The organism is Mesorhizobium sp. B2-4-17 (assembly GCF_006441275.1).
GTDB lineage: Bacteria > Pseudomonadota > Alphaproteobacteria > Rhizobiales > Rhizobiaceae > Mesorhizobium.
In genome coordinates this window covers 57672-113274 of sequence record NZ_VFUX01000022.1, presented here as the reverse complement: position 1 = coordinate 113274, position 55603 = coordinate 57672, and the positions used below count along the sequence as shown (strand labels likewise).

Annotated in this window: 55 protein-coding genes and 1 pseudogene (2 of these 56 only partly in view); 38 read left to right on the top strand and 18 right to left on the bottom strand. The window is 64.2% G+C overall.

The window, feature by feature from the left end:
* From FJ548_RS18630 to FJ548_RS18600, 7 genes are all read left to right on the top strand, one after another.
* Positions 1-1653, top strand: partial view of an IlvD/Edd family dehydratase gene (locus FJ548_RS18630; protein ID WP_140778628.1) — the 3' portion only. It extends 75 nt beyond the left edge of the window; the window shows 1653 of its 1728 coding nt (coding positions 76-1728); its start codon lies off the left edge, out of view; it ends in the stop codon at positions 1651-1653.
* 11 nt (positions 1654-1664) lie between these two features.
* Positions 1665-2444 (top strand): SDR family oxidoreductase, encoded by a 780-nt coding sequence (locus FJ548_RS18625; protein ID WP_140778627.1) that lies wholly within the window; start codon positions 1665-1667, stop codon positions 2442-2444.
* 32 nt (positions 2445-2476) lie between these two features.
* Positions 2477-3475, top strand: a complete 999-nt coding sequence (gene araD1, locus FJ548_RS18620) for an AraD1 family protein (protein ID WP_140778626.1) — start codon at positions 2477-2479, stop codon at positions 3473-3475.
* 52 nt (positions 3476-3527) lie between these two features.
* Positions 3528-4553, top strand: a complete 1026-nt coding sequence (locus FJ548_RS18615; protein WP_140778625.1) for an ABC transporter substrate-binding protein — start codon at positions 3528-3530, stop codon at positions 4551-4553.
* Positions 4554-4625: 72 nt separating this feature from the next.
* Positions 4626-5729, top strand: a complete 1104-nt coding sequence (locus FJ548_RS18610; protein WP_140778624.1) for an ABC transporter ATP-binding protein — start codon at positions 4626-4628, stop codon at positions 5727-5729.
* The gene (locus FJ548_RS18605; RefSeq protein ID WP_140778623.1) at positions 5726-6598 is read left to right on the top strand and encodes an ABC transporter permease; all 873 of its coding nucleotides are present in this window, start codon (positions 5726-5728) and stop codon (positions 6596-6598) included. The genes FJ548_RS18610 and FJ548_RS18605 overlap by 4 nt, the downstream gene beginning before the upstream one ends.
* A complete protein-coding gene (locus FJ548_RS18600) occupies positions 6595-7395 on the top strand; it encodes an ABC transporter permease (RefSeq protein WP_140696479.1) in 801 nt (266 codons plus the stop codon). Before FJ548_RS18605 ends, FJ548_RS18600 begins: the two co-directional genes overlap by 4 nt.
* Before the next feature lie 37 nt (positions 7396-7432).
* Here the strand turns inward: FJ548_RS18600 and FJ548_RS18595 are convergent, their stop codons facing one another.
* The 7 genes from FJ548_RS18595 to FJ548_RS18565 all read right to left on the bottom strand — a co-directional run bounded on the left by FJ548_RS18595 (position 7433) and on the right by FJ548_RS18565 (position 13397).
* Positions 7433-8815, bottom strand: coding sequence for an FAD-binding oxidoreductase (locus tag FJ548_RS18595; protein ID WP_140607395.1), 1383 nt, complete (start codon positions 8813-8815; stop codon positions 7433-7435).
* A 226-nt stretch (positions 8816-9041) separates the two neighbouring features.
* Positions 9042-10301 carry an ABC transporter substrate-binding protein gene (locus FJ548_RS18590; protein WP_140607396.1) on the bottom strand — a complete coding sequence of 420 codons (1260 nt, stop codon included), beginning with the start codon at positions 10299-10301 and terminating at the stop codon, positions 9042-9044.
* A gap of 48 nt (positions 10302-10349) precedes the next feature.
* Complete coding sequence (locus FJ548_RS18585) at positions 10350-10772, bottom strand: DUF4440 domain-containing protein (protein ID WP_140607397.1); 423 nt, start codon at positions 10770-10772, stop codon at positions 10350-10352.
* Between the two features lie 4 nt (positions 10773-10776).
* Entirely contained in the window at positions 10777-11832 is a 1056-nt protein-coding gene (locus FJ548_RS18580) for an aldo/keto reductase (RefSeq protein ID WP_140607398.1), read from the bottom strand.
* On the bottom strand, positions 11829-12182 hold the full coding sequence (locus tag FJ548_RS18575) for a TIGR04076 family protein (RefSeq protein ID WP_140607399.1): 354 nt from the start codon (positions 12180-12182) through the stop codon (positions 11829-11831). Before FJ548_RS18575 ends, FJ548_RS18580 begins: the two co-directional genes overlap by 4 nt.
* A 1-nt stretch (position 12183) precedes the next feature.
* Positions 12184-12666 carry a DUF3830 family protein gene (locus tag FJ548_RS18570; protein WP_140696476.1) on the bottom strand — a complete coding sequence of 161 codons (483 nt, stop codon included), beginning with the start codon at positions 12664-12666 and terminating at the stop codon, positions 12184-12186.
* Positions 12663-13397 carry a GntR family transcriptional regulator gene (locus FJ548_RS18565; RefSeq protein ID WP_140607401.1) on the bottom strand — a complete coding sequence of 245 codons (735 nt, stop codon included), beginning with the start codon at positions 13395-13397 and terminating at the stop codon, positions 12663-12665. Before FJ548_RS18565 ends, FJ548_RS18570 begins: the two co-directional genes overlap by 4 nt.
* A 128-nt stretch (positions 13398-13525) precedes the next feature.
* Here FJ548_RS18565 and FJ548_RS18560 point away from each other — a divergent pair, with 128 nt between their 5' ends.
* From FJ548_RS18560 to FJ548_RS18540, 5 genes are read left to right on the top strand one after another with little or no spacing between them, the layout of a single operon-like run.
* On the top strand, positions 13526-14326 hold the full coding sequence (locus tag FJ548_RS18560; RefSeq protein ID WP_140607402.1) for an ABC transporter ATP-binding protein: 801 nt from the start codon (positions 13526-13528) through the stop codon (positions 14324-14326).
* Positions 14323-15090 carry an ABC transporter ATP-binding protein gene (locus FJ548_RS18555; RefSeq protein WP_140760495.1) on the top strand — a complete coding sequence of 256 codons (768 nt, stop codon included), beginning with the start codon at positions 14323-14325 and terminating at the stop codon, positions 15088-15090. The genes FJ548_RS18560 and FJ548_RS18555 overlap by 4 nt, the downstream gene beginning before the upstream one ends.
* On the top strand, positions 15087-15995 hold the full coding sequence (locus FJ548_RS18550; protein ID WP_140778622.1) for a branched-chain amino acid ABC transporter permease: 909 nt from the start codon (positions 15087-15089) through the stop codon (positions 15993-15995). Before FJ548_RS18555 ends, FJ548_RS18550 begins: the two co-directional genes overlap by 4 nt.
* A complete protein-coding gene (locus FJ548_RS18545; protein ID WP_181168835.1) occupies positions 15992-16975 on the top strand; it encodes a branched-chain amino acid ABC transporter permease in 984 nt (327 codons plus the stop codon). Before FJ548_RS18550 ends, FJ548_RS18545 begins: the two co-directional genes overlap by 4 nt.
* Complete coding sequence (locus FJ548_RS18540; protein ID WP_140778621.1) at positions 16972-18276, top strand: FAD-dependent oxidoreductase; 1305 nt, start codon at positions 16972-16974, stop codon at positions 18274-18276. The genes FJ548_RS18545 and FJ548_RS18540 overlap by 4 nt, the downstream gene beginning before the upstream one ends.
* Before the next feature lie 22 nt (positions 18277-18298).
* On the opposite strand, the gene FJ548_RS18535 is transcribed toward FJ548_RS18540, so the two are convergent.
* The 4 genes from FJ548_RS18535 to FJ548_RS18520 are packed head-to-tail and all read right to left on the bottom strand — an operon-like array spanning position 18299 to position 22651.
* Positions 18299-18955 (bottom strand): GntR family transcriptional regulator, encoded by a 657-nt coding sequence (locus FJ548_RS18535; protein ID WP_140778620.1) that lies wholly within the window; start codon positions 18953-18955, stop codon positions 18299-18301.
* Between the two features lie 16 nt (positions 18956-18971).
* Positions 18972-20294 carry an aspartate aminotransferase family protein gene (locus tag FJ548_RS18530; RefSeq protein ID WP_181168834.1) on the bottom strand — a complete coding sequence of 441 codons (1323 nt, stop codon included), beginning with the start codon at positions 20292-20294 and terminating at the stop codon, positions 18972-18974.
* Positions 20295-21353: a phosphotransferase gene (locus FJ548_RS18525; protein WP_140778619.1), complete on the bottom strand. Its 1059-nt coding sequence runs from the start codon at positions 21351-21353 to the stop codon at positions 20295-20297. It abuts the gene before it with no gap.
* Complete coding sequence (locus tag FJ548_RS18520; RefSeq protein WP_181168833.1) at positions 21350-22651, bottom strand: ArgE/DapE family deacylase; 1302 nt, start codon at positions 22649-22651, stop codon at positions 21350-21352. Before FJ548_RS18520 ends, FJ548_RS18525 begins: the two co-directional genes overlap by 4 nt.
* Before the next feature lie 176 nt (positions 22652-22827).
* On the opposite strand from FJ548_RS18520, the gene FJ548_RS18515 reads away from it, so the two are divergent.
* The 8 genes from FJ548_RS18515 (at position 22828) to FJ548_RS18480 (ending at position 31849) form a co-directional block, all read left to right on the top strand.
* Complete coding sequence (locus FJ548_RS18515; protein WP_181168832.1) at positions 22828-23475, top strand: GNAT family N-acetyltransferase; 648 nt, start codon at positions 22828-22830, stop codon at positions 23473-23475.
* On the top strand, positions 23472-26186 hold the full coding sequence (locus tag FJ548_RS18510) for a LuxR C-terminal-related transcriptional regulator (RefSeq protein WP_140778618.1): 2715 nt from the start codon (positions 23472-23474) through the stop codon (positions 26184-26186). Before FJ548_RS18515 ends, FJ548_RS18510 begins: the two co-directional genes overlap by 4 nt.
* Positions 26187-26269: 83 nt before the next feature.
* Positions 26270-27391 carry a class II histone deacetylase gene (locus tag FJ548_RS18505; RefSeq protein ID WP_140778617.1) on the top strand — a complete coding sequence of 374 codons (1122 nt, stop codon included), beginning with the start codon at positions 26270-26272 and terminating at the stop codon, positions 27389-27391.
* Positions 27336-28253 carry an urea ABC transporter permease subunit UrtB gene (urtB, locus tag FJ548_RS18500; RefSeq protein ID WP_246678709.1) on the top strand — a complete coding sequence of 306 codons (918 nt, stop codon included), beginning with the start codon at positions 27336-27338 and terminating at the stop codon, positions 28251-28253. Before FJ548_RS18505 ends, urtB begins: the two co-directional genes overlap by 56 nt.
* Positions 28250-29236 carry a branched-chain amino acid ABC transporter permease gene (locus FJ548_RS18495; RefSeq protein ID WP_140696467.1) on the top strand — a complete coding sequence of 329 codons (987 nt, stop codon included), beginning with the start codon at positions 28250-28252 and terminating at the stop codon, positions 29234-29236. The genes urtB and FJ548_RS18495 overlap by 4 nt, the downstream gene beginning before the upstream one ends.
* Positions 29233-29937 carry an ATP-binding cassette domain-containing protein gene (locus tag FJ548_RS18490; RefSeq protein ID WP_140607413.1) on the top strand — a complete coding sequence of 235 codons (705 nt, stop codon included), beginning with the start codon at positions 29233-29235 and terminating at the stop codon, positions 29935-29937. Before FJ548_RS18495 ends, FJ548_RS18490 begins: the two co-directional genes overlap by 4 nt.
* 2 nt (positions 29938-29939) lie before the next feature.
* Positions 29940-30641, top strand: coding sequence for an ABC transporter ATP-binding protein (locus FJ548_RS18485; RefSeq protein WP_140607414.1), 702 nt, complete (start codon positions 29940-29942; stop codon positions 30639-30641).
* A 41-nt stretch (positions 30642-30682) separates the two neighbouring features.
* Positions 30683-31849 (top strand): substrate-binding protein, encoded by a 1167-nt coding sequence (locus FJ548_RS18480; RefSeq protein WP_140778616.1) that lies wholly within the window; start codon positions 30683-30685, stop codon positions 31847-31849.
* A gap of 65 nt (positions 31850-31914) precedes the next feature.
* Here the strand turns inward: FJ548_RS18480 and FJ548_RS18475 are convergent, their stop codons facing one another.
* Positions 31915-33561, bottom strand: coding sequence for an acetolactate synthase large subunit (locus FJ548_RS18475; protein WP_140778615.1), 1647 nt, complete (start codon positions 33559-33561; stop codon positions 31915-31917).
* Between the two features lie 367 nt (positions 33562-33928).
* On the opposite strand from FJ548_RS18475, the gene FJ548_RS18470 reads away from it, so the two are divergent.
* Together FJ548_RS18470 and FJ548_RS18465 are read left to right on the top strand one after the other, a co-directional pair.
* Positions 33929-34228 (top strand): zf-TFIIB domain-containing protein, encoded by a 300-nt coding sequence (locus tag FJ548_RS18470; protein WP_181165512.1) that lies wholly within the window; start codon positions 33929-33931, stop codon positions 34226-34228.
* Positions 34229-34303: 75 nt separating this feature from the next.
* Positions 34304-35293, top strand: a complete 990-nt coding sequence (locus FJ548_RS18465) for a Tim44 domain-containing protein (RefSeq protein ID WP_140696461.1) — start codon at positions 34304-34306, stop codon at positions 35291-35293.
* A gap of 56 nt (positions 35294-35349) precedes the next feature.
* Here FJ548_RS18465 and FJ548_RS18460 read toward each other — a convergent pair whose 3' ends face one another.
* Positions 35350-36447, bottom strand: coding sequence for a lactonase family protein (locus FJ548_RS18460; RefSeq protein ID WP_140696458.1), 1098 nt, complete (start codon positions 36445-36447; stop codon positions 35350-35352).
* 200 nt (positions 36448-36647) lie between these two features.
* Here FJ548_RS18460 and FJ548_RS18455 point away from each other — a divergent pair, with 200 nt between their 5' ends.
* The 8 genes and pseudogenes from FJ548_RS18455 to FJ548_RS18420 all read left to right on the top strand — a co-directional run bounded on the left by FJ548_RS18455 (position 36648) and on the right by FJ548_RS18420 (position 43747).
* Positions 36648-37199, top strand: coding sequence for a MaoC family dehydratase (locus FJ548_RS18455; protein ID WP_140696455.1), 552 nt, complete (start codon positions 36648-36650; stop codon positions 37197-37199).
* Between the two features lie 2 nt (positions 37200-37201).
* The gene (locus FJ548_RS18450) at positions 37202-38362 is read left to right on the top strand and encodes a CaiB/BaiF CoA-transferase family protein (RefSeq protein ID WP_140696452.1); all 1161 of its coding nucleotides are present in this window, start codon (positions 37202-37204) and stop codon (positions 38360-38362) included.
* The gene (locus FJ548_RS18445; protein ID WP_140778614.1) at positions 38359-39528 is read left to right on the top strand and encodes an ABC transporter substrate-binding protein; all 1170 of its coding nucleotides are present in this window, start codon (positions 38359-38361) and stop codon (positions 39526-39528) included. The genes FJ548_RS18450 and FJ548_RS18445 overlap by 4 nt, the downstream gene beginning before the upstream one ends.
* Positions 39529-39553: 25 nt before the next feature.
* Positions 39554-40237 carry a substrate-binding domain-containing protein gene (locus tag FJ548_RS18440; RefSeq protein WP_246678708.1) on the top strand — a complete coding sequence of 228 codons (684 nt, stop codon included), beginning with the start codon at positions 39554-39556 and terminating at the stop codon, positions 40235-40237.
* Entirely contained in the window at positions 40123-40596 is a 474-nt protein-coding gene (locus tag FJ548_RS30510) for a hypothetical protein (protein WP_246678707.1), read from the top strand. Before FJ548_RS18440 ends, FJ548_RS30510 begins: the two co-directional genes overlap by 115 nt.
* Before the next feature lie 153 nt (positions 40597-40749).
* Positions 40750-41568: pseudogene (locus FJ548_RS18435) on the top strand (ATP-binding cassette domain-containing protein); the annotation flags it as partial.
* Positions 41569-41880: 312 nt separating this feature from the next.
* Positions 41881-42777 carry an ABC transporter permease gene (locus tag FJ548_RS18425; RefSeq protein WP_246678706.1) on the top strand — a complete coding sequence of 299 codons (897 nt, stop codon included), beginning with the start codon at positions 41881-41883 and terminating at the stop codon, positions 42775-42777.
* A gap of 1 nt (position 42778) precedes the next feature.
* Positions 42779-43747 (top strand): ABC transporter permease, encoded by a 969-nt coding sequence (locus FJ548_RS18420; protein ID WP_140778613.1) that lies wholly within the window; start codon positions 42779-42781, stop codon positions 43745-43747.
* Between the two features lie 6 nt (positions 43748-43753).
* On the opposite strand, the gene FJ548_RS18415 is transcribed toward FJ548_RS18420, so the two are convergent.
* Together FJ548_RS18415 and FJ548_RS18410 are read right to left on the bottom strand one after the other, a co-directional pair.
* A complete protein-coding gene (locus FJ548_RS18415; protein WP_140778612.1) occupies positions 43754-44593 on the bottom strand; it encodes an amidohydrolase in 840 nt (279 codons plus the stop codon).
* Positions 44594-44659: 66 nt separating this feature from the next.
* Positions 44660-45445: an IclR family transcriptional regulator gene (locus FJ548_RS18410; protein WP_140778611.1), complete on the bottom strand. Its 786-nt coding sequence runs from the start codon at positions 45443-45445 to the stop codon at positions 44660-44662.
* A gap of 168 nt (positions 45446-45613) precedes the next feature.
* Here FJ548_RS18410 and FJ548_RS18405 point away from each other — a divergent pair, with 168 nt between their 5' ends.
* From FJ548_RS18405 to FJ548_RS18370, 8 genes are all read left to right on the top strand, one after another.
* On the top strand, positions 45614-46933 hold the full coding sequence (locus FJ548_RS18405) for a sugar ABC transporter substrate-binding protein (protein ID WP_140778610.1): 1320 nt from the start codon (positions 45614-45616) through the stop codon (positions 46931-46933).
* Positions 46934-47064: 131 nt separating this feature from the next.
* Positions 47065-47961, top strand: a complete 897-nt coding sequence (locus tag FJ548_RS18400) for a sugar ABC transporter permease (protein ID WP_140778609.1) — start codon at positions 47065-47067, stop codon at positions 47959-47961.
* A 17-nt stretch (positions 47962-47978) separates the two neighbouring features.
* The gene (locus FJ548_RS18395; protein ID WP_140607431.1) at positions 47979-48845 is read left to right on the top strand and encodes a carbohydrate ABC transporter permease; all 867 of its coding nucleotides are present in this window, start codon (positions 47979-47981) and stop codon (positions 48843-48845) included.
* 4 nt (positions 48846-48849) lie between these two features.
* Entirely contained in the window at positions 48850-49947 is a 1098-nt protein-coding gene (gene ugpC / locus FJ548_RS18390) for a sn-glycerol-3-phosphate ABC transporter ATP-binding protein UgpC (RefSeq protein ID WP_140778608.1), read from the top strand.
* 5 nt (positions 49948-49952) lie between these two features.
* Entirely contained in the window at positions 49953-51065 is a 1113-nt protein-coding gene (locus tag FJ548_RS18385) for a mandelate racemase/muconate lactonizing enzyme family protein (RefSeq protein ID WP_140607433.1), read from the top strand.
* Between the two features lie 10 nt (positions 51066-51075).
* Positions 51076-51405 carry an L-rhamnose mutarotase gene (locus FJ548_RS18380; RefSeq protein WP_056564736.1) on the top strand — a complete coding sequence of 110 codons (330 nt, stop codon included), beginning with the start codon at positions 51076-51078 and terminating at the stop codon, positions 51403-51405.
* Positions 51401-52474: a Gfo/Idh/MocA family oxidoreductase gene (locus tag FJ548_RS18375; protein WP_181165514.1), complete on the top strand. Its 1074-nt coding sequence runs from the start codon at positions 51401-51403 to the stop codon at positions 52472-52474. The genes FJ548_RS18380 and FJ548_RS18375 overlap by 5 nt, the downstream gene beginning before the upstream one ends.
* Positions 52475-52482: 8 nt before the next feature.
* Positions 52483-52929 (top strand): MaoC/PaaZ C-terminal domain-containing protein, encoded by a 447-nt coding sequence (locus FJ548_RS18370; RefSeq protein ID WP_140607435.1) that lies wholly within the window; start codon positions 52483-52485, stop codon positions 52927-52929.
* Positions 52930-52939: 10 nt separating this feature from the next.
* On the opposite strand, the gene FJ548_RS18365 is transcribed toward FJ548_RS18370, so the two are convergent.
* The 3 genes in view from FJ548_RS18365 to FJ548_RS18355 are tightly spaced (at most 2 nt apart) and all read right to left on the bottom strand, a layout consistent with a single transcriptional unit that may run on beyond the window.
* Positions 52940-53737 (bottom strand): ABC transporter permease subunit, encoded by a 798-nt coding sequence (locus FJ548_RS18365; protein WP_140607436.1) that lies wholly within the window; start codon positions 53735-53737, stop codon positions 52940-52942.
* Between the two features lie 2 nt (positions 53738-53739).
* Positions 53740-54597 carry a 2-aminoethylphosphonate ABC transporter permease subunit gene (locus FJ548_RS18360; RefSeq protein WP_140698652.1) on the bottom strand — a complete coding sequence of 286 codons (858 nt, stop codon included), beginning with the start codon at positions 54595-54597 and terminating at the stop codon, positions 53740-53742.
* Positions 54590-55603 carry the 3' portion of an ATP-binding cassette domain-containing protein gene (locus FJ548_RS18355; RefSeq protein ID WP_140698655.1) on the bottom strand. 132 nt of this gene lie beyond the right edge of the window, so 1014 of the gene's 1146 nt are visible here — the last part of the coding sequence; its start codon lies beyond the right edge, outside the window — the gene reads right to left on this strand; its stop codon occupies positions 54590-54592. Before FJ548_RS18355 ends, FJ548_RS18360 begins: the two co-directional genes overlap by 8 nt.

The following is a 55603-nucleotide window of genomic DNA, read 5'->3' as shown; positions in this document are numbered from 1 at the left end:
AGCTGGATGAAGAACCAGGGCATCCCCGCCGATGCCTTTGACGGCCGCCCGGTGATCGGCATCTGCAACACCTGGTCGGAACTGACCCCCTGCAATGCCCACTTGCGGGCGCTGGCCGACCACGTCAAGCGCGGCGTCTATGAAGCCGGCGGCCTGCCGCTGGAGTTTCCGGTGATGTCGCTGGGCGAAAGCAATATGCGCCCCACCGCCATGCTGTTTCGCAATCTGGTCAGCATGGATGTCGAGGAATCCATCCGCGGCAATCCGATCGACGGCGTGATCCTGCTTGTCGGCTGCGACAAGACCACGCCGGCGCTGCTGATGGGTGCCGCCTCGTGCAACCTGCCGACCATCGCGGTCTCCGGCGGGCCGATGCTCAACGGAAAGTTCCGCGGGCAGGATATCGGCTCGGGCACCCATGTCTGGAAATTCGCCGAGGATGTGAAGGCGGGCCGCATGCAGGTCGCCGATTTCCTCGCCGCCGAGCAGGGCCAGAGCCGGTCGGCGGGCAGCTGCATGACGATGGGCACGGCGTCGACCATGGCCAGCATGGTGGAGGCGCTCGGCATCGGCATGCCGGACAATGCCGCGATTCCGGCGGTGGATTCGCGCCGTGGGGTGCTTGCCCAACTGGCCGGGCGCCAGATCGTCGATCTGGTCCGCCGCGACGTGACGATTTCGCAGATCCTCACCAGGCAAGCCTTCGAGAATGCCATCCGTGTCAATGGCGCCATCGGCGGTTCGACCAACGCGGTTCTGCACCTGATCGCCATCGCCAACCGGGTCGGTGTCGATCTCGGCCTCGATGACTGGGACCGCCTTGGCCGCGACGTTCCAACCATTGTCGACCTGATGCCGTCGGGCCGGTTCCTGATGGAAGATTTCTACTATGCCGGGGGGCTAGCTGCGGTCATGGCGTCGCTTGATGAAGTGGGGCTTCTTCATCGTGACTCCATGACCGTCAGCGACAAGACGATCGGTGAACTGATCGACGGGGCGCCCAACTACAATAGCGAGGTCATCCGGCCGCTGAGCGAGCCGCTGACCAAGGAAGGCGGCATCTCGATCCTGCGCGGCAATCTGGCGCCCAATGGGGCGGTCATCAAGCCGTCGGCCGCAACGCCCGAACTGATGCAGCATCGCGGCAAGGCGGTCGTCTTCGAAAACATCGAACATTACTACGCCCGCATCGACGATCCGGATCTGGATATCGACGCCTCGTCGGTGATGGTGCTGAAGAACTGCGGACCGCGCGGTTATCCCGGAATGGCCGAAGTCGGCAACATGCCGCTGCCAGCCAAGCTGCTCAAGCAGGGCGTCTCCGATATGGTGCGCATCTCGGACGCGCGCATGAGCGGCACCGCCTACGGCACCGTCATACTGCATGTGGCGCCGGAGGCCGCGGCGGGCGGCGCGCTTGCCCTGGTTCGCGACGGCGATCTCATCGAGCTCGATGTCGCCGGCCGCCGGTTGGAGTTGCTTGTATCGGAAGAGGAACTGGCGATCCGCCGCCGCGACTGGAAGCCGCCGGCACCGCCCCAAGGCGGCTATCAGAGCCTCTATGTCGAGCGCGTGCTGCAGGCCGACAAGGGTTGCGACTTCGACTTCCTCGTCGGTCGGCGTGACGCCGGCATTCCCCGGCATTCCCATTAGAGAGGCACGCGATGACGGATCAGATCGACGGCTACGCGACCTACCCCAGCCTCAGGGACCGCAGCGTGTTCATAACCGGCGGCGGCAGCGGCATCGGCGAAAGCCTGGTGCGCCATTTCTGCGCGCAAGGCAGCCGCGTCGCCTTTGTCGACCTGGCGGAGGAGCCTTCACGGCGCCTGGTCGAGGCGATCGCGGCCGAGGGGCATACGGCGCCGCTGTTCATTCCCTGCGACTTGCGCAATGTCGAGGAACTGCAGGCAGCCACGGCGCAGGCGGCTGCACAAAACGGCCCGATCCAGGCGCTGTGCAACAATGCCGGCAATGACGACCGCCACCAGACCAAGGACGTGACACCAGCCTATTGGGACGACCGCATGGCGGTCAATCTGCGCCACCAGTTCTTCGCGGCCCAGGCCGTGAGGCCACAGATGAGCGCGCAGGGCGGCGGCTCGATCATCAATTTCGGCTCCATCACCTGGATGGTCGGCGATCCCGATTGCCCGGCCTATGTCACCGCGAAAGCCGCGGTCTACGGCATGACGCGGGCGCTGGCCCGCGAACTCGGCCCCGAGCGCATCCGCGTCAATTGCATGGTGCCCGGCTGGGTGATGACCGAGCGCCAGATGCGCCTGTGGCTGAACCCGGCCGGCGAACGCCAGATCGAGGAAAGGCAATGCCTGCCCGACAGGCTGCAGCCGTCCGATATCGCGCGCATGGCGCTGTTCCTCGCCGCCGACGACAGCCGCATGTGCACAAGCCAGCAGTTCATCGTCGATGGGGGCTGGGTGTGACCCGGACAGCCCCGAAAGAGGAAGGGAATCTCATGCGTCTTGTTCAGTTCAAAATGCCCGATGGAAGCCGGCGCGTCGGCCGCGTCTCCAAGGATGGCGACCACCTGCATCCGCTCAAGGGAACAACCACCGTCCTGGAACTGGCGGAAGCCGCGATCGCGCGTGGCGTGTCCATCGCAGCGCTCGTCGAGGAGCGCACGACGGCGGAACAGGTCGACTACGACCAACTGTTGAATGGAGGCAGCGTGCTGGCTCCGGTCGATCATCCGGAACCGGCGCGTTTCCTGGTCACCGGCACCGGCCTGACCCACACCGGAAGTGCGGCCGCGCGCAACCAGATGCATGTGCTAACCCATGGCGAAGGTGCCGCGGAATCCGATTCCCTGAAGATCTTTCGCATGGGATTGGAGGGAGGCAAGCCAGCCGCCGGACAGATCGGCATCCAGCCCGAATGGTTCTTCAAGGGCGTCGGCACCTGCGTCGTGCCGCCCGGCGCGCCGCTGCCGATGCCGGCATTCGCAAAGGCCGGGGCCGAGGAAGCCGAGATCGTCGGGCTTTATCTCAACGGACCGGACGGCCATCCCTATCGCCTCGGCTATGCGCTCGGAAACGAATATTCCGACCACGTGACGGAGGGCGAGAACTACCTTTATCTCGCCCATTCCAAGCTCCGTTCCTGCTCGATCGGCCCGGAACTGCTGATCGGTGATCTGCCGGAAGAAGTGCGCGGCCATTCCCGCATCACGCGCAATGGCGCGGTCATCTGGGAACAAGAGTTCCTGTCGGGCGAGGCACACATGTCGCACTCGATCGCCAATCTCGAACACTACCATTTCCGCTACCCGATGCATCGCCGGCCAGGCGACCTGCACGCCTATTTCTTCGGCGCGGCGGTGATGAGCTACGCCTCCGGCGTCCAGACGGCTCCCGGCGACGAGTATGAAATCCAGGCACCGACATTCGGCAAGCCACTGCGCAACCGGATGGTTTCGGTGCCGGACGAGGGACTGATTACCGTCACCCAGCTGTGACGGCAAAAGTCCGGAGCATACGGTCCACCAGAACGAAAATGGGAGATTAAAAATGGGACTGAAAAAACTGTTTCTGAAGATGGCGACGATCGGGCTCGGCATCGGCCTGATGACATCGGCGGCACTGGCCGCGAACCTGCGGGTGCTGGCCTGGGACGGCTACGCGGATGCCGACTGGGTCAAGGACTTCACCGCCAAGACCGGCATTGGCGTCGATGTTGTGTTCATCGGCAGCGACGACGAGATCTGGGCCAAGATCAAGGGGAGCGAAGGGCAGGACTTCGACGTCTTCGCCGTCAACACCGCCCAGTTGCAGCGCTACATCAAGGCCGACCTGGTCTCGCCGATCGACGTGACCAAGCTGCCCAACCAGAAGGAGGTGCTGCCGCGTTTCCGTGACCTGAGCACGGTGAGCGGCGTCACCAAGGACGGCAAGGTCTACGGCATCCCGTTCTGTTTCGACTCCATCGGGCTGATCTACGACACCGACAAGGTCAAGCCGGCGCCGACCTCGATGTCGGTGCTGTGGGATCCGGCCTATAAGGGCAAGATCCTCGCCTACGACAATGGCGAGCACAATTTCTCGTTCACAGCGCTGACGCTCGGCTACAAGGATCCGTTCAACCTGAGCGCCGAGCAGATGGCGGCGGTCAAGGCCAAGCTGGTCGAGCTCAAGCGCAATGTGCTGAGCTTCTACACCACCGCCGACGAGGCGCAGCAGATCTACCAGAACAACGACGTCGCGCTGATCTGGGCCAATTACGGCCAGCAGCAGGTCAAGGCGCTACAGAAGATCGGCGCCCATGTCGCCTACGTCAATCCGAGCGAAGGCGCGCTCGCCTGGCTCGACAACTGGGTGATCTCCAAAGGTGTCCGCGACAATGCGGCGGCCGAGAAGTGGATCGATTTCATGCTGAGCAAGAAGGTCGGCGGCGAGCTATCGGAGCGCACCGGCTTCGGCAACACGGTGACGGAAACCAGCAGCGCCGGCGGCAACGACAAGCTGGTCTGGCTCAACAATGTCGAGGATCCGCTCAAGCGTTCGGACATGTGGAACGAGGTAAAGGCAACGCCCTGATTTCGCTGCCCCACCTTCAAGACCCGGCGGTTCGGACGTTCCGGACCGCCGCAGCGTAAGCGAGAGCATTTCATGAACCAGAACACCGACCTGCTGACGCTGCGGTCCGTCTCGAAATCCTACGGCCCGGTGCCCGTGCTGCACGACATCGACCTGTCGATCCGGGACGGTGAGTTCCTCACCGTCCTTGGACCGTCGGGCTCGGGCAAGACCACGGTCCTGCGGCTGATCGGCGGGCTGGAGCCGCTGACGGCTGGCGAGATCCACCTTGAGGGCCAGGACATCAGCCGCATGCCGATCAACCGGCGGCCGTTCAATACGGTGTTCCAGGATTATGCACTGTTCCCGCATATGACCGTTTCCGGCAATGTCGGCTACGGGCTTTCGGTGCGCCATATTCAGCGCAAGGAGATCGCACGCCGTGTCGCGGAAGCCTTAGAGCTGGTGCAGCTCGGACGTTTCGCCGATCGATTTCCAGCACAGCTTTCCGGAGGCCAGCGCCAGCGCGTGGCGCTCGCCCGGGCGCTGATCTGCCAGCCGCGCCTGATCCTGCTCGACGAGCCGCTCGCCGCGCTCGACCTCGAGTTGCGCCGGCAGATGCAGGAATTCCTGAAATCCATCCAGCGCGAGATCAAGACCACCTTCCTGTTCGTCACCCATGACCAGGAGGAAGCCATCGGCATGGCCGACCGGATCTGCGTCATGCAGGCTGGCCATATCCGCCAGCTCGGCACACCGCACGAGCTTTACTACAAGCCGAACTGCGAGTTCGTGGCGCGCTTCTTCGGCGAGAACAATCTGGTCGCCGGAAAGCTCGGGCCGGTGCAGGGCGAGCAGCGGCCGATCGAGACGGCACTTGGGCGCCTGGTCTGCTCGATCAGCGGCCAGCCGCATCTGAAGGCCGCGCCGGATGGCGCCAGCGCCTTCGCGGCGTTCCGTCCCGAGGCCTTGCGCATTGCCGATTGCGCCGACGGCGACAACCACCTTTCCGGCACGATCGCCGATCTGGCCTTCGCCGGCTCGTCGACGGTCGCCACGGTCATGGCGGGGACGGACAATGCCACGCAACGCCTGCGGCTGCGCATGCCGAGCCGGATCGACGGCAGCGCGCTGAAATCCGGCGAGACGGTCTCGCTCTCCTTCGCGCCGCATGAAGCCCATCTGGTGCTGGCATGAGCAAGGCCGGCTCGACACACACTGAGCAAGGGCACCTGTCGCTGCTGGTGACGGTGCTGGCTTTTGCCCTGCCGGTGATCTTTGTCCTCGTGCCGCTGGCGATCTTCCTGATCTACAGTTTCTTCAGCGTCGACCAGGGCACGATCGTCTACGCGCCTACACTTGGCAACTATGTCAGGTTCTTCAGCGACCCGATCTTTCTGCCGGTGTTCTGGAACACCATCGTGCTGTGTGTTTCGGTGGCCATCATCTGCATCCTGCTCGCCTATCCCGCCGCCTATTTCCTGACGACCCTGAAAGGGCGGTGGCGCTATGCCTTGCTGATGCTGCTCCTGGTGCCGCTCTTGATGAGCTACGTCATCAAGATCTATGCGATCCGCAGCATCCTTGGCCTCAACGGCTTCCTCAACAAGGCGCTGGTGGCGCTCGGCATCCTTGAGCAGCCGTCGACGCTTTTCGTGTTCAACATGAACGCCATTCTTTTGACGCTGAGCCTGCTTTTGATCCCCTTCGCCATCCTGCCGATCTTCCTGTCGCTGGAACGGATCCCGCAGACCTTGCTGCGCGCCTCGGACGACCTTGGCGCGAGCGGCTTGCAGACGTTCCTGCGCATCACCTTGCCGCTCAGCCTGCCCGGTGTCGCCTCGGCGGCGAGCTTCGTCTTCGTGCTGGCGATCGGCGATTTCCTGACGCCGCAGATGGTCGGCGGCATCAGCGGCTTCACCTTCGGCCGCATCCTCTATAGCCAGTTCGGCACCGCCTATAATTGGCCGTTCGGCGCGGCGCTGTCGGTGGCGCTTGCGATCGTGGTGATCTGCGCAATCCTCATCGGCGAACGGTTCGGACGCAGCCGGGGGACCTCGATATGAGCGCCCTGCCCCGGCCTTCCACCCTCTTCCTGGCCGCGATCACGACGTTGGTCGCCGTGCTGCTCTACAGCCCGCTATTCGTGCCGATCGTATCGTCGTTCTTCACCATCTCGCATGGCGATGTCGACTGGTCGTCGCCGACGCTTTCTACCTATCGGACGCTGGCAGGAAACCACGACATACTGGCCGCCCTGCGCACCACGCTGGTCGTCGGCCTGTGCACCGTCGTGCTCTCGGTGGTCAGTGGGACGCTGCTGGCGCTCTACTATCACGGCCGCCGCTCAGGACGTTCGGTGCTGCAGTTCATCATCTTCCTGCCGTTCCTGATGCCGCCGATCATCAGCGGCCTGGCGCTGCTGATCTTCTTCCGCGAGATCGGCCTCGAACGCTCGCTGCTGACGGTCATCATCGGGCATACCGTCTTTGTGCTGGCGATCGTCTATCGCACCGTGCTGATGCGGCTGCAGTCGATGAGCCGCACGCTGGTCGAAGCGTCCTTCGATCTCGGCGCCACCGGCTGGCAGACTTTCTGGCGCGTCATCCTGCCGAACCTGTCGAGCGCCATGGTCGGCGGCGCCATCCTTGCCTTCGCCCTGTCGTTCGACGAAACGATGATCACCATTCTGGTCACCGGCACGCAAAGCACGCTGCCGGTCAGGCTGTGGGCGATGATGCGGCTTGGCTTCTCGCCCGACATCAATGCGCTGGTGGCGCTGATCCTGATGTTCACCGTGCTGCTCTGCGTACTCGCCGCCCGTTTTCTGATCCCCAGGCAGATGGCGACGGAACGGGCCTGAGTTACCGAGCACCTGTCATCGCGGTAAGGCAGTCGGGTTAAAGATCGAAGATCCGTCCCGGATTGAGGATGTTCTTCGGGTCCAGCGCTGTCTTCAGCCGCCGCATCGTGGCGATTTCGGCCTCGCCGCGCACCAGATGCAGCCACTGCTTCTTGTCGAGGCCGATGCCGTGCTCGGCCGAAACGCCGCCTCCCGCCGCCGCCACGCCGCGATAGATGATGCCATATGCCGCCGCCGGGTCCGCCGTCAGGACCTGATAGTGCAGGTTGCCGTCGCCGAGATGGCCGAAGACATAGATGTCGGCGCTGGGATCGACGGCATGGATGGCGGCGTCCGCTTCCCGCAGAAAGGCGCCCATGCGCGCCAACGGGATGCTGATGTCGACGCCGATCAGGCCTTTGATCGAAAACAGGACACGATTGGCGTCCTCCCGCACGTCCCAGAGCGCACGGAATTCGCGCGGCGATTGCGAGACGACCACATCGTCGACCACGCCGTCCTCGACCGCCTGCATCAGAACCTCGGCGAAGCGCCCGCCGTCGCGTTCGGGCTCGCTGCCCTGGATCTCGGCCAGCACATAGACCGGTGAGCCGGTCGGCAATGGTGCCGGCATGGCCATGCTGCCGACCATGACGTCATAAAGCGGCGCGAAGTTGACCTCATAAGCGGAAAGTAGCGGCCCAAGCTTTTGCCGCAGCAGCCCAAGCAACGCGATCGCCGCATCGAGCGAAGGCAGCGCGCAGAAAGCGTTCACCTCGGATGCCGGCTTGGGATGCAGCCTGAGCGCGGCGCGGGTGACGACGCCAAGCGTGCCTTCCGCGCCGATGAAGAGCTGGCCGAGGTCGTAGCCGGAATTATCCTTGGGCAGGCCCTTGAGCGAGGTCAGGACACTGCCGTCGGCGAGCACGGCCTCAAGCCCTAGTACCTGCGCCCGGTACATGCCATAGCGCAGCACGCGGATGCCGCCGGCATTGGTCGCGATATTGCCGCCGACAGTGGCCGAACCCCGCGCGCCGATGTCGACGCCGAACATCAATCCGGCGCCATCGGCTGCCTCCTGCACCACCTGCAGCGTCGCGCCCGCTTCGGCGACGATGCTGGCGGCCTGAACGTCCGGAGCGGCAAGGCCGGTCATGCGCTCCAGCGACAGCACGATCTCGCCGGGCTGGACGCGCGCGCCACCAGCCAGCCCGGTGCGTCCGCCATGGACGACGACCGGCTGGCCGACAGCGTTGCATCCGGCAAGTGCTGCCGCGACACCAACGGTATCGCGTGGGCGCAGCACTACTTCGGGAAGGACGCCAAGCTTGCCGTCGGGATCGTCGCGATAGCGCTGGTCCACCTCGGAGCCAGCGAGCACGCCGCCCGCGCCCAGCCGATCGCCAAGGGCGGACAGAAGTCGTTCCGTTTCAGGCGACATCGAGCTCAGGCGTCCGTGCGGCGAGAGAGGTCGTCTCTAGCAGCAGGATGGTCCGATGATGATCCTTGTTCAACACGCTCGCCACCCTTCAACTTCGGCCGACCGACCTTATTCGTCATCGCCCGCCATGCAAGCGATATCGGCTTGTCCGCAAGCGACGGGACGAAACCTCCTACCGGCATCAATCTCGAAGAGACGAGATCGATGCTGGTAGGATGTTATCTGCTTACTGCAGCTTGGCCTGCAAGGCGTTAACATCGTCGGTGGTCATTTCACCGTCGGTGGTCACTTTGCCGTCGACAATCCTCCACAGCCGGAACGGACCGGTGATGTCGCCGAATTTGTCGAAGGCGACCGGACCGATGACGCCTTCATAGCGGATCGGCTTGCCGTCCTTGATCAGGCCGAGCGCCTTGGCGAATTCCTCCTTGCCGGCGAAGATCGGCGTGCCGGCGGGGTCGACCGCCTTGTACATGGCATCCCTGATCTTGGCCGGATCCTCGGAGCCGGCTATGGCAATGGCCAGCCCGACGATGGCGCCGGCATCATAGGAACGGTCGGCCGCCGGGTTCGATGGCTCGATGCCGGAGAACGCCTTGTAGTTCTTGGTGAAATACTCGGTCGATGCGGTCGGGCTGGTGCCGGACGACGTGCCATAGGCGTCCTTCAGGTAATCGGCGCCGACCGATTCGATGAAGTCAGGGCTGTTCATGCCATCATTGAGCAGGAATTTCTGTACGCCGCCCTGCGAAATCCAGGTGCGGGCGATGGTGGCGCCATCGACCGGCGTGCTGACCAGATAGAGTCCGTCCGGCTCGCCTCCCATCGCCGCCGTGACCTCGGAAGCATAGCTCGACTGCTTCTCGTTGTAAGGCGTGTCGGAGACGATGGTGCCGCCGAGCGCTTTATAGGCGCGCGAGAATTCGGCCACCATGTTGACGCCGAAATCGTTGTTGACGTGAATGATCGCCAGCTTCTTGAAGCCCCTGTCGATGGCGTATTTGGCCGCGGCCACGCCCTGCAGCGCGTCCGAGGTGATGGTGCGGAAGAAGATGCCGTTGGTCTTGCCCTCGCGGCCGAGCGCGGTCAGCGTCGGCGAGGACGACGCCGGCGAGACCTGGACGATCTTGGCCGGCGCGGTCACCGAGGTCAGGATCGGGATCGACACCGAAGAGATGATGCCGCCGATGATGACCGGCACCTTCTTGACCTGAACCAACTGGGTCGCGGCATCGACGGCGATGTTGCCCTGGCTCTGGCTGTCGCGCGTGTCGGTGACGAGATCGCAGCCGCGCACGCCACCGGCGTCATTGATGTCGCGGAAGGCCATTTCGACAGACTTGGCGCCGGCCTGGCCGTATTCGCCGGCGGGACCGGTCAGTTCCATGACGAGACCGACGGTGATCTTGCAGTCGGCGGCCTGCGCGGCACCGGCAATCGTGACAAGAGCGAGCGCGGTGGTGAGTTGGAGTATCGTCTTTCTCATTGTTGTTCCCCTTGAGTTTATACGAACTGGTTTGACGTCTGGAAAGTGTCAGTGTTCCGGCACCTGCAGCCAGGTTTCATGCAGATGCCGCCATTGGACGCCATTGGGCGCCGATGAACTGGTGGTGAAAACGGCACTCGACTGGCGGCGGCTATGCTTGCCGCCGCGCAACTGCGCCTCGACATAGAGGACGACGATCGTATCGCCGCCCTGCCAGCCGGGCTTGATGTCCTCGATCGAGATGGCGAAGCCGTCGTCGCATGTGGCGCGGCTGGAGCGGACGTGGTCAACCACGGCGTCACGATCGAGTATCTGACCGCCTGGTGCGATCATGGTCAGGCCTTCGCCCATGACGGCTTCGAAGCGGCCGAAATCCACTTTGTCGGCGCGCGCGGCGACGAACCAGTCGGTGAAGAAGCGGTGCAGGTCGATGACTTCGGCGCTGGCCTGCGAAAACAGCCTGTCGTCCATCGTTTCACACCCGGCCCGCGTTGAGATTATAGTGCATGATCGAGCCGTGGCGGCCATTGCGGTCACGCTCCAGTGTGTAGACGTCGCCCTCAAGACCGGCACCCTGCGCTATGACGGCAGCAATCCGCGCGCGGTCATCGGCATCGAGTTCGATATCCATGATCTTGGCGTTGGCCAGCGCGTGCGCCTGGTTGCGGGCACCGACGATGACGGCGGCCACTTGCGGCTGCTCCAGCACCCAGGCGCTGGCGATGGTGGCAATGTCGACGCAGTGACGATCGCCTACGATCTTCAACGCCTGAAGCAGTTGCTGGAACAGGTCCCAGCCGCCGAAATCATCGATGATCAGCTTGTATTTGACCAGCGACCGGTTTTCGAGCGGCGTCGCGGGTTCGGCCACATCGAGCCATCTGTCGCTGAGGAAGCCGCCCGCCACCGAGCCGTAACAGAGGAAGCTGACGCCGTTTGTCTTCGCAAGTGCGGCGAGGCTGTGCGCAGGCCGCTGGTCGAGCACCGAATATTGCAGCTGCTGGCTGACCAGCGGGATGCCGGCGGCCAGGATTTCGGCGAGCCGGGGCGTGTCGAAATTGGTGGTGCCGAGATTGCGCACCTTGCCTTCGCGCCGAAGCTCGTCGAGCCAGCCCATCGCCTCGACATAGCGAGGCTGCGCATAGTCCCACCAGTGGAACTGCACGAGATCGAGCCGCTCGGTCTTCAGCCTGCGAAGCGACTGATCAACGATGCCCCTGATATAGTCGCGGCTGATGCCGGCCAGCCGTTCCAGATCTGGCACCAGCTTGGTATGCACCTTCATCCTGGCCGCCGCATCGAGGCCGCGCTCATTGGCAAGCCGCAGGCGCGCGGCGCCGATCAGTTCCTCGACGCCGGTGTAGATGTCGGCGCAGTCATAGGTCCAGATACCGGCATCGAAAGTGGCGATCAGGTCGGTCACCGCCTGGCTGCGGTCGATGGCGCCGTGACCGCCGGCGAGTTGCCAGCCACCGCGGATGACGCGCGAGATCGCGTAGCCGGGGCCGAGTTCGAAGGTCTTGGCACTCATCTCTGTTCATTCTCCTTCGGCAGCGGCACGGCCGTGGTTTCGGCATGGCTGAACCGCCGCTTGGCCAGCCTGACGATCCGCAGCCTGCTGGCGCAATTGGGATCGGGACAGGCGATCTCGGCGTCCGAGGTCATCCAGTCATTGGCGTGGGTCGGGCGCTGCTTTGCCGCAAGCAGCGGCAGCACGGCAGCGAGCGAATAGATCGAAAAGCCTTGTCCGGCCGGCATCGACAGCATCTCGCCCTTGAGTTCGAAATAGTCGCCGGCCTTGGCGCCGCAATAGATCGGCTTGCCTTCGGGGATGACCGCCTCGACGCGAAGATCGAAGAGTTCGAAACTGTCGTCAGCCATGTCAGGCCCCCATCAGGCTGAAAGTGATATCGCAGGCGCCGGTGCGGCGGATGACGCCGCAGGCGGCTGCGAACTGTTCGCGCTCCTCGGCAACCACCTGTGCCACCACGCTGCCGGCCAGCCAGCCGATCGGGAACAGAAGCCGCGCCCCTTGCCCATAGAACAGGCCGATGTCGAAGATCGCATTGGGATTGCCGCCCCACATGCGCGGCGGCACGTAGGACAGCACGATATCTCCGGGCTGCGGCGTCAGGGTGGCGTTCTCCGCCGGCAGCGGTCGGGCATAGGCCTGCCCCTCGAGATCGGCTGATGGAACCGGACAGGAAATCTCAGGTCCGGTCCACATCGCATGGATGCCTGGGACGACGCGTGGCGCGGCGAGATACGCTGTGAGGAAGTCTGCGTTTTCCGGCGCCTTCACTGGCAGCAGCACAGCCGTGACGGAAAGCTTCGAGTGTGGTTCGGTGATCCGGATGGAGGTCATGTCTGATCTTTCCCAGCCGCGGATTGCAGCTTGCTGCGCAGGAAGGTGAAGGGCCGGCTGATGTCGGCGACCAGCGAGGCGCGCGCCGCCTGTGCGTCCTGCGTGGCCAGCGCCTCGACAATGCGGCGGTGATACTGCGCGGTGTCGACCTCGCCGGCTTCCGAGAAGGCATAGATGGCGACGCGGATGCATGGCCCCGATTGCAGCCACAGGCTCTCGATCATCGGGATCAGCACGGCCGAGCCGCAGGAGCGGTAAATCTCGAAGTGAAAGCTCTGGTTGAGTGTCACTTCGCGGTCGACATCCTTCTTGTGCTTCAGCGCCCGCATTTCGTCCCATTCGGCCAGAATGGTTTCGATGGTGGCGATCTGGCGCGGACCCATGCGGGCGGCGGCCAGCGCGATCGCCTCGCCCTCGATCAGGATGCGAGCCCGCAGGAGATCATCGAGGCGATCGAGCGTGATTGGCGGCACACGCACCGAACGATTGGGCAACGCCTCCAGCGCCTTCTCCGTGATCAGCCGTCCGAGCGCCTCGCGCACCGGCATGGTCGAGGTAACCAGCGCATCGGCAAGCCCACGGATGGTCAGCACCTGGCTCGGTTCGAACAGGCCGCCGATCAAGGCGCGGCGCAATTCGGAATAGACGCGATCCTGCACGGTCTCGCGGCCGACCGGCGCAAGCTGGGCCGCGATCGCCTCGTTGTTCTTTTCGACGGCAGCCTTTTGCATGGAATTCCGTTCTCGGCCCGTTTTCGGCTTGCGGAGGAAATTAAAGCCGAATATCGTGATCAAAGCAAGCGTGATCACAAATCAAAAATCAGGAGACGGCGACGATCGTCTTCGGCCAGAGGGTCTAGATGAGCGAGGCAGCCAGACGGCAAGGGCGAGAGACCCGTGCGCCGGTGCTGACGGCAAGGAACGTCGTGCGGCGTTTCGGCGGCCTCGTCGCCGTCAATGATGTCTCGTTCGACGTCAAAGCAGGAGAAATCCTTGGTCTGATCGGGCCAAACGGAGCGGGCAAGACCACCATGTTCGACCTGCTGGCCGGCAGCATATTGCCGACCAGCGGCGACATCCTCCTGAACGGTACGCCCGTTTCCGGCGAAGCCGCTCACCTGCGCATCGGTCGCGGGCTCGGCCGCACCTTCCAGATTCCGCGCCCGCTGCCCAATCTGACGCTGATCGAAAACATCATGCTGGCGGCGCAGGGCCAGGCCGGCGAAAGGCTGCTCGCCAACTTCGTCACGCCGTGGCGGGTGGCGGCGCAGGAAGGAGCCGCCCGGACAAAGGCGCTCGAACTGCTGGAACTCGTCACCCTCACCCACCTCGCCCATCAGCCGGCGCGCGTGCTCTCGGGCGGCCAGCGCAAGCTGCTCGAACTCGCCCGCGTCATGATGGCCGACCCGGCGATCATCCTGCTCGATGAACCGGCGGCCGGCGTCAACGCGACGCTTCTGGAAGTCATCATCGACCGCATCCGCGACATCAATGCGCGCGGCATCACCTTCCTCTTGATCGAGCACAACATCGACATGGTGACGCGGCTCTGCCATCGCGTCCTCGTCATGGCGAGCGGCCAGTTGCTCAGCGAAGGCACGGCGGAAGAAGTCGCCCGCGATCCGCGCGTCATCGAGGCCTACCTCGGAGGCGCGGCGTGAGCGAGACTGTCCTCGATGTCCGTAATCTCGAAGCCGGCTACGAACCCGGCGTGCCGATCGTGCGCGGCGCTTCGATCACCGTGAGCAAGGGTGAGATCGTCGTCGTCCTCGGCCCCAATGGCGCCGGCAAGTCGAGCTTCATCAAGGCGATCGCCGGCCTCGTCCCGATAACCGGCGGCACGGTGTTGCTGGACGGCAAGGACATCACCGCAGCACCTGCCCATACCATGGTGCGGCTTGGCCTCGCCTTCGTGCCGCAGACCGAGAACATCTTTCCGCTGATGTCGGTCGAGGACAATCTCAGGGTCGCCTGCGGCATCCTCGAACGTCGCGAGATCCCTGCCCGCATCGAGGAAATGTATGCTGCCTTCCCAGACCTCGTCCGCCAGCGCCGCACGGCCGCCGGCAATCTGTCGGGAGGCCAACGGCAGATGCTGGCCGTCGCGCGGGCGCTGATCGTCCACCCCAAGGTGCTGGTGCTGGACGAACCGTCCGCCGGCCTGTCACCGAAATTCGTCTCCATGGTGTTCGAAATGCTGGCCGGCATCCGCAAGTCCGGCGTCACCATCCTGCTGGTCGAACAGAACGCCAAGGCAGCCCTTGCCATCGGCGACCGCGCCTATGTGCTGGTCGAGGGCAAGGACCGCCACGAGGGCGTCGCCTCCGAATTGTGGAACGACCCGGTCGTCGCCGAACTCTATCTCGGCCAGCGCCCGCTCAAGACGGAAAAGACGTCACAGGCCGGAAAGGGAGACGCGACATGAGCCTGCAGTTCATCGTCGACGGATTGCTGACCGGCTCGATGATCGGCCTCGGCGCCATCGGCGTGACGCTCACCTATTCGATCCTGCGTTTCTCCAACTTCGCCCATGGCGACTTCATGGCCTGGGGGACCTATGCGACACTGGCCGTGGTCAGCGCCATCGGCGCGACATTCGGCAAGGTGGCGCCGATCGGGCCGCTGTCCTTCGGGTGGCCGCTGATCGTTGCGCTGATCATTGGCATGGCGTTCACCGCGCTGCTGGCGCTGCTGCTCGACAAGGTGCTGTTTTCGCGGCTGCGCTCGCAAGGCCAGGCAATCATCGTGGTGATGGCGAGTTTCGGCGCTTCGATGGCACTCAGAAGCCTGCTCGAGTTCATCTTCACCTCGCGGCCGACTTATTTCAGCCGGGCCATCCAGATCGCCATGCCGGTCGGCTTCGGCATCCGCATCACGCCTGACCAGATCGCCTTGCTGCTGCTGACCGCTATCCTCGTGCTCGGCGTGCATCTGCTGATGACGCGCACGCAGACCGGCCGTTCGATGCAGGCACTGAGCCAGAACGCGGCATTGGCGCGCGTCGTCGGCATCGACGTCGCCAAGGTGGTGCGCGTCACCTGGATCGTCGGCGGCGCATTGGCCTGCGTGGCCGGCGTGATGATCGGCATTCTGGTGCAGATCCGCCCGTTCATGGGCTTCGACATGCTGCTGCCGATGTTCGCCGCCGCCATCCTCGGCGGCATCGGCAGCATCCCGGGCGCGGTGCTCGGCGGCCTGATCATCGGGCTCGCCGAAGCCGGCGCGGTGCAATTGATCGGCGCCGAATGGCGCGCCGCCGTCTCCTTCATCATCCTGATGGCGGTGCTGTTCGTGCGGCCGATCGGCCTCTTTGGCGTGAGGGAAAGATGATCGATCTCATCGGCTACGGCGCCTTCTTCCTGACAACCGCGCTGATCTTCTCGCTGGTCACGCTGGGGCTCAATCTGCAATGGGGCCTGACCGGTCTGTTCAATGTCGGCCTCGCCGGCTTCGTCGCCATCGGCGCCTACACATCGGCGTTGCTGACGACACCGGACGACCCCGCCCGTCTCGGCGGTTTCGGCCTGCCGCTCCTCGTCGGCTGGCTGGGCGCTATGATCGTCGGCGGCCTTGCCGCGGCACTTACCGGGATGGCCACGCTGCGTCTCAGGTCGGACTATCTGGCGATCACCACTTTCGGTGTCGCGGTGGTCGTGCAACTGGTCGCGCTCAACGCACAGAAGCTGACCGGCGGACCGTTCGGCATCGGTTTCATCCCGCGCCCCTTCGGCGGTCTGGCCGAGACACCGCTGCTGTTCAACCTGTCGAACCTTGCCGTCGTCTCGGCTGTCACGCTGATCGCCTATCTGGCCTTGGAGCATTTGTCGCGCAGCCCGTGGGGACGCGTGCTCAAGGCGCTGCGGGAGGACGAGCGGGCGGCGATCTCGCTCGGCAAGAGCGCGCGCTTCTACCGCGTCCAGGCCTTCGCCGTCGGCGGCGCCGTCATGGCGCTGGCCGGCGCGCTGCAGGCGCATTTCACCGGCTTCATCGCGCCGGACAATTATCTGCCGATCCTGACCTTCCAGGTCTGGGTGATGCTGATCGTCGGCGGCTCGGGCAGCAATCTCGGCGCCGTCATCGGCAGCATCCTGGTCTGGGCGATCTGGGCCGGGTCTGGCACGCTGACCAGCGTTCTGTTCCCACCGGAGCAGCAGGCGCGCGCCGCTTCGCTGCAGATCGTCGCCATCGGCGTCATGCTTTGCGTCATCCTGCTGGTCCGGCCGAACGGGCTGTTCGGCGACAGGCCAAGACGGCCACGTTTCGGCAAGCGGACGAAACTGGCCGCGGCCAAGAGCAGTTCCAACTCATGAATGCCGTGGTCCGGCAGGAGGCGCACGGCGCTTCGCTCTGGCACGCCATCAGCCGCAGCCCTCGCGAGCGGCCTCCGCTGCATGGCGAGATCGACGTCGATCTCGCCATTGTCGGCGGTGGTTTTTCAGGCCTTTCGACCGCGCTGCACGCCGCCGGAAAAGGACTTTCCGTCGCCGTTCTGGAGGCCGAAATCATCGCCTGGGGCGCGACGGGTCGGAATGCGGGTTTCGTCGTGCCGAATTTCGCCAAGATGGATCCAGACAGCATCCTGGCACATCTCGGGCCGGAGCGCGGCGAGAGGCTGATCGATTTCGCTGCCGGCAGTGCCGACCTTGTCTTCGGCCTGATCCGGCGGCACGGCATTGATTGCGACGCGGTGCAGAACGGCTGGATCCAGCCGGCGCACTCGCCCGCCGCCTTCGAGAAGGTCCAGTCACGTGCGCAACAATGGGCCCTGCGCGGCCGGCCTGCCGTAACCCTGGATCGGGAGGAGGTCGAAGCGCTGACGGGCGCGCGTGGCTATGTCGGAGGATGGATGGACCGTTCGGGCGGCGTGCTCAATCCGGTCGCCTATGCACGCGGATTGGCCGATGCGGCGGAACATGCAGGCGCCCGGATTTTTGAACAGACACGTGTCACATCGGTTGACCGCATAGCCGATGGTTGGTCGCTGAAAACGCCATCGGGCTCGGTGCGCGCGGCCAAGGTGCTGATCGCCACAAACGCTTATGGCGGTCCGCCCTTTCAGACGCTGCAGCGGACCTATTTTCCGCTGAAGGTTTTCCAGATCGCGACAAGGCCCCTGCCACTCGAAACCCGCGCGCGCCTGCTTCCCGGCGGCCAAGGTGTCGGCGACACCAGGCGCAATCTTTTCACCTTCCGTTTCGATGCCGACAACCGGCTGATCAGCGGCGGCATGCATATTCTGAGCGTCGGTGCCGACATGCGCGTGCCGCAAACGATCTGGCGGCGGCTCGCCGGGCACCTCGATCTGCCAGACCTGCCGCCGCTTGCCTATAGCTGGTCGGGAATGGCCGCCGTCGAGCCGGATTTCCTGCCGCACCTGCTGGATCTTGGGCCCGGGCTGATCGCCGGCCGTGCCTGCAACGGGCGCGGCATCGCCATGACGACGGCCATGGGCAGGGCGCTGGCCGACTGGGCTACTGGAACCGACGCCCGCGACCTGCCGCTGCCTTTTGCACCGCCGGCGCCGATCCCGTTCCATGCGCTGCTGCGGCACGCGCCCAACATGCTTCTCGGCTGGAGCATGCTGCGCGACCGGATGGACGAGAAGGCATAGGCCGACCGTGCCTGTCTTGCAATCAGCGCGCCGTGCGAAGATTTTCGGAAAGAATCGCGGCGGCCATTGCGATGTCCTGTTCGAGCGAAACCCGAACCGCGGGGCCATTGCGCTGCTCCAAGGCGGCAACGATCCTGCGATGCGCGTCGTTCGACCGCGGTATGTAACGGTCGGCCTGCATCAACAGCTTCAGATAAGGACCGACCCGGCCCCAGAGGTCGCGGATCATGTTCAACAGGATCGGCGCGCCGGCATGCTGGTAAATGGCGAAGTGGAAGGCCTCGTTCAGCGAGAGATAGGCCTTGGCGTCACCGGCCTCGATGGCGCGCTGCATGCCGGCCAGCGTCGCCTGTATGTCGAGCAACCCGTTTTCCGTCATTAGCGACGCGGCCATCTCACCTGCCAGCCCTTCTACGGCGATGCGGATGTGGGTCAGTTCCTCGAAAGCAGGGGCCGACAGCAACGGCACAATGATCGAGCGGTTGTTCTGCATCTCGAGCAGCCGTTCGGCGACCAGCCTTTGCAGCGCCTCGCGGATCGGTGTGGTCGAGATGCCGAAGGTCTCGGCGAGCTTGCGTATGACGAGCGTCTGACCCGGGCTGAAGCCGCCTAAAATCAACTCCTGCTTGAGCGCGCCATAGGCGCGATCATTCAGGGTTTGATGTTCGAGCTTCAGCATGCGCGGCCCGCTCTGGTCACCAGTTCGACAAGGCGCGATCGAGCGTCTCGGCCAGCTGCTCGGCATTGTCACGGGCGAACGGCAGCGGCGGCCTGATTTTCAGCACATTGCCGCGCGGACCGCACGACGAGATCAGTACGCCATCCTCGCGCATGGCTTCGACGACGGACGAGGTCTTGCTGGCAGCCAGCGCCTCATCGCTCCCCGCCGTCAACTCGACGCCGAAATAGAGGCCGTTGTGCCTGACGTTGGCGACCATGCCGTGGCGGCCCTGCAAGGAATCGAGCAAGTCGCGCGTATAGGCGCCGACCGTCCGTGCATTCTCGATCAGCCCGTCACCCTCGATCACCTCGAGGACAGCGATGCCGACGGCGGCGGCGACCGGATTGCCGCCGAATGTGTTGAAGTAGCCGGTGTTCGAGCCGAACGAGGAGACGAGCTGAGGCCGTACGATCACCGCGGCCATCGGATGCCCGTCGCCGATCGGCTTGCCCATGGTGACGATATCGGGTTCGAGGCCGTAATTGGCGAAGCCCCACATGCCTTGGCCGAGCCGGCCGAAGCCGGACTGGACTTCATCGGCGATGACGATGCCGCCGGCCTTCCTGACGTGATCCGCCGCCTCGCGCATGACAGAAGCTTCGGGGAAGAAAATGCCGTCGCTGGAAAAGGCCGAGTCGAGCAGCAGCGCGGCCGGGCGGATATTCTGCGCGCGCATATCCTCGATGGCGGCGGCGACATTCCTGGCGAAATCATGCGCGGCGCGGCCATGGTCGCGGAATGTGTCCGGCGCTGCCACGGTCCTGTGCTGTGCCGGCACGCCCTTGGCCCCGACCGCCGCCGGCGACAGCTGCGCGGTCGCGATCGTCGCGCCGTGATAGGCGAAGTCGGTGATGATGACGCCAGTGCCGCCACTCGAATGCTGGGCGATGCGGATGGCAAGGTCGTTGGCCTCGCTGCCGGTGCAGGTGAACATGGCGTGGCCGAGATGCGGCGGCAGGCTGCCGAGCAGTCTTTCCGCGTAGTCGAGGATGATCTCGCTGAGATAGCGGGTGTGGGTGTTTAGCGTGGCGGCCTGATCCGACAGCGCCTCGACGACACGCGGATGACAATGCCCGACCGAGGCCACATTGTTGTAGGCGTCGAGGAATTTGCGCCCCTGCGCATCGTAGAGCCAGACGCCGCTGCCGCGCACCAGATGGATCGGGTTGCGGTAGAAGGCGCGGTAGGTCGGCCCAAGCAGCCTGGCGCGGCGCTCGAGCAGGGCGTGCTCCTGTGCCGAGGCGCCGGCATTAGCGACGGCGTTTGCAGGATATGGCGAGGACTGGGACACGAGCATCTACTCCGGATTGGAATGATCGAGAAAATAACGGCGGGCGTCCGCCGACGACAGCCCGTCCAGCCGTTCGAGCGAGGTCCAGACTTCGGTGGCGAGGCGCAGGACATAATCGCGCTTGGCCGGGAAGCGCTCCGCTTGCCAGCTGGCGATGTTGGCGATGAGCGCAAGGCGGGCACGGATCAGGTGGAAAAGAATGCCGATCTCTTCGGCCTCGAGTGGCTGCACCGACTGGTAGCCGGCGACGAAGCGCGCGGCGGGCGCCAGCGGATGGCCTTCAGCCGGCCAGCGATAGACGGCGCCGATGGCGAGGTCGCAGATCAACGGCGAATGGATCATGTCGCCGAAGTCGAGGATGCCGCTCACCATTTCCGGCCGCGAGGCGTCCATCACCACATTGTATGAATTCATGTCGTTGTGGACGATCTGCGCGCGCAAGCCGGGGATGACCGGCGCCGCATGCTCCTCGAAGGCGTCGATGACGCGCTCGACCATGGCACGGTGGCGAGCATCCGAGATATGCGCCAGCATCGGCCGGGTCTTCGCCACCTTGCGGATGTCCCAGAGCAGGTCGCTGCCGGCGGCCGGGTGGAAGAAGCCGCGCAGTGCCCGTCCAAGCCGGGCGAGGAAGATACCGAGATTGCGATCCTGCGCCTCCGAGGCGGGCGAGCGCGAGAGCAACTGGCCGGGCAGATAGGTGACCAGCCGGATGATGCGTTGCGGCGCTCCCTCGATGCTGACCGCAAACTGCGCATCGCCCGCAAGGCTTTTGCGCACCGAGGGGACCGGCAAGGTCGGGTCGACTGCAAGGATATGGTCGAGCGCCTTGTTCTGAAAGTCGGTAAAGCCGGCCTCTTCGGCCGGATGGGAGACCTTCAGGACGAACTCGCCCTCGCCTTCGGTCTGGATGTGGAAATTGTGGTCGCGTTCGCCCGGCAACGGACGCGCGGTGCCGGTCAGCCCGTAGTGTCGGCGCAAAATGGCCAAAGCATCGGCGATCGAAACGTCAGGCGCGTCCTCGGCGAGCGTTTCGCCGAAAGCATCGGGCACTGACGCATTCATGATCTCACCTCGGGATCGATCGGCTCGAGACCGCACCAGCCGGCGATGAACAGCGCGATGGTCTGGGTGACCTTGCGCACCGAATCGAGATCGACCGCCTCGTCATAGCCATGCGGCATGCGGCAGATCGGGCCATAGACGATCGCCGGCGTGTCGGCATAGAGGCCGAAGAAACGCGCATCCGTTGTCGCCGAGGTGACATGCTCCTGCAGCGGCTCGCCCCACACAGCGGTATGGCTGCGCCGCAGCACGGCTTCTATCTCGTCGGCGCCCTCCAGCACATAGCCTTCGGCCATGAAGCCATTATAGGTCATTTTGGGCGGGCGATTGGCCAGGAATGGATCGGCCCGGGCCGCATCGGCGATGCAGGCTTCGAGCTCGGCCCTGGCGTCTTCCAGCTTCTGGCCGGGATAGGTCGCGACCCGCATTTCGAAGACGCAGCGCGCCGGAACGCTCGACGTCCATTCGCCGCCTTCGATCTTGCCGAGGTTGAAGCGGATCGGATGGGGGTGATCGCAGAAATGCGGATCATCCACCTTGCGCGTGTTCCAGACGATTTCCAGCTGCTTCAATGCCTGGATGATGACGAAGGCCTTTTCGATGGCGTTGGCGCCGGCCGAGAAGGCACCCGAAGCATGCTGCGGGTCGCCGTCAACCTCGACCCTGAACCAGATCGGCCCGACCTGTGCCCGCATCAATCTCGGTTCCAGCGGTTCGGGAATGAAGGCCGCGTCGGCACGGTAGCCACGCTGCAGGCAAGCGAGCGCGCCATTGCCGGTGCACTCTTCCTCGACCACCGACTGCAGGAACACTTTCGCGGCCGGCTGATAGCCAAGGCTGCGCAAGGCGGCCAGCGCATAGAGACAAGCCGACAGGCCGGCCTTCATGTCGCCGGCGCCACGGCCATGCATCCAGCCATCCTCGATCGCCGGATCGTAGGGGTCACGGGCCCAGCGGTCGAGCGGTCCGGTTGGCACCACATCGATGTGGCCATTGAGGATCAGCGAGCGGCCGGTTGCGTTTCGTGGTGTGTGGGTTGCGACGACATTGAAGGCATCGTCATAGGACACCGCCACCGGCGAAAAACCCGGTAGGCCGCGAATGTCGTCGACGTCGACACGCCACATGTCGACCGCGTAGCCATTGGCCTCGTAGGTCGCCGCCATGAAGCTCTGCGCTGCGTGCTCCTCGCCGCGTTGAGAGGGAAAGCGTACAAGGTCCGCCAGGAACGAGACCTGCCGCGTGAAGCCGTCGTCAACCGCGCGCAAAATGGCATCGTCGGCAATACGCTCAGGCATGATGTTCCGCTTTCCCATGGATGGTGTATCATATCTCATATGCCATTCCCTTGAAATGCAAGTGACAGGCGGGCCAAAATCATGACCCACCTGTGGAACCTCTTGGCAGGCGAGCACAGAGTTGGCATCAGCTTCTTGCAGGCCGGCAAGGCGGCGCGACGAAAGATCGAGGACAAATGCTGGTCACCGAGGGCACATTGCCGGATGAAGTCACCGATCTCGCGTCCGGTTACCGGCGCATACCGGCCGGCAAGATCGTCAATGCGGTGACGTGGATGGAGGCGCGTGCGCCGGTGCCGGGTCTCGCCCAACCGCTGGCAATGACCCGCATCACAAGGTCCGAGATTGCCTCCTACCGCGCGACCTTCCTCGAGATCGGCGCTCCCTGGCTCTGGGATCGCGCCGCCGAAATGTCGGATGCCGAAATCGCCGCGCATTTTTCCGACCCTCGCCAGCATGTCTACTACGCCCACGACGAGAGCGGCGCACATGTCGGCATGGTTGAGTTCCGAGTAGCCGAAAATAGCGAGATCGAGATCACCTATTTCGGCCTGCTCCCTTCCTTGACCGGCCGAGGCCTCGGCAAGCGGCTGATGGCCGGCGCGCTCGGCCAGGCATGGGGCCTCGGCCCAAGCCGTATCTGGCTGCACACCAGCAGCATCGATCATCACAGCGTCATCGGTTTCTACAGGGCTTGCGGATTTGAACCGTATGCGGCGGGTTTCGAAATCACCGACGATCCCCGGATCAAGGGAACCTTGCCGCGCGATTGCGCACCGCAAATCCCGCTGATCGAAACGGAATGGATGCCCGGCGTCAGATGAGACCGTCTTCGCGACCAGCCAGCCAGGCATCGCCCCACCATCGCCGGTGGGTACGGCGCGAGACCATCCTGTCGAAGCTGGAGCGGCATGTCGACACGCGCATCGTGCTGTTTGCCGCGCCCGCCGGCTTCGGCAAGTCGACGACGATGACGCAGTGGGCCGCGGAAGTCGCGCGCCACGGCCGGTTGACCGCATGGCTGTCCTGCGAGGCGACGGACAATGACGAAGGGGCCTTCCTGTCGCATCTGGTGGGTGCGTTGCGCCATCTCGTCCAGAGCCCGGCCGAGCTCGACCTCGCCTTCCAGTCGAGCCCGATCCCGCAGCTCGATGTCGTGCTCGCGGCGCTTGTGGCGGGTCTTGCTGCGCGTGACGCTGACATCACCCTTTTCTTCGACGACTACCACGCCATCGAAGCGCCGGCGGTGAAGCGGTTCATGGAGCGGCTGACGCGGCAGGCGCCCGCCAACGTCGTCTTCGTCATCGGTTCGCGCAACCTGCCCGACCTGCAGCTCGGCAAGCTCAGGGTTCTTGGCGACGTTTTCGAAATCGGCCCCGACGATCTGCGCTTCGCCTCGTCCGAAGCCGAAGCGTTCTTCAATGACAAGCTCGGCCTCAGCGTCAGCAGCGGCACGGTGGAGACCCTGTGCTCGCGGACCGAAGGCTGGGCCGCCGGCCTGCAACTTGCCTCGCTGTCGCTCAGCGCCGCGCATGCTCCAGAAACCGTCATCGGCAACTTCACCGGCGCCAACCGCAACGTCGCTGACTTCCTGATGGGGGAAGTGTTCCTGGAGCTGCCACCAGCCCTGGCCAAATTCCTGCTCCACAGTTCGATCTTCGAGCGTTTCAGCGCCGAGGCGTGCCGGGCTGTGATGCGCGCGGCGGACGCCGAGGCTGATATCGCCGAGATCGAGACCCGCAACCTGTTCCTGGTGCCGCTGGACGAAGAGCGGCGCTGGTTCCGCTATCATCATCTGTTCCACGATTTCCTCAGCCGCGAGATGGAACGGCGTGAACCGGAGATGATCGCGCCGCTGCACCTCGCGGCTTCGGAATGGTTCGGCGAACGCAAGATGCTGACCGAGGCGATCGGGCACGCTCTGGCCGCCGGCGACCAGGCCCGCGCGGCGGTGTTCGTCGAGAACAATGCGCTCGAGCTCATCGCCCAGTGCCAGCTGCTTTACGTGCGCCAGTTGCTGGCGCTGCTGCCCAGGAAACTGGTCGACCAGCGCATCCGGCTGCAACTCGTGGTGCTGTGGTTGGCGGTGCACAGCAGCCAGCCCGAGATCGCCCAGCAGACGCTTAGCAATGCGCGCAAGCTTGTCGAGACCGGGCCAAGCGATAGCAAGGATCCGGGCACGCTGACCGGCACCACAATCGAGGCCGAACTCGCCGTTCTCGAGGCCGCCGTGCACAGCACGCTGGAACAGTTCGAAGATGCGCGCGACACCGCGCTGGCCGCCCTGCGCATCATCGCGCCCGACGCATGGTTCATGGAGGGGGCCACGGCCAATGTCATCGGCTACAATCTCTATGCGCTCGGCGACCTCGAAGGCGCGCGTGCGGCGGTTGACGCCGCGCGCAAGGCGCATGAGCGAAGCGGCAGCCTGCTCGGCGTCACCATCGCCAATTGCTACATGGCCGTCATCGAGCGCTCGGCCGGCCGTCTGCCCGCCGCCGAACGGCTGCTGCGCAATGCGATCATCGAGGCCAGAACGCGGATCGGCGCGAACTCCTATGCCGAGGCGCTCGCCGGAACGCTGCTTGCCGAACTTGCCTACGAGACCAACGCGTCCGGCGAGGCACTGACGCTGGTCGAGAATCTCGGGCCGTTGATCGAGGGCGCGGCGGTCATCGTCTATCCCCTGGCCAGCGTGCCGACCTATGCCCGCGTGCTGCAGCTGACCGGTCGGGGCGACGTCGCGCTGGACATGCTCGAGCGCGTCTACCAGCGCGTGCGTGGCTCAGTCTACCGCCGCCTCGCTTCAATTCTGGTGCATGATCGCGTCCGGCTGCTGATCGACCAGAACCGCGCCGTGGAAGCGCGCGCCCTGCTCGACGAACATCGCCGCGATCGGAGCGAGACCTTCCCAAGCATCGCCAACGAGTTCGAATACTTCGCCGAAGGCAGGCTGCTGACGGCGGAGAAATCCTATGCCGCGGCTGTGGCGATTTTCGACGATCTGCTGGAGCGAACGAAAAGCAGCGGGCGCATGCGCCGCCACATACTGGCGCTGATCCTGCGCGCCAGGAGCGCCGGCCATGACCCGCGCGAGGCCGATCGCCATCTCCTCGAAGCATTGCGTCTTGCGCGGCCCTCTGGCTTCATCCGCTCCTTCGTCGACGAGGGCAGGCCTGTTGTCGAAGGACTGATGCGGCTGCGCGCGGCTCAGGCGAAGACCGATCCGTCGCTGTCAGCCTATGCGACGCGCATCATCGATGCCGCGCAGACAATGCCGGTGGCAACGCGCAAGCCAGCCGCGCCGGTTGCCGAGAAGGAACAGCTCACTCAGCGCGAGTCCGAGCTGCTGCGCTGCCTGTCGGAAGGCATGTCCAACCGCGATATCGCGGTCGCGCTGTCGGTGAGCGAGACGACGGTCAAATGGCATTTGAAGAACATTTTCGGCAAGCTCTCGGTGTCGAACCGCGTCCAGGCCGTGCGCGCCGCGCAGGCCGCCGCGAACCTCCGACCCCCTCCGAAAGAAGGGGCATAGATATCCGGCACAACCCTTCTTTAGGGTCGGGCCACGCGATCGTTAGCCTGCTAGCGTCCCTTTGTTTTTAGGAGACGTTGCGGATGGCGACAGGTTACGTTTTTCACGAACAGCTGATGTGGCATGACACCGGCTCCAGCGCCGATATGATGCCTCCCGGCCGTTTCGTGGAGCCTGGCCGGCATCTGGAATCGCCCGGGTCGAAGCGCCGGCTCAATAACCTCATCCAGGTCAGCGGCCTGTCGCGCCATCTGGTGCCGATCGTTCCCGAGCCGGTCTCGGTCGAGGATCTGCTGCGCGTACACACACGGCGCCACGTCGACGACATCAGGATGCTCAGCGAGCGCGGATCGGGCTTCGCCGGGCCGCAGGCGCCGATCGGCCTCAACAGCTTCGACATCGCCCTGTTGTCCGCCGGCACCACCTACGCCGCGATGCGCGCGGTGCTGACTGGCCGCGTCGACAACGCCTATGCGCTAGCGCGGCCGCCGGGGCATCACGCCGAGCCTGACCAGGCGATGGGCAACTGCCTGTTCTCCAATATCGGCGTGTCGGTGCGCCGGCTGCAGCATGAAGGCCTGCTGGGCCGCGCGGCGATAGTCGACTGGGACGTGCACCACGGCAACGGCACCGAGACCGTGTTCTATTCCGACCCATCGGTGCTGACGATTTCCCTGCACCAGGACAATCTCTATCCGACCGGACGCGGCGCGTTGGCCGACAATGGCAAGGGCGAAGGCGAAGGCTACAACATCAACATCCCCCTGCCGGCCGGCAGTGGGACCGGCGCCTATGAGGCGGCCTTCGACCGCGTCGTCGCTCCGGCACTGCGCGCCTTCAAGCCGGACCTCGTCATCGTCGCTTCCGGTTTCGACGCGTCGGGCTTCGACCCGCTCGGCCGCATGATGCTGAACAGCGAATGCTTCCGGCGCCTCGCGGCGCGCATGGTGGCGCTGGCCGCCGAAGTTTCGAACGGACGGCTAATGATGACCCATGAAGGCGGCTACTCCGAAGGCTATGTGCCGTTCTGCGGCCATGCCGTCATCGAGACGCTGGCCAATCACCGGACCGAGGTGGTCGACCCGCTGTCGGACCATATCGACGAATGGGCCGGGCAGGAGTTGCAGCCGCATCAGGCTGATGTGATCGATGCCGCCGAAGGCTTGGTCGCTGGCCTGCGTCAACACCTCGCCGGCGCGGCCTGACGCGATGGATTTTGTCGTCACCACATTGCTCAATGCGCTGACACTGATCAGCATCCTGATGCTGGTCGGGCTTGGGCTGGCGATCAGCTTCGGCCTGATGAACGTCACCAACCTGGCGCATGGCGAATTCGTCACCGTCGGCGCCTTCGCGGTCTATTTCATCCAGAGCGTGGGCGGTTCCTTCTGGGTCGGGTTGGCGGCCGCACCGATTGCCGGTGCGGCGGTCGGCTCCATCCTGGAATTCGCCATCATCCGCCATCTTTATCCGCGGCCGGTCTCGACCGTGCTCGCCACCTGGGGCGTCAGCCTCATCCTGCAGCAAGGACTGGAACTGACCTTCGGGCTCGGCGCCAAACCGGTGACGCCGCCCATCGAAGGCACGCTCGACCTGTTCTTCACCGTCTATCCGGCGTACCGGTTGATCCTGATCGCGATTGCCATGCTGACCCTGCTCGGCGTCATCCTGCTGATCAACCGGACGTCCTTCGGGCTCGATATCCGCACCGTCATCCAGAACCGCGAAATGGCCGAGGGCGTCGGCATCAACACGCGACGCACCTACGCCATGGCCTTCACCTTCGGCGCGGCGATTGCGGGTCTTGCCGGCGGGCTGGTCGCGCCGCTGGCGATCGTGCTGCCGCAGATGGGGGTGAACTATCTCGCCAACGCCTTCTTCGTCGTCATCGTCGGCGGCGTCGGCTCGATCGGTGGGCTCGTCGCCGGCAGCATCTTCGTCGGCGGACTGACCAGTGTGCTCAACTACCAGATCTCGCCCTCGCTGGCGCAAGCCATCGTGTTGCTCGCCGCCATCGTCGCCGTGCGGCTGCGCCCCAACGGCCTGTTCAACGGGGCGTCGCGATGATCGCCCGGGACCGCAACTGGCTGCTGGTCTTCGCCGTCTGCGCGGCGCTCGCCATTGCCTATCCGTTCTTCGCCGACGGTTACCAGCTGACGGTGATCCGCGACGCGCTGATCTTCGGCCTGTTCGCGGCGAGCCTCGACTTCTTCTGGGGCCGCACCGGCATCCTGTGTTTCGGGCATGCGGCCTTCTTCGGCATTGGCGGCTACATCATGGCGCTGGTCACGCTCAACGATGCGATCCCCTTCGGCAGCCTCCTCGGCGTCATGGGCGCGGTGTCCGGTGCTGCGTTCGTCGCCGCCATCATCGGCTATTTCCTGTTCTTCGGCGGCATCCGTGGCAGCTACTTCACCATCGTCACGCTGGCCATGGGCGTGATCTGCCAGCAGGCCGCCGTCTCCTGGAGTTCGGTCACCGGCGGCGACAGCGGGCTGATCGGCATCCCGCCGATCGCGTTCGATGTCGGCGGCCTGCATGTCGACCTCAGCCAGGATCTGCCCTCCTATATCTTCGTGGCCGCCATCGTCGCGTTGGTCTTGCTGGCGCTGTGGTCGATCAGCCGTGGCCGCTGGGGCACGGTGCTGACCGCCATCCAGGACAATGAAGTCCGGGCGGCGGCTCTCGGCCACAATGCGCCATTGCGGCTGCTGGTGACCTTCATCCTGTCGGCGGCAATCGCCGGGCTTGCCGGCGCACTCTATGTCTGCATGGCGGGGCTGGTCGCGCCAGACCTCTCCGGGCTGCTTCTGTCGACGGAAGTCATCGTCTGGGTGGCTGTCGGCGGACGCGGCACGCTGCTCGGTCCGGTGCTTGGCGCCATCGTCATCCAACGAGCGCAGCAGACCATCAGCAGCTTCAACCCGAGCCTGTGGCCGCTTCTGCTCGGCTGCGTCTTCGTCATCATCGTCTTTCTGCTGCCCGACGGCATCCTGTCGATCTACGCGCGGTTGAAGAGCCTGTTCAAAGGCCGGAGGCAGGCGCAATGAGCGATGTCCTGCTTCAGGCCGAAAACGTCGGTATCCGGTTCGGCGGGCTTCAAGCGCTCGAAGGGTTGAACCTGACGGTCCGCGACAAGGAACTCTGCTGCATCATCGGGCCGAACGGAGCCGGCAAGAGCACGTTCCTCAACGTGCTGACCGGCACGCTTCGCCCGACGAGTGGCAGCGTTCGCTTCCTCGGCCACGACATAGCCGGCCTGCCGCTGCATCGCATCGCGCGGCTCGGCATCGCCCGCAAGTTCCAGATTCCTTCCGTCTTTCCCAGCCTGTCGGTGGAAGACAACCTCAAGGTCGCACGGTGGGGCGCGCCCTCGCCGGCTCGCCCGGTCGGTGAACTGATGGAGTTGGTCGCGCTTGGCAATCGCGCCAGCACGCTGGCCGGCGCGCTGGCGCACGGCCAGAAGCAATGGCTCGAGATCGGCATGGCGCTGGCGATCGAACCGAGGCTGCTGCTGCTCGACGAGCCGACCGCCGGCATGACGCCGCAGGAGACGATGGCGACCGCCGAAATGCTGCTGCGGCTCAAGGGCGAGTTCTCGGTCGTCGCGGTCGAGCACGACATCCGCTTCGTGCGGGCGTTGAACTGCGAAACGCTGGTGCTGCATCAGGGGCGGCGGCTGCGCAGCGGTCCTTTCCACGACATCGAGGCCGACGAGATGGTCCGCGACGTCTATCTGGGGAGGCGCTGACCATGCTGCGGACAGTTGCTGTTTCGGCCGGCTACGGCCTGCTTCCGGTGCTGAACGGGATCGACCTCAGCGTCGCGCCGGGCGAAGTCGTCGGCCTGCTTGGCCGCAACGGTGCCGGCAAGACGACGCTGCTGCGCGTCATCGCCGGCGGCTTGAAGGTAAGCGGCGGAGCGGTGGTTCTCGGCGACAAGGATCTCACGAATGCCGCTGCCTTCCGCCGGGCGCGCGCGGGCATCGCGCATGTGCCGCAGGGCCGTGGCATCTTCAACCAGCTGACCGTGCGGCAGAACCTGGAAGTCGGCACCCGCGCCGCCCGAGATCGCGGCGCCGGCGGCATTCCGGCCGACATCTTCGGCTATTTTCCGATCCTGCGCGAACGCGAGGCGCAGGTCGCCGGCACCCTTTCGGGTGGCCAGCAGCAGATGCTCGCTATCGGCCGCGCGCTGTGCGGCCTACCGTCGGTGCTGCTGCTCGACGAACCCTCGGAAGGCATCCAGCCGAACATCGTGCAGTCGATCGCCGAACTGGTGCCGCGCATCGCCCGCGAGCGCGGCATCGCGATTGTCCTCGTCGAACAGAATCTCGATCTCGTTCTCAAGGCGGCGGACCGCTGCCTGGTGATGGAGAAGGGCAGGATCGTGCACGAAGGCACCCCTGAGGTGTTCGCCGACGAGACCCTGCTGAAAGACCTCTTGGCTTTGTAAGGCGTGCATGGGGCGCGCCTGGACTGGAAGGGAACACAACAATGATAAGCAGAAGAACTGTCCTGAAATCAGGCGCCGCCGCCGCCTTCGCCATGATCGGCGCGCCATCGATCCTGCGTGCCGCCGACACCGTCAAGGTCGGTCTGTCGATCCCGATCACCGGGCTGCAGGCGATCCTCGGCGAGACGCTGCTCAATTGCTACAAGCTGGCCGCCGCCGAACTCAATGCCGCCAACGGCATTGGCGGCCGCCAGGTCGAATTGTTCATCGAGGACAACCAGACCACGACCAAGGGCTCGATCGACAAGGCGCGCAAGCTCCTCAACGAAGACAAGGTCGACGTGATCATGGGCACGATCATTTCGCCCGAGCGGAGTGCAACGCTTTCCGTGACCTCGAAGGCCAAGAAGCTGTTCTTCTACCCGACCAATTTCGAAGGTGGCGAGTGCAACCGCTACTTCGTGGCCACCGGACCAATCCCGATGCAGCAGGTCGACCCGATGATGCCGTGGGTCGCCGAGAATCTCGGCAAGACCATCTACATCATGGCCTCCGACTATGCCTGGCCGCAGAAGATGACCGAGGCGATCACGGCTGCCTACGAGAAGGCCGGCGGCAAGATCATCGGCGCCGACTATTATCCGTTCGGCACCACGGATTTTGGCCCCGCCTTCCAGAAGATCAAGTCGCTGAAGCCCGATGTCGTCTGGTCGATGGTGGTCGGCAACGACGCCGTCACCCAGCTCAAGCAATATCGCAGCTTCGACATCAAGCAGCCGCTGATCGCGCCGCTCGACGAGGTCTTCAACAAGGATGCGCTGCCGCCCGGCGTCGCCGCCGGCACCTATGCGCCGCAGCCCTACTGGATGGCGCTCGACAACCCGGTCAACAAGAAGTTCATCTCGAGCTTCCGCGAGAAATTCGGTCAGGAGAAGATGGTCAACGGCATCGGCGAAGCCGGCTATAACGGCCTGCATCTCTATGCGCTGACCGCCGAAAAGGCCGGATCGCTGAAGGACGACGATGTGCTCAAGGCACTGCCGACAATCGAGTTCGATGCGCCGCAAGGCAAGATCCGCGTCGATGCCAGCAACAATCACACGCTCTGCCATTCCTATGTTGGCAAGGCGGCGGCGGACGGTATCAGCTACGAGATCGTCAAGGATTTCGGCACGATCGCCCCGGTGACGCCTTACTGCAAGCTATAGGACGTCCGGCTGCGCGGCGATCGGGACTTTGTCCACGCCGCGCAGCCGTCTTTGATCGGCAACTGTCAGGTCGACCGCGGCGCCGGCAGCCGCTCGCGCAACTCGTCGACGAGCACCCTGATGTTCTCGGAATAGTCGACAGGCACGACGACGAGATGCACGCCGCCGCCGGCGAATGCCTGCTCCAGCGCGGGCCGAAGGTCGGTGATAGCATCGACCCTCGTCCCCTTGGCGCCATAGGCCTCGGCGTATCTGACGAAGTCGGGATTGCCGAAGGTCATGCCGAAATCCGGGAACTCATCGACCGCCTGCTTCCAGCGGATCATGCCGTAGGCATGGTCTTCCAGCAGCAGCACGACGAGGTTGAGCTTGAGCCTGACCGCCGTCTCCAGTTCCTGGCTGTTCATCATGAAGCCGCCATCGCCGCAGATCGCCATGACGCGGCGGTTGGGATAGAGTAGCGCCGCCATCATCGCCGACGGCAGGCCCGCACCCATGGTGGCTAGCGCATTGTCGAGCAGCAGTGTGTTGGCCATGCGCGTGCGGTAGTTGCGCGCGAACCAGATCTTGTACATGCCGTTGTCGAGGGCGAGGATCCCGTCCGCAGGCATCACCGCGCGCACGTCGTGCACGATGCGCTGCGGCGTGAAGCGGTCTTCGGTGGCGCGCGCGGCGATGCGGTTCAAAATGCCTTCCCGCAGTGGCAGCAGGGCCTGGGCGTTGGGGATCTTGCCTTCTACACGATCGGCCAGCAGCGCCAGCGAAGGGCCGAGATCGCCGACGATCTCGGCTTGCGGAAAATAGACCTGCTCGACATCGGCCGATTGGTACCCGACATGGATGACCTTCGGTCCGTTGGCGCCCATGATGAAGGGCGGTTTCTCGACCGTGTCGTGGCCGATGGTGATGATCAGGTCGGCCTGTTCGATGGCCTCGTGCACATAATCGCGTTCCGAAAGCGCCGCCGTTCCCATGTAGAGCTCGGTACCGCCTGGCACGGTGCCCTTGCCCATCTGCGTGGTGAAATAGGGAATTTGCGTGCGCAGCACGAACTTGGCGATATCAGGGGTCACGCGCGGGCGTGACGCCGCCGCGCCGAACATCAGCAGCGGACGCTTGGCCTCCATGATCATGCGGGCGGCGCGATCGAGCGCGTCCGGGCTGGCCAGAGGCAGGTCGACCGGATGCGTCGGCACCAGCGCGACCGGCTCGCACTCGGCCGCCGCGATATCTTCCGGCAGTTCCAGATGCACGGGGCCGGGGCGCTCTTCCTGGGCAACGCGGAAGGCCTCGCGCACCAGCGAGGGGATCATCTTCGGCGAGACGATCTGGCGCGACAGCTTGGTCAGCGGCTTCATCGCCGCGACGATGTCGACGATCTGGAAACGTGCCTGCCGGGATGAAAGGATGCCCTTCTGGCCGGTGATCATGATCATCGGCATCGCGCCGAGCAGCGCGTAGGCGGAGCCGCTCGTCAGATTGAGCGCGCCCGGACCAAGCGTGGTGATGCACACGCCCGGCTTGCCGGTGAGCCTGCCATAGGTGGCGGCCATGAAGGCGGCCGCCTGCTCGTGGCGGGTCAGGATCAGCTGAATCGACGAGCGGCGGATCGATTCGACGATGTCGAGATTCTCTTCGCCCGGAATGCCGAAAATCCGCTCGACCCCTTCGTTCTCGAGGGCCGCCACGAACAGATCCGAACCTTTGGTCATGAACTGTCTCTCCTGCGATGCGCATATTCCGTCAGCCATCTTATGGCACCGGAACGCTACACCTTAAAGGGAGTGTCTTCGACTGCGGATCGGCGGCACTGTCCGGCAACATCGCGGTGATGCTCAAGCCGTCGCCGGCGTCAGCGCGGCTGCCGAATGACCGCGCTTGAAGGATCATATCCGCGATAGCGGACAAATCATTCTTGCGACGCCCTTGAAGGCCCGGCCCTCCAGTCCTAAATCCCGGTTGCGGGCCGGGCCCCTCTGACTGCCGCTTTCAGCGGCCGTGATGTCGGACCGCTATAACGGGCCCCTTTCTATTGTTTCGGTCGAGCGGGCTCATTCTAAAAAAGGTTTGGAGCCCCTGATGACATCTTCCCTGCTTGGTATGGTTTGCCCCTCCTGCCGCGTCGCGCTCGTGATGAGCGAACGCCAAGGTATCGAGATCGACTATTGTCCGCAGTGCCGCGGCGTCTGGCTGGATCGCGGAGAGCTCGACAAGATCGTCGAGCGGTCGAGCAAGGACGCGGCGCCCGCACCGCAGCCGCAGCCTGCACAATTCGCTCAGCCGCAATATAGCCAAGGCCGCGATGACGATTATTCCCGCTCGCATGGCCACCGCTATCCGAAGCGAAAGAAGTCATTCTTCGAAGAGCTGTTCGATTGACCGTGTGACGCCGGCCCCTGCAGGGCCGGTGTTTGCCGAGAACATCCGAAACCGCATCGACAAAGGTCCGCCCCGATGATTTCCCGCACAAACCGATTTGCCGCTCTCTTTGCAGGTTTGTTCCTCGCATTCTCCATGGTCGCGATCGATCATGCCGAAGCCCGTCGCGGCGGCAGCTTCGGCAGTCGCGGCACGCGTACGTTCCAATCGGCGCCGCCGACCAGGACCACACCGGCGCCGACCGCGCCGATCGAACGTTCGATGACGCCCAACACCGGTGTGAACAGTCCAGCCCGGCAGCCGCAAGCCGGGCTGCAGAGGCCCAGCTTCTTTAGCGGCTTCGGCGGAACGATGATGCGCGGCCTGCTGATTGGCGGCCTGGTCGGGCTGCTGCTCGGCCAAGGCTTCGGCGGTCTGGCCGGCATGTTCGGCTTCCTGCTTCAGGCCCTGCTCATCGGCGGTGCGATCATGCTGGCGATCAGGTTCTTCCGGTCGCAATCCGCGCGTGGTCCCGCGCTCGCCGGAGCCGGAGCCGGAGCCGGCAACGGCCAGGCTTCGCGGTTTGAAAACCGCGCAAATGGTGCGGACACGGCACGTCCCTTCACGATTCCCGGTTTTGGCGGCGGTTCAGGGGAAAGCTCCCCGGCCACCGGTTCCGAGGAGATCACGCTGGCCCAGACGGATCTCGACGCCTTCCAGCAGCTGTTGACCGATGTGCAGGAAGCCTTTGGGCGTGAAGACCATGCCGCGTTGCGCCGATTGGTGACCCCCGAAATGGTGTCCTATCTGTCGGAGGAATTGGCCGAAAATGCCCAGAAGGGCCTCAGGAACGACGTGTCCGACGTCACCCTGCTGCAGGCCGACATCGCCGAAAGCTGGCGCGAGGACGACCGCGACTATGCCACGGCCGCGCTACGCTATGAGTCGCGCGATGTGATGCGCGATCGAGCCAGCGGCAAGGTGGTCGAGGGCGACGAAGGCCATCCGACAGAGACGACCGAACTGTGGACGTTCACGCGTCAGAACGGCTCAAGCTGGAAGCTCTCGGCAATCCAGCAGGCTTGATCCGGATCACCTTCGGCTGCTGCTTTGACTACGAAAATTGGCGGCTTTGCCGGTGCTCAAGCGACGATTTTGACGCACATCGGCGTGCCGATCTCGATGGCCCGCCCGGTGTCGGTCAGCAGGCCGCTGTCGGCATCGCGGGCGAAGATCGAGATGCGGTCCGCGTTCTGGTTGGCGGAAAACAGGTGGCCGCCTGACGGCGTCAGCGCGAGGTTGCGCGGCGTCGCACCGCCGCAAGGGATATAGCCGACGAGGCTCAACGCGCCGGTGTTCTGGTCGACGGCCATGATGACGATGCTGTCATGGCCACGATTGGAGCCGTAGACGAAACGGCCATCCGGCGAGATCTGGATATCGGCGCAGTGGTTGCTGTCGCGAACCTCGGCCGGGACTGCAGGCTTGGCGTCGATGACCGTAAGCCTGCCGCTGGCTTGGTCCAACGCCATCGACACCACGGTCGAATCCAGCTCGTTCATGACAAAGACGAAGCGCCCGTTTGGGTGCAGGGCAATGTGGCGCGGGCCGGCGCCCGGCGGCAAAGCGGATTCGGCTGACTTCGTCAGGCTTCCATCTGGCCCGATCCGATAGGACACCAGCCTGTCGATGCCGAGGTCGGCGACGATCGCCGTCCCCCCGCCAATGGTTTCGGTGACGCTGTGAGCGTGCGAGCGCTCCTGCCGTGCAGCGTTCGGCCCGGTGCCTTTGTGCGACACGCTGGCGAGCGGCGCGGACAGCGCGCCATCCCTTTCGAAACCATAGACAACAACAGCGCGGTCCGGACCGCCCTCTCCCAAGCCGTAGTTGGCGACGAGCAGTTTGGTGCCGTCACGGGTGATGGTGTTGTGGGCGGTGATGCTGCCGAGCGAAGGCTGCTTGTTGAGATAGCTCAGCATATTCGACACACGATCGAAGCCGTAGGCCGAGACAGTTCCCTCGCGCCAGGTGAACACTTCCGAATTGACGTAGATGCGCGAACCGTCCGGGGTGACCGACAGGAATGTCGGGTTGTCGACGTCGTTGGTTTCGGCCAGTTTCCGGATTTCCAGCGTTTGCTCGTCGAAGCTGTAAACGCCGAGGCCGACGCCCCGCGCGCCCTGAAAATAGGGCGCCTCGCGGTTCAGGCTACCGACAAAGACCAGCCGCGCGTTGCTCATGATTTTCCTCCCCTGCCCGCCGGCGCTTCAGCGCGCCAGCGCCCAAAATTTCGCCTGTCCTCGCTTGCAACGCAACCCCATATGTGAAAATACTATTTACAAAAGAAGATTGCCGGGAGGAGACGTCGTGCATTCAGACGCTTTGAGGCGTGTTCAACGATTGCTCGAAGCCTCCTGCGAGAGCGCCGGAGCCATCACCCATGAATGATTTCGCCCCCACTGTCGGCGTCGCTTCGACATATCCCAAAAACATGCCTCAAGAGCACGCCGTCTTGCCGGTATGGAACGCGGAGAACTGGTTCTACGAGGACTGGCCGGTCGGCCAGAAGATCCGCTCATTGCGGCGCACGATGGCGGAAGGCGACAGCCACCTTTTCAATACGCTGGTTCTCGACATCCACCCCTACGTGCAGGACCAGATGTTTGCCGAGAGCGAAGGCGTATTCGGCAAGCGGCTGATCGCCGGCGCCTTCGTCTTTTCGGCGGGGCTGGGGCTGGTCGCGACCAACTGCGTCAACGCTTTTTCCTATGGCTACGACAAGCTGCGGTTCATCAAGCCTGTCTTCATCGGCGACACGATCTATTCGATCCGCTCCAATCTCGACAAGAAGCCCCGCTACAAGGAGATGGGGCTGATCCGCGCCAGCTACGAAGTGTTCAAGGGCGAAGGCGAACTCGTTCTCTACTGCGAGCACCTGCAAACGGTGAAGTACCGCAACCCGGCCGATTTCGCCGGCAAGACGGAGAAATAACGATGCCGGCAGCAGCCGAATTGCCGCTTGCCGGCCTCGTGATCGTCGATATGAGCCAATTCCTGTCCGGGCCGTACTGCTCGCTCAGGCTGCTCGACCTCGGCGCCCGTGTCATCAAGATCGAGCGTCCTGACGGCGGTGACCTGTCGCGCCGGCTCTATCTCAGCGACACGGAGATCGGCGGCGATTCCACCATCTTCCATGCCATCAACCGGGCCAAGGAAAGCCTCGCCATCGATCTAAAGAACGAAGCTGACCTCAAGGTGTTGCGCGGATTGCTGGCCAAGGCGGATGTGCTGATCCAGAATTTCCGGCCTGGGGTCATCGAGCGCCTCGGCCTCGACTACGAGGCCGTGCGCAAGATCAACCCGCGGCTCGTCTATGCCTCGATCAGCGGCTATGGCGAGGAAGGCCCATGGGTGAAACGCCCCGGCCAGGACCTGCTGGCGCAGTCGCGCTCCGGCGTCATGTGGCTGAACGGCGACGAGGACCAGGGGCCGGTGCCGTTCGGGCTCGCCATCGGCGACATGCTGGCGGGCGCGGCCTGCGCGCAAGGCATCCTGGCCGCACTGGTGCGGCGCGGCATCACCGGCCAGGGCAGCCATATCGAGACCAGCCTTCTGGAAGCATTGGTCGACTTCCAGTTCGAGGTGCTGACCACGCATCTCAATGACGGCCGCCGCTTGCCCAGGCGCTCGAGCTTCCGCAGCGCGCACGCCTATCTCTCGGCGCCATACGGCGTCTATCCGGCCAAGGATGGTTATCTCGCCATCGCCATGACACCGATCCCCAAATTGGCCGATCTGCTGTCGCTGAACGAACTGGCGCCATATCGCGACAAGCCGGCATCCTGGTTTACGGCCCGCGACGACATCAAGGCGATCATCGCGCAGAGGATCGCCACCAAAACAATCGACGAATGGCTTGCCATTCTGGAGCCGGCCGACATCTGGTGCGCCAAGGTGCTGACCTGGCCGGAAATGCTGGCGAGCGAGGGTTTTCAATCTCTCGACATGCTGCAGACGGTGACGCGCGAGGACGATGTTTCCATCCTCACCACCCGTTCGCCGCTGAGGGTCGATGGCATCAGGGCCAAGGTCGACCGTGCAGCGCCACGCATCGGTGAGCACAGCGCAGGGATTCGCGAGGAGTTCGGCCTGTGAGTTCCCAGACGCTCAAGGGCATGACCTGGAGCCATCCGCGCGGTTACGATCCGATGGTCGCCTGCTCGTTGCTCTGGAAAGAGAAGACCGGCGTCACGATCGAATGGGACAAGCGCTCGCTGCAGGATTTCGAATCCTTCCCCGTCGAGGAGCTGGCGCGCGCCTACGACCTGATCGTCATCGACCATCCGCATGTCGGGCAGATCACGGCCGAGCGCTGCCTCGAGCCGCTGGATGTCGTGGAGCGCGAGACCGAGCGCGCAGCACTTGCCGCAGGCAGTGTCGGCCAGTCCTATCCAAGCTACGCCTGGCAAGGCCGGCAATGGGCCTTTCCCATCGATGCGGCCACCCAAGTCCAGGCCTGGCGGCCGGATGCGCTCGATGCGCCGGCAGCGACGTGGAGCGAGGTGCTCGATCTTGCCCGGCAAGGCCGTGTGCTGCTGCCGCTGCGGCCGCCGCATTGTCTGATGACCTTCTACACGCTGGCCGGCAATCTCGGGCATCCCTGCGCGACCGATCCGTCGCGCGATCTGATCGATGTCGAGACGGGCAGCGAAGTCTTCGAGAGGATGCGCGAGATTGCCGCGGTGCTCGATCCTGCCTGCTTCGAGATGGATCCGATTGCCGTCTCCGAACGCATGGCTGAGGCCGGCTCCCGCATCGTCTGCGTGCCGCTGATCTATGGTTATGTCTCCTATGCGATGGCCGGGTTTCGCCCAAATCGGCTGGCCTTTGCCGACATCCCGGTCATCGGGAACGCTGGCCAGGTCGGTTCGGCGCTTGGCGGCACCGGGATCGCTGTATCGGCCTTCTCAAAGGCGAAGGAGGCCGCGATCGATTTCGCCTACTGGATCGCCAGCGGCGACGTCCAACGCGGTCCCTATGCTGCCGCTGGCGGTCAGCCGGGCCATGCCGCCGCCTGGGAGGACCGGATGGTCAATGCGGCGGCCGGCAATTTCTACAGGGATACGCGCGCCACGCTCGAAGGCGCTTGGGTGCGGCCGCGCCATGACGGTTACATGACGTTCCAGCAAGCGGCGTCCGATCGCGTCAATTCCGGCATGACTTCAGGCCACCCCGCCGGCCAGGTCGTCGCCGATCTCAATCGCCTGTTCCGGGAAAGTAACCCAGTGCAGGTGTCCGGCGCTGCCGGTGGAGGAGCCTGAACCAAACCGAACGGAGGAGACAATAATGAAAAACACGATCCGCGGCCTGCTGGCCGCAACCGCTCTCGCCTCACTTGCGACGACCGCCTTTGCCGAGGATGTCCAGGGCGTCATCGGCGGACTGCCGACCGAACTCAAGGCGCAGTATGACGGCGCGCCGCAGAAGGTGCTGCCCTCGGCCTGGGACAACTTCACCCCGCCGCCGAAGCCCTGGAAATGGTGCCACTCGGAATCCTACCAGGGCAATCCGTGGCGGGTGACGGTCACCAAGGAGCTGAAACGCCTCGTCGATGGGCTGATTGCCGACGGCACCGTATCCAGCTTCGAAGTCTCGGATTCCAACAACGATGCCAGCCAGCAGATTAATCAGATCCGCGCCTTCATCGACAAGAAGTGCTCGATCATCACCTCGATCCCGGGCTCGGCGACGGCGCTCGACGATGCGATCGACGCGGCAGCCAAGGCCGGCATCCCGTTCATCACGGCTGCTGGTTCGGTGACCAGCCCGAACGCGATCAATGTCGATTCCAACTATGCGCGCTGGGGCTATGACATGATGATGGCGATCGGCAAGGCCGAGCCGGATGGCGGGTCGTGCTGCAGGCGATCGCCACCAATCCGGCGCCGATCGACGCGGTGTGGACGACCGGCAGCGAAAGCCGCGTCGTCGCAGAGGCCTTCGCCGAGGCTGGCCGGCCGGCGCCGCTGATCACCGGTTCGATCACGGGTGACGCTTTGGGCTACTGGAAAGCCAATCCGGACAAGTATCGATTCGAAGGCCATGCCGTGCTGCCGCACTGGACCGCGGAGACGCTGTTCCGGGTCGGCGAGCGCATGCTGGACGGCCAGAAGCCGAAGCTGAACACGCTGCTGATCCCGATCCCGCCGGTCCACAACGCCGACCTCGGCGCCTGGTACAAGGACTGCATGACGCCGGATGCAGTCTCCATCTTTCCGATCCCACCGAAGGACCCGATGCCGGAGGAATGGCTCGACACCTATTTCTCCAACCCCGCACCGACCAAGGGTTGGGATTATTCGAAGGTGCCCGACGCCTGCGCGAAGTAACGCCTGCGACAGACAAACACAACGAGCCGGCTCCTTTCAGGGGAGCCGGCTTGCCAGCTTCGAAACACGGCATGCTTGAAATCAGGAACATATCCAAACGCTATGGCGAGACGGTCGCGCTCGCGGACGCCAGCATCCTGCTGGTCGAAGGCATTGCCGGCCACCCGATCGTGGTGCAGGAGCGCTTCGATCGCGTTCCGGGCAGGGACCATCCACACCATCCTGGGCGAGAACGGCTCGGGCAAGAGCACGATGGTCAAGCTCTTGTCCGGAATCGTGCAGCCGGACAGCGGTACGATCCTGCTGCAGGGCGAGCCTTTTTCGGGCAGCAACCCTTCGGCCTTCCAGGCGCAAGATTTCGCCACGGTGTTTCAGGAAGTGCTGATCGCACCAGACCGCACCGTGACCGACAACATCCTGCTCGGCCTCGATGGGCTGCTCCGGCGCACAGTGCCCCGCAACGAGCGCCGCGACAGGGCGGCAGCGGCGCTGAAGCGCTTCGCGATTACCGACGTGCCTCTCGACAAGCCAGCCGGCCTGTTGCCGCTCGCCGCGCAGCAACTCGTCGTTCTCGCCCGTGCGGTCGTGCGCAACCCCAAGATCCTGATCCTTGACGAAGTCACCGCCGCGCTCGACTTCGCCGACCGTGAATCCGTTTTCTCGCTGATGCGTACCTTGGCCGGTGAAGGCTGCCTCATCCTGTTCATTACGCACCGCATGGACGAGGTGATGTCGCTTTCGGATCGCATCTCGATCCTTCGCGGAGGCACCGTGGTGCGCACCGAGGAGCGCGGCGCGCCGGTCGCGCGGCAGATAGGCGATGCCGCTGGCAACGGCTCTGCGGAACCCGATGATCTTGTGCGACGCGCCGGGCAGGGCCAACTCGATCGAGCCGCCGAGCGGCGGCGTCAGGGCAAACGGCATTTTTCCCACGCAGTCGGTGCTCGACAATTTCGCCGTACGTCTTGGTGACGTTGGCCGTCCAGTTTCCGTTGACGGTACGCGGCCCGCGAGCATCTTGAGGAACACTTCCTGGCCGTGACCATCGAGGCCGGCAAGACCGACGATCTCGCCGGGAGCGATCAATTGCGTGATCGGGTTGGCTTCAGCCGCAATGACGAGGTCGCGGATGGCGAGCCCGCGAAAATCTGAGGCGGCGCGATCAGCCATGCGCCAGCTCCGCTGCCGTGCGCGGTGCCATGGCCTTCAACAGTTCAGCGGGCGTCGAAGCGAGATCTTCAGCTTCGGATTTTCCGCCAGCGCCTTGTCCGCGCCCTGGCTGTGGTGCTGCTGGCCATCCTGCTTGCGGTCAATCTCATCCTTAGCCCGGCGCGCTTCCAGCCGGGGTCCTGGGGCGCACTGGTCGGACTGGCCGCTCCCTTGATCGGCGCGGCAATCGCCTCGACGCCGGTGATCCTCGCCGGCCGTGGCGGCATCGACATTTCGGTCGGGCCGCTGATGGGTTTCGTCAATGCTGTCGTGATCCAGGTGCTTTTCCTCAAAGCCGGCATCTCGTCGCCCCTGCTGCTTGTGCCGGCGGCCCTGCTCATTGGCGCGCTGGTCGGTGCGGCCAACGGTTTCCTGGCGACGGTGGTGCGCATCCAGCCGATCGTGGCCACGCTCGGCACCTATCTGATCCTCACCGGCATTACGCTGACGATCCTGCCGGCGCCGATCGGCCCGGCGCCGGCATGGCTCAAGGCGCTGGCCGGGCCGCTGTCGTTGCTGCCGCTTCTATTGATGTTCATCGCCTGGTGGCTGGTGCGGCGCACGCCCTATTACGATCAGCTGATGGCGGTCGGCAGCGACGACCGCGCGGCCTACACCGCCGGCGTCGATGTCACGCGCGTACGCTTCATCGCCTATGTCATGGCGGGCATCCTAGCCGGCTGCGCCGGGCTGATGCTGACCGCACTGATCGGCTCCGCCGATCCCAATATCGGGCCGACCTACACGCTGATCGCCATCGCCGCCGTCGCGCTGGGCGGCGTCAGCCTCGCCGGCGGACGTGGCGGCGTGGCCGGCGCCGCTGTCGGCGCCATCGACATCTTCCTGCTGCAGAGCGTGCTGACGACCTTCAATGTCTCCACCTTCGTGCTGCAGATCGCCTATGGCGCCGTCCTGGTGCTGGCGGTGATGCTGACCGCGCTGCAGGAACGTCTTGCCACGAGGGGGCGCTGACATGGCCAGCCGGAACCTGTTCGCGACAACCAATGCCCGCGTCATCGGCGCCTTCGGTGTCGCGGCGCTTCTGCACCTTGCCGGCACGATTCTTATCCCGGGCTATTCGGCCCCGTTCGCGGTACGCGCCATGCTGGTGCTGGCGTCGCTGCTGGCTGTCGCCTCGATCGGACAGACGCTGGTCGTCATCATGGGTGGCATCGATCTTTCGATCCCCTTCGTCATCGGCTTCGCCAATGTCGTGGCGGCACAGCTCTATGGCGACGGCTGGAACTTTTTTCTCGTCTGCACTCTCGTCGGCGTGCTGGCGCTGGTCATCGGCGGACTGAACGGCCTGATCTCGCGCAGTTTGGACATCCAGCCGCTTATCGTCACCCTCGGCATCGGCATGATCGTGCAGGGGCTGGTGCTGTTGTGGACCGCCGGCTTCCCGTCAGGCTCCGCGCCACCGGTGGTTTCCAGCTTCGTGTCGATCGGCGGATCGGCCGGCCCCCTGCCCGTTCCGTGGCTGGTGCCTAGTCTCGTCGTGGTGGCGGCGTTCGTCGTGCTGGTGCTGGAGCGGACGCCTTATGGACGACGGCTCTACGCACTGGGCAGCAATCCGGGCGCCGCGCCGCTGGCACTGATCGATCCCGTTCGCATGTGGGTGGTCACCTATGCGGCAAGCGCCTTCTTCGCAGCTGTCGCGGGCGTGCTGCTGCTCGGCTTCACCGGCTCGGCCTATGGCGATGTCGGCCAACCCTATCTGTTCCAGACCATCGCGGCCGTCGTCGTCGGCGGCGCCGCGCTGGTCGGCGGGCGCGGCAGCTATCTCGGCACGATCGCCGGGGTGCTGGTGCTGACTGAAATCAACACGCTGCTGATCGGGCTCGGCTTCCAGCCCTCGGCTGTGCAGGCCGCGCTCGGCCTCATCATCGTGCTGCTGGTCTCGCTCTACGGCCGCGAGCGGCACGTCTCGACGACCATCTGAAGGCGACTATTCCAACCGCCACAGCTTGCGGGCATTTCCCGATAGCAGCCTGTCGCGTTCCGAGACGCCGCAGCCGGAAAGCAGCGCATGGGTGGCGGCCACCCAGGTCGAGAGGCCGCCACCAAGCGTGCAGACCGGCCAATCGCTGCCCCAGACGACGCGGTCCCAGCCAAACGAACGAACCGTGTGTTCGACATAGGGCCGCAGGGTGTCGACGGTCCAACTGCCGGGATCCGCGTAAGCGACCACGCCAGAAATCTTGGCCATGACATTCGGCCGGCGCGCGATCTCGCCCATGTGCTCGCGCCAGGGGTGCTCGCCCCCGCCCTTGATGTCGGGGACGCCGCAATGATCGAGCACGAACTGAACGTCGGGCGCCAGGTTGGCAAGGGCAATGGCCTTGGGAATTTGATGTGGCAGCACGACCAGATCGAAGGTCAGGCCAGTGCCGCCAAGCCGCTTGATGTTGTCGCGAAACAGCGCAGCTTCCGACAAGTCATCGGGCACGACGTGGAGGACGCGACGGAAGCCCTTGACGAAGGGATTTGTCCGCTGCCGCTCGAGATAGGCGGCAAAGCCAGGCTCTTCCGGCCGGCAGGACGCAATCGCCCCGGCCAGCATGCTGCCCGGCTGCCGCGACAGCCCTTCGACCCTGGTCGTCTCCGCCTCGATGTCGGCCGCATCGACATCGACCTCCATATGCAGCACGCGTTCGACACCGACCCGCCGCGCCTCCGCGGCGTACTCGTCATAGGAGAAATCACGGTTAAGCGCCGGCACACCGGCAAGCCAGGGATAGCGCAAGGCCGAGCGATCGATGAGATGCAGATGGGTGTCGATGATCATGGTGAGGCTCCTCCCTCCAGCATTTTCAAATCATCTCACGGAGGAATTCTTCATTCAAATAAGAATTCATGCCGCCGCGCCGACAGCCGATCCAGCCAAGTGCGACAGCTTCCCGGTCGTGGCCAGCAAAAGCTCGATGGTCCTGGTCATATCCGGTGCCGAAGGCGTGTTGATCACGCTGATGTAGGGGATCGACAGCGCCGCAATCGCCTTGCCGTCGGAACCGCGCACCGGTGCTGAGAGATTATAGACCCCGGCGGTTTGCATCGAGGCCATCATCTCATAGCCGCGGTCGCGGATCTGGTCGAGGCGGGCGTAGAATTCGGCCGATTGCGCGGTCTTGTCGGTGCTGCGGACATGCTCGGAAATCATCATTTGCCGCTCCTCAGGTGAGCGGAAGGCAAGCAGCACGTGGCCGGAACCAGTATCGAACAGGCTGATATGAGAGCCGACCCGGATCGAGATGCCCCAGTAGTTCGGCGCCTCCTGCTGAGCGATAACGACAGCGGAACCGCGATCAAAAACAACGAGTTGGTTGGCCTGTTGCGAGACCTCGGCCAGTTCGCGCATCAGCGGTGTGGCGTAGGAGACCAACCGCCGCACCGGCGCGTGCAACTGCGCTAGGCCGAACAGTTTCAGGGTCAGCGAATAACGATCACCGTCGAGCCTTGTGACGTAGCCGCGCCGCACCAGCCGGTCGAGCATACGGTAGAACTCATTGGGGCTGCGGTCGAGTTTCTTGGCGATTTCGGCTTGGGTGAGGCCGCCGTCAACTCCAGCCAAAAGTTCCAGGATGTCGAGCCCCTTGTCGAGCGCCGGCGCGCGGTAGCGCTCGTCTTCGCTGTCGTCCATGGGCATCCCTCCAGTGAATTCGATTCTTCATATACGCAGGAGCGCGAGTGTCGGAAACAAAATTCGCCTTGACGTATGTATGAATGTTTTGTTTGTATATGAATGTAGCACTTCTTGTCACGCGGACAAGTTGCGGTCGCCACCAAGGCGCACCCAGGGAGGAACCAAATGAACAGACTGCTTTCCGGCGTGTGCGCCGGTGCATTGGTGCTTGCGTCAGGTGCAGGCATTGCCCTTGCCGGCGACCTGCCCGGCAAGTTCGAAGGCGTGACCGTCGACGTGAAGCTGATCGGCGGCCAGCAATATGAAAAGCTCTATGAGCGCATTCCCGAATGGGAGAAGGCCACCGGCGCCAAGGTCAACATCCTGACCAAGAAGAACGGCTTCGACATCGACAAGGAGCTCAAATCCGACATCGCCTCGGGCAGCACCAACTGGTGCGTCGGCTGGAACCATTCGTCCTTCGCGCCGCAATATACGGGCCTCTACACCGACCTCGGCAAGTTGCTGCCGAAGTCGGAGATCGACGCCTTCGTGCCGTCGACGATCAAGGCGGCGACCATCGGCGGCAAGCTCGAGATGCTGCCGCGCGCGCAGTTCGACGTCTCCGCCCTCTACTACCAGAAGAGCCTCTACGAGAACGCCGACAACAAGGCGAAGTTCAAGGAGAAATACGGCTATGACCTGGTGCCGCCGGACACCTGGAAGGAAGTGACGGACCAGGCCGAGTTCTTCGCCAACCCTCCCAATTTCTACGGCACACAGTTCGCCGGCAAGGAAGAGGCGATCAACGGCCGCTTCTATGAAATGGTGGTCGCCGAGGGCGGCGAATATCTCGACAAGGACGGCAAGCCGGTCTTCAACTCCGAGGCCGGCGTCCGGGCGCTCGACTGGTTCGTCAACCTCTACAAGGCCAAGGCCGTGCCGGCCGGAACCACCAACTATCTCTGGGACGATCTCGGCCAGGGCTTTGCCTCCGGCACTGTCGCCATCAACCTGGACTGGCCGGGCTGGGCCGGCTTCTTCAACGACCCGAAGTCGTCCAAGGTCGCCGGCAATGTCGGCGTGAAAGTTGCCCCGAAGGGTTCTTCCGGCAAGCGCACCGGCTGGTCGGGTTTCCATGGCTTCTCGGTGACCGAGAACTGCCCGAACAAGGAGGCCGCCGCATCGCTCGTATGGTGGCTGACCAATGAGGATAGCCAGAAGCTCGAGGCCGCCGCAGGCCCACTGCCGACCCGCACCGCGGTCTGGGACTGGGACCTGCAGCAGGCAGCCAACGATCCCTACAAGAAGGAGGTTCTCTCCGCCTTCCAGGAAGAAGCCAAGCATGCCTTCGCCGTGCCGCAGACGCCCGAATGGATCGAGATCTCAAACGCCGTCTATCCCGAACTGCAGGCGGCGATCCTCGGCGACAAGACCTCCAAGCAGGCATTGGACGAGGCTGCCGCCAAGGCGACCCAGATCCTGCAGGACGCCGGTAAACTCTAACAGCACTCCCAAGGCTGCCTCCCCCATCAGGACTGGGGGAGGCGATCGCGTCTTGAGTGCGCCGCGTGGTGCTTCCGTCGGCTGGTTCGACGAGTACGCCGACAATCAAAACAACATGTCACGGAATCCTGATGAAGGGCTTCAAGCCATCCGCGCCATTCCTGCTGCTGCTTCCAGCCATCATCGTGCTGGCGGCGGTCGTCGTCGTGCCGCTGCTTCTGTCGCTCTATTCCAGCTTCACGCCTTTCCGCCTGACCAAGCCCGAGACGTTCTTCGTTTTCGTCGGCTTCCGGAACTATCTCTCGATCCTGTCCAACGCCGATTTCTGGTGGGCCTTCGGGCGCACGGTGCTGCTGCTGACCATCGCTCTCAATCTCGAAATGCTGCTTGGGCTCGGCTTGGCCATGCTGGTCGAGAAAGCGACGCGCGGCCAGCGCATCCTGCGCACGCTGATGATGTTTCCGATGATGTTCTCGCCGATCCTCGTCGGCTTCCAGTTCAAGTTCATGTTCAACGACAATATCGGCCTGGTGAACAATGCGCTGCAGTCGCTCGGCATCACCAGGGACGCCATACCGTGGCTGATCGAAAGCCATCTCGCCTTCATCGCCATTTCGATCGCCGAGATCTGGTCGTCGACGGCGATCTTCGCCATCCTGATCCTCGCCGGCCTGCTCGCCATGCCCAAGGAACCGATCGAGGCGGCGCGTGTCGACGGCTGCACGCCGTGGCAGACATTCCGCTATGTGACGTGGCCGTTCGTCATGCCTTTCGCCTTTATCGCCATGACCATCCGCTCGCTCGACGTCGCGCGCGCCTATGACATCGTCAAGATTATGACCGATGGCGGACCGGCGGGCCGCACCGAACTGCTTTGGACATTGGTGGCGCGCACCGCCTATGGCGACGGGCGCATGGGTATGGCCAACGCCATGGCCTATTTCTCGATCCTGCTGTCGATCGCCTTCACCGTCTATTTCTTCAACAAGCTCGCCGCGGCGCGCACGCAGATCGGTGCTGAGTGGTGAAGGGCGGAGTGGTGAGAATGGACGAGAATTCCTCCGCCCGCCTCAAGCGGCGGCTGCTGGGCATCGTCTATCGCATCGGGCTGTTCCTGGCGATGCTGACCATCTGCCTGCCTGGCCTGTGGATCGTGCTGTCTTCGCTCAGGCCAACAGTCGAGATCATGGCCAAGCCGCCGGTGTGGATCCCGCAGCAGATTTCATTCGACGCCTATATCGCGATGTTCTCAGGCATCGGCAAGGGCGGCATTCCGGTCATCGAATATTTCCGCAACTCGCTGATCATCTCGGTGACCTCGACAGTCATCGCGGTGGCCATCGGCATGGCCGGCGGCTATGCCTTCGCGCGCTACCGCTTCCGCGGCAAATCGAGCGTCTTCCTCGGCCTGATGCTGACCCGCACCGTGCCCGGCATCGCGCTGTCGCTGCCGCTGTTCTTCCTCTATGTGCGGCTCGGCATCATCGACACGCATTTCGGGCTGATCCTCGCCTATGTCGCGCTTAACGTGCCGTTCACGATCTGGCTGATCGACGGCTTCTTCCGCCAGGTACCGAAGGACCTCGCAGAGGCAGCGCAGATTGATGGCTGCACGCGCTGGCAGGCGTTCTGGCAGGTCGAGTTCCCGCTTGCCGGACCGGGCATCGCATCGGCGGCGATCTTCGCCTTCCTGACCTGCTGGAACGAGTTCGCGCTGGCCTCGCAACTGACCCGATCGGTCAGCGCCAAGACGCTGCCTGTCGGCCTGCTCGACTACACGACCGAGTTCACCATCGATTGGCGCGGCATGTGCGCGCTTGCCGTGGTGATGATCATCCCGGCGCTCACCCTCACCTACATCGTCCAGAAACACCTTGTCGGCGGCCTGACCTCCGGCGCGGTGAAAGGCTGACAGAATGGCAACCGTTTCCCTCAAAAAGCTGACCAAGCGCTACGGCAATATCGAGATTGTGCACGGTATCGATCTCGATATCACCGACCGCGAATTCATTGCCCTTGTCGGCCCTTCCGGCTGCGGCAAGTCGACGACGCTGCGCATGATCGCCGGGCTGGAAGAGATCAGCGCCGGCTTGATCGAGATCGGCGGGCGCATCGTCAACGACCTGCCGCCGCGCTCGCGCAACATTTCGATGGTGTTCCAGTCCTACGCGCTCTATCCGCACATGACGGTGCGCGAAAACCTCGGCTTCTCGCTCAAGATCGCGGGAGCCGTCAAGGACGAGATGGACCGGCGCGTCTCCGAGGCCTCCGCCATCCTCGGCCTCGACATGCTGCTGGACCGCCGCCCTTCGCAACTGTCCGGCGGCCAGCGCCAGCGTGTCGCCATGGGCCGAGCCATCGTGCGCGACCCCGATGTCTTCCTGTTCGACGAACCGCTTTCCAATCTCGACGCGAAATTGCGCACGCAGATGCGTACCGAGATCAAGAAACTGCATGCCAAGGTGCGGTCGACGGTGATCTACGTCACCCATGACCAGGTCGAGGCAATGACGCTCGCCGACCGCATCGTGATCATGCGCGACGGCCATATCGAACAGGTCGGCACACCCGACGAGGTGTTCCGGCGTCCGGCGACGCGCTTCGTCGCCGGCTTCATCGGTTCGCCGCCGATGAACCTGCATGAGGCGACGGTCGATGACGGCCAGCTGGTTTTCGCCAGCGGCGAAAAGCTGCCCCTGCCCGGCCAATTCAGAGCCAATGTCGCCACCAGCGACAAGATCGTGTTCGGGCTGCGGCCCGACGATGTCTACCCGACCGGCCATGGCATCAGCTCCGGCGACGCCGCCGACGTGCACCAGATCGAATTGCCGATCACGGTGACCGAACCGCTCGGCAACGAGACGCTGGTGTTCGTCGAATTCAACGGCAGCGACTGGGTGTCTCGCATGCTGAACCCGAGACCGCTGAAGTCGGGCGAACGAGTAGCGATGAGCCTCGACTTGTCGCAGGCGCATCTGTTCGCCGCCGACACCGGAAAGACATTGCGGAGCTGACCGACATGGCTAGAATCGAAAAGATAGAACTGCGGATGGTGGACCTTGTGCCCAAGGTCAAGCGCACGGACGCGATCCAGAGCTTCGTCAGCCAGGAAACGCCGATCGTGACGGTCACCGATTCCGACGGCGCGACCGGCACCGGCTACAGCTATACGATCGGCACCGGCGGCTCGTCGGTGATGCGGCTCTTGTCCGACCATCTCGCGCCACGCCTGATCGGCCGCGATCCCGACATGATCGAGGCGATCTGGCACGACCTCGAATTCGCCACCCATGCGACCACGATCGGCGCCATCACCGCCATCGCCATCGCCGCGATCGACACGGCACTTTGGGATTTGCGGGCGAAGAAGCAGAACCTGCCGCTGTGGAAACTCGCTGGCGGCGCCAAGGACCGCTGCCCGCTCTACACGACCGAGGGCGGCTGGCTGCATATCGAGACGCAGGCGCTGGTCGATGATGCGCTGGCCGCCAAGGCCAGGGGATTTCGCGGCTCGAAAGTGAAGATCGGCAGGCCGCATGGGTCGGAGGATCTTGCGCGCCTGTCGGCGGTGCGCAAGGCGGTGGGCGACGGCTACGAGATCATGACCGACGCCAATCAGGGTTTTTCCGTCGACGAGGCGATCCGGCGTGCGGCAAGGCTGCGCGAGCTTGACCTTGCCTGGATCGAGGAGCCGCTGCCCGCCGACGATATCGATGGCCATGTTCGGCTGTCGAACTCGACGCCGACGCCGATCGCCATCGGCGAGTCGCTCTACTCGATGCGCCATTTCCGCGAATACATGCAGAAAGGCGCCTGTTCTATCGTGCAGGTGGATGTCGGCCGCATCGGCGGCATCACGCCCTGGCTCAAGATCGCGCATGCGGCGGAGGCCTTCGACATTCCGGTCTGCCCGCATTTCCTGATGGAACTGCATGTCAGCTTGACCTGTGCTGTTCAGAACGGCCGATATGTCGAGTACATTCCGCAACTCGACCAGTTGACCGGCAAGCATATGCGCATCGAGGATGGGCAGGCGCTGGCACCCGACGAGCCGGGTATCGGCATAGACTGGGACTGGGACGCGGTAAAGGCCATGAGCATCGCCGAATTCACCACGGCGATCACGACATAGGAGAGCGGACATGCAGCGGATGGGAATGGTGCTCGGGCTGAAGCCGGAAAAGGTCGAGGAATATGTCCGCCTGCATGCTGCGGTCTGGCCTGACGTGCTGACCATGATCTCGGCCTGCAATATCAAGAATTACTCCATCTACCTCAAGCGACCAGAGAACCTGCTGTTCAGCTACTTCGAATACCACGGCACCGACTACGCGGCCGACATGGCCAAGATGGCCGCCGATCCGAAGACGCAGGAATGGTGGGCGGTCTGCATGCCCTGCCAGGAGCCGCTGGCGACCCGCAAGGAAGGCGAATGGTGGGCTTCAATGGACGAGGTCTTCCATCATGATTGAGGGCGGTTTCGACCCTGCCTCACTCGTCCAATCCTGGCCCAGACCATTGAAGCCCCGGCCGATCGTCACCTTCGGCGCGGGGTCGATCGTCGGCGACGCACATTTCCCGGCCTACAGGAAGGCCGGATTCCCGATCGCTGGAGTTTACGATCCGGACCAGGCCAAGGCGCAAACCCTGGCCGAGACATGGGGGGTGACGGCGTTCCGCTCGGTGGACGAAGCCGCAGCCGTCAAGGACGCAATCTTCGATCTGGCGACGCCGCCGGGACGGCACGCCGAGATCCTGAAGGCTCTGCCCGACAGGGCGGTGGCGCTGATCCAGAAGCCGATGGGCAACTATCTCGGCGAGGCAACCGAAATCCTCGAAATCTGCCGCGCCAAGGAACTCAAGGCGGCGGTCAATTTCCAGCTGCGCTTCGCGCCGATGATGCTGGCGCTCAAGGATGCCATCGCCAAGGGCTGGCTCGGCGGGGTCGTCGACTTCGACGCCTGGCTGGCGCTGGCGACACCCTGGCAGCTGTGGGAATTCCTGCTCAAGGCGCCGCGCGTCGAGATCGCCATGCACTCGATCCACTATCTCGACCTGATCCGGCAATTGCTCGGCGACCCCAAGGGAGTGCACGCCAAGACACTCGGCCATCCCAACCATGGAGTGGCGCAGACGCGGACCAGCGCCATTCTCGACTATGGCGACACGGTGCGCTGCGCGCTGTCGATCAACCACGACCACAAATTCGGCCGGCGGCATCAGGCCTGTGAGTTCCGCATCTGCGGCACCGAAGGTGCAGCCTATCTGAAGCTCGGCCTTAACCTCGATTATCCCACCGGCGAGCCGGATATTCTCGATATCTATCCGAAGGGCGGCACGGACTGGGTCGCGGTGCCACTGGCCGGCGAGTGGTTTCCCGACGCCTTCGTCGGGCGTATGGCCAATGTGCAGCGCTTTGCATCTGGTGAAGATGACACGCTGGTCAGTTCGGTCGAAGACGCCTGGAACACCATGGCGCTGGTGGAAGCCGCCTATAGATCAAGCGCGGCGCCAGCGACGCCAATCGCGGAAAGGCCGTAAAGCAGGATATGGAACAGATCACTTATTTCGAGGACTACGAGATCGGCTCTACGCGCCTCAGCACCGGCCGCACCATCACCGAGACTGACTTCGTCGTCCACGCCGGCCACACCGGCGATTTCTTCCCGCATCACATGGATGCCGAGTACATGAAGACGACGCCGTTCGGCCAGCGCATCGCGCATGGCACGCTGGTGTTTTCGGTCGGTATCGGGCTGACGGCTGGTGTCGTCAACCCCGTCGCCTTTTCCTATGGCTACGACCGGCTGCGTTTCATCAAGCCGGTGTTCATCGGCGACACGATCCGCACGCGCACCACGATCGCGGCCAAGCAGGACGACCCCAAGCGCCCGGATTCAGGCCGGGTGATCGAGCGCTGCGAAGTGATCAATCAGCGCGGCGAAGTGGTGCTGGCGGCCGACCACATTTACATCGTCGAGCGCAAGCCGGCCTGAGCCTCGGAATTTACGAGCCAGTGGCGCGCGCGGTGATGCGCTCGAGCCCAAGCAGCAGCACCAAGGTCGCCACCACCAGGATCATCGTCAGGGCCGCACCTGCAAATATATCGCCACGATCGGTGAGGCTGAAGATCGACACCGGCAGCGTCACCCAGCCCGGCGGATAGACCATGACGGTGGCGCCGAGTTCACCCATCGACAGCGCGAAGCTCAGGCCGAAAGCGGCGACCAGATAGGGGGCCAGCAAGGGCAGCGTGACATGCCAGAGCCGGTATGCGGGCCGCGCGCCGAGGCTTGACGCCACCTGTTCGAAATCGGGCGAAAGCCGTGCCAAACCGGCCGAGACGTTGCCGAAAGTGAAAGCCGAGATCAGCACGAAATGCGCGATCATCACGATCGCCACCGTGCCGTTGAGCAGAAGCGGCGGATGGCTGAACGCAACCAGCAGGCCAAGCCCGACGGATACCGAAGGCACCGCGCTGGGGATAAAGAACAACAGGCCAAGCGGCCGCTTCAAGGCATCGCCCTGAAGGCGAAGCGAAAGGGCCGCCCAGGTGCCGCTGACCAGCGCCAAGGCGCTGGCCAGGAAGCCGGTGATGAGGCTCGCCTTGACCGAATTCCAGGCCGCGCCCTTGACGACGTCGGCGTAGTGCTCCGTCGTCAAGCCATTGGGCAGCACGCCATTCCACTGGTCGGCAAGGCTGGACAAGAGGATGACCGCCAGCGGCGCCAGGAACAGCACACCGAAGATCAGCGCGAAGAGCACCCATAGAACAGCGCGACCGGAGCGCGACCAGACCAGCATGGCTAGACCCCCAACCGGCCGGCGGCGAAGCGGTAGAGGCCGAAAAGACCGAGCGACAGCGCAATGTTGATCACGGCGATGATGCAGGCGACCTGATAGGCCGATTCCTGGATCGCCTTGCCGTAGATCAGCAGCGGCAGCGTGATGACGCCCTTGGCGCCAATGAACAACACGATGCCGAATTCGTTGACGGTCAACAGCAGGCAGAGGCTGCCGCCGGCGATGAGCGCGGGCACCGCGGCCGGCAGGATGACCTGGCGCACGATGCGGAAAGGTCTCGCCCCAAGCACGCTTGCCGCTTCGATCTGGCCGCGGTCGACCAGGGAGAAGGCGGCGAGCAGCGGCCGCAGGATGAAGGGCGTGTAGACGGTGACTTCGGCCAGCACCACGCCCCAGGTCGAATAAAGGAAATCGACCGGCGGCAGCGGCAGCGAGAAGACCTCCATCAGCCCCGAATTGAGCATGCCGGCGGAGCCGTAAAGAAAGGTGAAGGCCAGCGTCACCAGGAAGGTTGGCAATGCGATGAAAGTGTCGATCAGTCGGGCGATGAAGCCGCTGCCGGGAAACGGCACGAAGGCCAGGATCAATGCCAGCACGAGCCCGACGATCAGGCATCCGGCCGTAGCGGCGACCGAGATCGTCACCGTGTTGATCAGCGCGTTGAGGAAGAAGCGCGAATGCAGGACACGGACGATCTCGGCGATGTTGGCGACACCGCTGTCGTCAAGGAAGGCCTGCCGGGCAATCAGCGCCAGCGGATAGAAGAACAGCAGCGCCAGCAGCGCCGCCGGCGGCACGATCCAGAATTTGCCGGGTTCTCTCCTGATCGCCGGCGCGCGGAGGGCGACAGCCTCAGACACCGGCGTCTTCCGGAAGCAGCGACGTGTCGGCAGGTGCGAAGAACAGCGGCACCCTTGCGCCGGGCTCCGGCAACGCCATGGGCAGTTTCGTTGCCGAGACGCGCACCGGCGTGCCCTCGACATCGAGCACGAGATGGGTCAGTTCGCCCTGCCAGTGCACTTCCCTGAGTGTGCCGACGATGCGATTGGTGTGCTCGCTGTCGGCCGTCAGGCTGAGATGCTGCGGTCTGATGCAGAGCAGGCTCTTGTCGCCGGCCTTCTCGTCACGACCGGCGCCGGTGAGCAGCGCATCGCCGTGCCTTGCCGTGGCAAAACCCTTCGGCCCGACAGGCTCGGCAACGGTCACCGGCAGAAGGTTGGCGCGGCCGAGGAATTCGGCGGTAAAACGGTTTGGTGGACGGCGGTAGAGTTCCGTCGTCGGTCCGTGCGAACAGACCCTGCCGTCGCGCATGATGGCGATCTTGTCGGCAAGGGTCAGCGCCTCGGTCTGGTCATGGGTGACGTAGAGGATCGTCAGGCCCGGCAGGCTGCGGTGTAGGCGGGCGATCTCCTCGACCATGTTGCGGCGGATCTGCGCGTCGAGCGCCGAGAGCGGTTCGTCGAGCAGGAGCACGCGCGGTCGCACCGCCAGGGCCCGTGCAATCGCGACACGCTGCTGCTGGCCGCCCGAAAGCTCGCGCGGATAGCGCCTGGCAAAGGCAGACATGCCTACCGTGCCGAGTGCATCCTCGACCCGTTCGGCGATCAGCGCCTTGTCGGCGCCTTGTGCCCTGAGGCCGAAGGCAACGTTGTCCTCGACCCGCATATGCGGAAACAGCGCGTAATTCTGAACCACCATGCCGAGACCACGCTGATAAGGCGGCAGATCGGTGACGTCGGTGGCGCCGATGCGGATGCGGCCGCTTGCAGGCCGCACGAAACCGGCCACGGCCCGCAAGGCAGTTGTCTTGCCTGAGCCGGAAGGGCCGATCATTGCCAGGATCTCGCCCGGTGCGATGTCCAGGGT

Excerpts from the sequence above, each read along its gene's own strand:
- FJ548_RS18625 (WP_140778627.1), top strand. The coding sequence starts at position 1,665 with ATGACGGATCAGATCGACGGCTACGCGACCTACCCCAGCCTCAGGGAC.
- araD1 (WP_140778626.1), top strand. The coding sequence starts at position 2,477 with ATGCGTCTTGTTCAGTTCAAAATGCCCGATGGAAGCCGGCGCGTCGGC.
- FJ548_RS18615 (WP_140778625.1), top strand. The coding sequence starts at position 3,528 with ATGGGACTGAAAAAACTGTTTCTGAAGATGGCGACGATCGGGCTCGGC.
- FJ548_RS18610 (WP_140778624.1), top strand. The coding sequence starts at position 4,626 with ATGAACCAGAACACCGACCTGCTGACGCTGCGGTCCGTCTCGAAATCC.
- FJ548_RS18605 (WP_140778623.1), top strand. The coding sequence starts at position 5,726 with ATGAGCAAGGCCGGCTCGACACACACTGAGCAAGGGCACCTGTCGCTG.
- FJ548_RS18600 (WP_140696479.1), top strand. The coding sequence starts at position 6,595 with ATGAGCGCCCTGCCCCGGCCTTCCACCCTCTTCCTGGCCGCGATCACG.
- FJ548_RS18595 (WP_140607395.1), bottom strand. The coding sequence starts at position 8,815 with ATGTCGCCTGAAACGGAACGACTTCTGTCCGCCCTTGGCGATCGGCTG.
- FJ548_RS18590 (WP_140607396.1), bottom strand. The coding sequence starts at position 10,301 with ATGAGAAAGACGATACTCCAACTCACCACCGCGCTCGCTCTTGTCACG.
- FJ548_RS18585 (WP_140607397.1), bottom strand. The coding sequence starts at position 10,772 with ATGGACGACAGGCTGTTTTCGCAGGCCAGCGCCGAAGTCATCGACCTG.
- FJ548_RS18580 (WP_140607398.1), bottom strand. The coding sequence starts at position 11,832 with ATGAGTGCCAAGACCTTCGAACTCGGCCCCGGCTACGCGATCTCGCGC.
- FJ548_RS18575 (WP_140607399.1), bottom strand. The coding sequence starts at position 12,182 with ATGGCTGACGACAGTTTCGAACTCTTCGATCTTCGCGTCGAGGCGGTC.
- FJ548_RS18570 (WP_140696476.1), bottom strand. The coding sequence starts at position 12,666 with ATGACCTCCATCCGGATCACCGAACCACACTCGAAGCTTTCCGTCACG.
- FJ548_RS18565 (WP_140607401.1), bottom strand. The coding sequence starts at position 13,397 with ATGCAAAAGGCTGCCGTCGAAAAGAACAACGAGGCGATCGCGGCCCAG.
- FJ548_RS18560 (WP_140607402.1), top strand. The coding sequence starts at position 13,526 with ATGAGCGAGGCAGCCAGACGGCAAGGGCGAGAGACCCGTGCGCCGGTG.
- FJ548_RS18550 (WP_140778622.1), top strand. The coding sequence starts at position 15,087 with ATGAGCCTGCAGTTCATCGTCGACGGATTGCTGACCGGCTCGATGATC.
- FJ548_RS18545 (WP_181168835.1), top strand. The coding sequence starts at position 15,992 with ATGATCGATCTCATCGGCTACGGCGCCTTCTTCCTGACAACCGCGCTG.
- FJ548_RS18540 (WP_140778621.1), top strand. The coding sequence starts at position 16,972 with ATGAATGCCGTGGTCCGGCAGGAGGCGCACGGCGCTTCGCTCTGGCAC.
- FJ548_RS18535 (WP_140778620.1), bottom strand. The coding sequence starts at position 18,955 with ATGCTGAAGCTCGAACATCAAACCCTGAATGATCGCGCCTATGGCGCG.
- FJ548_RS18530 (WP_181168834.1), bottom strand. The coding sequence starts at position 20,294 with ATGCTCGTGTCCCAGTCCTCGCCATATCCTGCAAACGCCGTCGCTAAT.
- FJ548_RS18525 (WP_140778619.1), bottom strand. The coding sequence starts at position 21,353 with ATGAATGCGTCAGTGCCCGATGCTTTCGGCGAAACGCTCGCCGAGGAC.
- FJ548_RS18520 (WP_181168833.1), bottom strand. The coding sequence starts at position 22,651 with ATGCCTGAGCGTATTGCCGACGATGCCATTTTGCGCGCGGTTGACGAC.
- FJ548_RS18515 (WP_181168832.1), top strand. The coding sequence starts at position 22,828 with ATGCTGGTCACCGAGGGCACATTGCCGGATGAAGTCACCGATCTCGCG.
- FJ548_RS18510 (WP_140778618.1), top strand. The coding sequence starts at position 23,472 with ATGAGACCGTCTTCGCGACCAGCCAGCCAGGCATCGCCCCACCATCGC.
- FJ548_RS18505 (WP_140778617.1), top strand. The coding sequence starts at position 26,270 with ATGGCGACAGGTTACGTTTTTCACGAACAGCTGATGTGGCATGACACC.
- urtB (WP_246678709.1), top strand. The coding sequence starts at position 27,336 with ATGCCGCCGAAGGCTTGGTCGCTGGCCTGCGTCAACACCTCGCCGGCG.
- FJ548_RS18495 (WP_140696467.1), top strand. The coding sequence starts at position 28,250 with ATGATCGCCCGGGACCGCAACTGGCTGCTGGTCTTCGCCGTCTGCGCG.
- FJ548_RS18490 (WP_140607413.1), top strand. The coding sequence starts at position 29,233 with ATGAGCGATGTCCTGCTTCAGGCCGAAAACGTCGGTATCCGGTTCGGC.
- FJ548_RS18485 (WP_140607414.1), top strand. The coding sequence starts at position 29,940 with ATGCTGCGGACAGTTGCTGTTTCGGCCGGCTACGGCCTGCTTCCGGTG.
- FJ548_RS18480 (WP_140778616.1), top strand. The coding sequence starts at position 30,683 with ATGATAAGCAGAAGAACTGTCCTGAAATCAGGCGCCGCCGCCGCCTTC.
- FJ548_RS18475 (WP_140778615.1), bottom strand. The coding sequence starts at position 33,561 with ATGACCAAAGGTTCGGATCTGTTCGTGGCGGCCCTCGAGAACGAAGGG.
- FJ548_RS18470 (WP_181165512.1), top strand. The coding sequence starts at position 33,929 with ATGACATCTTCCCTGCTTGGTATGGTTTGCCCCTCCTGCCGCGTCGCG.
- FJ548_RS18465 (WP_140696461.1), top strand. The coding sequence starts at position 34,304 with ATGATTTCCCGCACAAACCGATTTGCCGCTCTCTTTGCAGGTTTGTTC.
- FJ548_RS18460 (WP_140696458.1), bottom strand. The coding sequence starts at position 36,447 with ATGAGCAACGCGCGGCTGGTCTTTGTCGGTAGCCTGAACCGCGAGGCG.
- FJ548_RS18455 (WP_140696455.1), top strand. The coding sequence starts at position 36,648 with ATGAATGATTTCGCCCCCACTGTCGGCGTCGCTTCGACATATCCCAAA.
- FJ548_RS18450 (WP_140696452.1), top strand. The coding sequence starts at position 37,202 with ATGCCGGCAGCAGCCGAATTGCCGCTTGCCGGCCTCGTGATCGTCGAT.
- FJ548_RS18440 (WP_246678708.1), top strand. The coding sequence starts at position 39,554 with ATGAAAAACACGATCCGCGGCCTGCTGGCCGCAACCGCTCTCGCCTCA.
- FJ548_RS18420 (WP_140778613.1), top strand. The coding sequence starts at position 42,779 with ATGGCCAGCCGGAACCTGTTCGCGACAACCAATGCCCGCGTCATCGGC.
- FJ548_RS18415 (WP_140778612.1), bottom strand. The coding sequence starts at position 44,593 with ATGATCATCGACACCCATCTGCATCTCATCGATCGCTCGGCCTTGCGC.
- FJ548_RS18410 (WP_140778611.1), bottom strand. The coding sequence starts at position 45,445 with ATGGACGACAGCGAAGACGAGCGCTACCGCGCGCCGGCGCTCGACAAG.
- FJ548_RS18405 (WP_140778610.1), top strand. The coding sequence starts at position 45,614 with ATGAACAGACTGCTTTCCGGCGTGTGCGCCGGTGCATTGGTGCTTGCG.
- FJ548_RS18400 (WP_140778609.1), top strand. The coding sequence starts at position 47,065 with ATGAAGGGCTTCAAGCCATCCGCGCCATTCCTGCTGCTGCTTCCAGCC.
- FJ548_RS18395 (WP_140607431.1), top strand. The coding sequence starts at position 47,979 with ATGGACGAGAATTCCTCCGCCCGCCTCAAGCGGCGGCTGCTGGGCATC.
- ugpC (WP_140778608.1), top strand. The coding sequence starts at position 48,850 with ATGGCAACCGTTTCCCTCAAAAAGCTGACCAAGCGCTACGGCAATATC.
- FJ548_RS18385 (WP_140607433.1), top strand. The coding sequence starts at position 49,953 with ATGGCTAGAATCGAAAAGATAGAACTGCGGATGGTGGACCTTGTGCCC.
- FJ548_RS18380 (WP_056564736.1), top strand. The coding sequence starts at position 51,076 with ATGCAGCGGATGGGAATGGTGCTCGGGCTGAAGCCGGAAAAGGTCGAG.
- FJ548_RS18370 (WP_140607435.1), top strand. The coding sequence starts at position 52,483 with ATGGAACAGATCACTTATTTCGAGGACTACGAGATCGGCTCTACGCGC.
- FJ548_RS18365 (WP_140607436.1), bottom strand. The coding sequence starts at position 53,737 with ATGCTGGTCTGGTCGCGCTCCGGTCGCGCTGTTCTATGGGTGCTCTTC.